Below are 56,668 nucleotides of genomic sequence, written 5' to 3'. Positions count from 1 at the left end.
TCTCATGCGCCGCCACCGCCCCGACCGCGCCATAGTTGATCGCCGCGTCGGCGCCGGGATCGAACGTCGGCGGCTGCAGGAAAGCGGCCGGGAAGGTCAGCTGCAGCAGATTGTAATTGGCGTTGGCGTCGACCTTCTGCGCGCTGAGATAGCTCCATTCCCACCACCGCGTCGGTTCGCTGGCCCGCTGCATCATGTAGCGAAAGTCGAACCGGTTCGCCCGCACCCGGTTGCCGAAGGCGTCGCCGGCCCCGATGTCGAGTGTGGTGTAATCGCGCCATTGATCGGGGTAACCGACCCGCACCGTCAGATTCTTCAGCTTTTCCTGCGCGCGCCGCTTCGTCTGCGGCTGCATCCACGCAAGCTTGTCGATGCGGTCGTGCATCACGCCTTTCAGATTGTCGACCATGCTGGTCATTTCCGCCTTGTAGCCGGGCGGAAAATGGCGCGCGACATAGGCGGCGCCGAGATCGTCGCGCAACGCATCCGAGACGAAGGCGACCGCGCGCCGCCAGCGTGGCGCCTGCCGGGGCGTCCCCGCCAGCGTCGTGCCGTAGAAGGCAAAGACCTCATCGTCGATTGCGGCGGGCAATACCTCCGCCAGACCGCCGAGGCTGCGCAGGATCAACTGGTCCTTGAGCACATCGAGCGGCGCCTTGTCGACGATCGCCGCGATCCCCTTAATCGCGCTCGGCTCGCGGACCTGGACATGCGTCAGGTGCGGGCCGTGCCGCTGCAGGATCGCCGCCAGGTCGAGGGTCGGCGTCGAGAATTCGGCGAGCCCGGCGACCGGATATTTGTGATAGGTTTTGACCATGTCCGCGGCATCGCCGCGCGGCCAGTGGACCTTGGCGATCTCCGTTTCAAGCGCCATGACCGCCTGCGCGCGGGCATCGGCATCGCTTTCGCCAGCCAGCGCCAGCAATCTCGCCAGATGCGCGACATAGGCCGTCCGCATCGTCGCATAGGCCGGTTCGTCCGAAAGATAGCTATCGCGGTCGCCCAGCCCGAGCCCGGCCTGATCGATCATCAGCCGCGCCTGACCGGGTTCGCGGTCGTCCTGCCAGACCCAATAGGCGACGGGTCCGCCGACGCGCATCTCGTCCGCCTCGGCGAGCAGCGCCGAATAGCCTTTGCGGTCGGAGAGGCCCTTGATCCGGTCGAGCCACGGGCGGATCGGCGCGAGGCCCAGCGCCTCGACCCGGTCGGTGTCGAGATAGGCGGCATAGGCGCGGCCGAGCTTGCTAGCGGGGTCGGCCTTGGCCGCTTCCAATATCGCGCGGAGCTGCTCGTTGGTCTGGTCTTCCTGCCGATAGTAGGAACCATAAGCGGGCTTGTCGTCGGGGATTTGCGTGTTGGCGATCCACGTGCCGTTGGCATAGGCGAAGAAGTCGTCGCCCGGCTTCACCGTCCGGTCCATCCCCGCCTCGTCGAACCCGAAGCTGCCGATCTCCGCCGGCGCGGGCGCCGAGGCCCGCGATTGATCTTCCTGCGCATGGACGCCGCCCGTCAGCATGGCCCCGCAAAGCAGTATCGCAACGGACAGAGAACGCATGATCGTAACCCCTTTGCATTCGGTGGAGGAAGGTGCGGATTCAGGCGATGCGGGAGGCGACCGCCGCCAGCATCTTGCGCTGGCTGTCGTTGACGCTGGTGAGCGCGTGTGCGTTGATCAGTTCGAACAGCGTCGCCTTGCGGTGCACGCGAAACACGTCCCTGAATTCCGGAATGACGGCCTCAAAATGATGCGCATATTCCTTCGCCAGCGCCGCGATCTCGTCGTCGCCGCTTTGCGGGCCGAGCGCGTCGAACCTTTTGCCGAGTTGGGCAAAGGCCGGTGATTCGGCCATGCGTTCGTAAATCGCATAGAGCCGGGCGAGGTCTTCCTGGCTCAACAATTGCGCGAAGAGCGTGAGCTGTTCGCGCCACGCCTCGATCGCCGCTTCCGAACGCCCCTCGGTCAGCGCGTTGAACGGCTGGCTCAGCCCGGCACCCGGCAGGTCGGCGTCACTCTTCAGCCGCGCCACCAGCCGCCGCTGTTCCTCGAGCCGGGCGATCTGGTCGGCCAGTTGCCGGTCGAGCGTGTCGAGCACATCGCCGGCGCCCGCGCCGCGGCCTTTGAGGAAGGATGGGATGTCCGACAGCGCGATGCCGGCCGCGGCGAGGCCCTTGATCCGCAGCAGCCGAACGAGGTCGGCGACGCCATATCGGCGATAGCCGTTGCGGTCGCGGGGCGGTTCGCGCAGCAGCCCGATCTGGCGATAATGGCGCAGTGTGCGCGGCGTCACGCCGGCAAGGTCCGCCATATCCTTGCTACGCATCGGCCGTCATCCCCGTGGCAACGGCGGGCTCGTCGGCAACGCCGGCCGCCGGGCTCCGCTCCGCTTCGGTGGCAGCACGTCCGAGGTCGCGAAGCGCGGGGACGAACAGGCCTGTCGCGGCGGCGGCGGCCCATATGCCGGCCGTCGCGATGACGGCGACCGGCAACCCGCTCAGCTCGATCAGCACCGCGGCGCCCATGATCCCGAGCGGGACGGCGGCGGTGATCAGCGCATTCTGGATTGCCGCGATGCGCCCGCGCACATGTTCGGGCACCCGTTCGATCGACAGGACGCCGAACAGCCCGCTGTAGAGCGCGCTCGACAGCCCGAGCACGACGGCGCCGGCGAGGATCACGGGCACCGAGGCCAGCGTGGCGATGACGGCAAAGCCGATCGTCGCCCCCGTCAGCCCTGTCACCAGCCAGCGCCGCCGCGGGCCCCGGCCGCCCAGCGTGCCGTAGATCGCGCCGCCCGCGAGCGTGCCGAGGCCGATGGCGGACAGCACCAGCCCCAGCGACGACGGCTGGTCAATGGCGGAGAAATAGACCGGCAGGATCAGCCCCTGCAGCGCCCCGAGCGCCATGACCGACAGGGTGCCGATCGCCATCATCGCTTTCAGGAACGGGCTGCGGAGCAGCACCAGCCATCCCTCGCGCAGGCCCTGCCAGCCGGCGTCGTCCGGCTGCTCCGTCGCCTCGACCGGCACCCCGCCGACCTCGCGGGGAATGAACAGGGTCGCGAGCGCCGCCAGCAGCGATGTTGCGGCGGTAATCCAGAGGACGGTCGTCCCGGGCAGCAGCGCCATCAGCGTTCCGGCGAGCGCCGGCCCGGCGAGCAGCGCGAGCGACACCAGAACCTGCGCGAAGCCCGCCATGCGCTCGGCCGATGCGCCGCTGTGCCGCAGGACGGCCGGCAACAGCGCCGTCCGCGCCGCCAGCCCCGGCAGGTCGCCGAGCGAGCCGACGATGCCGAGCAGGATGAACCACGACAGCGTCAGCCCCGAAATATGGTCGACGATCGGCAGCGCGGCGACCGAGAAGGCCGAAATGAGGTCGGTCACCACCGAGCAGTCGCGCCGGTTGAAGCGGTCGATGACGACGCCCATGAACAGGCCGGCGAAGATTGCCGGCAGCGCCGTCGCCGCCGCGACCGAGCCGGTTCCGAGCACGCTCCCCGTCTTGTCGAGCACGATCAGCGGCAGCGCCACCGCGGCGATCGAATTGCCGAGAATCGACAGGAAATAGGACGCCAGATAGGCCGGTGCGGATAGTTTCATCCTGCCCTTCTGCACTATGACGTTACGTCAGGGTCAAGGCAAATCGGCCCAGCGGGCGTGTCGAGAAATTCTGATGCTGAGACTGCAAATTCCTGCGTCTTGCCAAGGCGTGTCATCGGGGTGATGCAGGTGCCCGAACCCAATTCTGACGAGGTACCGATGCGCCTGCTGCTTGCCCCGATCCTTCTTGCCGGAACCATGTTTTCGGCCACTACCGCCACATATGCGCAGGAAGCCGCGCCCGCCACGGCGGCGGCGCAGGACGCCAAGCCCGAGATCGGCACCTTCGGGTTCGACGAGACCGGCATGGACAAATCGGTCAAGCCCGGCGACGATTTCTATGGCTACGCCAGCGGTGGCTGGGTGAAGAACACCCCGATGCCCGCCGACAAGGCAATGTACGGATCCTATATCATCCTGCGCGACCTCACCACCGAGCGGCTGCGCGGCATCATCCAGGAAAAGCAGGACGATCCGTCGAGCAAGCTCGGCCGCGCCTATGCGACCTTCATGGATGCGGCGAAGGTCGAGTCGCTGGGGATGGCGCCGATCCAGCCGTGGCTCGCGAAGATCAGGGGCCTGACCGACCGCAAAGGCTATTCGGCGCTGACCGCCGAGGCGATGCAGATGGGTATCTATGGCCCGATCCTGCCGTGGGTATGGACCGACGACAAGCAGCCCGAACGGATGATCCTGCAGATCGATCAGGGCGGCACCGGCCTGCCCGACCGCGACATGTACCTGTCCGACAAGCCCGCCTTTGCCAAGATCCGCGCCGACTATGTCGCGCATCTCGGGCGCGTGCTGGCACTGGCCGGCGAGACCAACGTCGAGGCGCGCGCCGCGGCGGTGATGGCCCTGGAGACCGAGATCGCCAAGGCCCAGTGGACCCGCGAAGACGCCAGCGACATGGGCAAGACCTATCACAAGTTCACGCTCGCCGAGACCGCGCAGTTCGCCAGCCCGGCGCTGAACCTGCAAGCCGTGCTCAAGGCCGCGGCGCCCAACGTCACGGAAGTATTGGTGCGCGAACCGAGCTGGATGACGGCGATGACCCAGATCGTCGACAAGGCCTCGCTCGAAGCGCTGCGCGACCAGATGATCGTGCGCAGCCTCGACAGCTTGGCGCCGGCGCTGCCCGACGCGGTGGAGGCCGAACGCTTCGCCTTCTACGACAAGGCCCTGAAGGGCACGCCCGAGCGCGAGGAGCGCTGGAAGCGCGGGACCACCTTGGTCAACGCCCAACTGCGCGACGAGGTCGCCCAGATCTATGTGCAGCGCTATTTCCCGCCCGAGTACAAGGCGGCGATGACCGATCTAGCCAAAAACCTGCTGGTCGTGATGGGCGACCGCATCGACAAGCTCGACTGGATGGAGCCGGTGACCAAGGCGAAAGCCAAGGAGAAGCTGAAGGGCTTTGTCATCCGCGTCGGCTATCCCGACAAGTTCCGCGACTATGCGGGGCTGGAGGTCCGGGACGGCGACCTGTTCGGCAACGTCATTCGCGCCAACCGGTTCGAGTTCGCCTGGTCGGTCGGCCGCACCGAACGGCCGACCGAGCGGTCGGACTGGTATATGTCGCCGCAGACGGTGAACGCCAACGCGACCTATAACCGGCTGGAAATCACCTTCCCGGCCGCGTTCCTGCAGGCGCCCGCCTTCGATCCGAAGGCCGATCCGGCGGTGAACTATGGCGCGATCGGCGCGATCGCCGGCCATGAGATCAGCCACCATTTCGACGATCAGGGCGCCAAATATAACGAGAAGGGCATCCTCGCCAACTGGTGGACACCGAAGGACCTCGCGGCGTTCGATGCGGCGGGCAAGGCGCTGATCGCGCAATATGACGCCTATGAACCGCTGCCCGGCGAACATGTGAAGGGCGAGTTCACGCTGGGCGAGAATATCGGCGACCTCGCCGGGCTGACCATCGCCTATGACGCCTATCAGCGCTCGCTGAACGGCAAGCCGGCGCCGGTGTTGGGCGGCTATACGGGCGACCAGCGCTTCTTCCTCGGCTGGGCGCAATTCTGGCGCGTGAAGCAGCGCGAGGAGCATCTGCGCCAGCATCTGCTGACCGACGCCCACTCGCCGGCGACGCAGCGCACCTGGGTCGTTCGCAATCTCGACGCCTGGTACAAGGCGTTCGACGTCAAGCCCGGCGACAAGCTCTATCTGGCCCCCGCCGACCGCGTGCGCGTCTGGTAAGGTAACCGGGCCGGCAATGCCCGGCTTCATCGATCGGAAAGATGGCGCGCCCGGCAGGATTCGAACCTGCGACCACCCGCTTAGAAGGCGGGTGCTCTATCCAGCTGAGCTACGGGCGCGTGCACGAGGCTGTCCGCCGCGCGAATAGCGCGGTTTGCGTGGGCTGCAAAGCAGGTTAAGCAGCAGCCCGATGACCGACTCCGACAACCCGCCGGCGCAGCCCGTCGCCGTGAGTGCCGCCAGCGTGCGGCATTTCCGCTATTACGACCTGATCATGGCGGCCTTCGTCGCCATATTGCTCTTGTCGAACATCATCGGCGCGTCGAAGCCGAGCTATATCCCCCTGCCCGACGGCACCCAATGGGCGTTCGGGGCCGGGGTGCTGTTCTTCCCGATCAGCTATATCATCGGCGACGTCCTCACCGAAGTCTATGGCTATGCCCGTGCCCGCCGGGTGATCTGGACCGGCTTCGCGGCGCTCGCCTTCATGGCGTTCATGGCATGGGTGGTCGTCGCTTTGCCCCCCGCCGATGGCTGGCCGGGGCAGGCAAGCTACGAGTTCGTCTTCGGCAACAGCTGGCGGATCGTGATCGCGTCGATGACCGCCTTTTGCGTCGGCGAATTCGCGAACTCCTATGTCCTTGCGCGCATGAAGCTGTGGACCGGCGGGCGGATGCTGTGGGCGCGGACGATCGGATCGACGGTCGTCGGTCAGGGGCTGGACAGCCTGATTTTCTACCCGCTCGCCTTTTACGGCCTTGCCGGATGGCCCCCCGAACAGCTCATGCAGGTCGTCCTGTCGCAATGGCTGATCAAGACATTGTGGGAGGCGGCGCTGACGCCGTTCACCTATATCGTCGTCGGCGCGCTCAAGCGGCGCGAAGGCGTCGATGTCTTCGACGAGGGAACGGACTTTACGCCGTTCCGGGCGAAGGTCTGATCTTGGCGGAGCCTTTTCCTATCTGGTTCTCTGACGCAAAAATCTCGCTGGTCGCGGCGACCGGACTGACCCGCGACGCGCTGCATATTTATGCCGCGCTGGGAATTTTCATCCTCGTCAAGCTGCTGTGGCGCGGCCGCGGCGGCACGGTTGCGGCGCTGCTTCTCGTGGCCGCCGCCGCGCTGGCGAACGAGTGGCTCGATCACCGCGTCGAGATGCTCCAGAAAATCTGGTGCAACGATGAAGAGCATTGGCACGACATATGGAACACTTTGTTCTGGCCGGTCGTGTTGGCGGTCGTCCTGCCGTGGCTGCCATCGTCGCCGCGCGGCAAGAATGCGACGGCCGAAACCGCGCCCGCAGAAATGTCAGGCGAGGACGCCGAGCGCGGCCTCGAACAGGCGTAGCCCGTCGGTGCCGCCGTGCGCGCGGTCGATCGCGCGTTCGGGGTGCGGCATCATGCCAAGCACATTGCCCGCGTCGTTCAGCACGCCCGCGATGGCGCGCGCCGAGCCGTTGACATTATCGGCGTAGCGGAAGGCGACGCGCCCTTCGCCCTCGATCCGGTCGAGCGTTTCGGCGTCGGCGAAATAATTGCCGTCGTGATGCGCGACCGGAATGTCGATCGCTTCGCCCGCCTTATAGCCCGCGGTGAACAGCGACTGGCTGTTTTCGACGGTCAGCGGCACGCTGCGGCAGACGAAGTTCAGCCCCGCGTTGCGCATCAGCGCGCCGGGCAGCAACTGCGCCTCGGTCAGCACCTGGAAACCGTTGCACACGCCGAGCACCGGCACGCCGCGCCCCGCCGCATCGGCGACGCTGCGCAGGATCGGCGACCGCGCCGCCATCGCGCCCGAACGAAGATAGTCGCCATAGGAAAAGCCGCCGGGCAGCGCGATGAACTCGATGCCGTCGGGCAGTTCGGTCTCGCGGTGCCAGACCATCGCCGGGGCGCGGCCGGTGACGGTTTCGAGTGCGACGGCCATGTCGCGGTCGCAATTGGAGCCGGGAAAGACGATGACGGCGGTCTTCATGGGTCAGGCTCCTTCGCGGCCGGTCAGGCGCGTTCGATCCGGTAGTTTTCGATGACGGTGTTCGCGAGCAGCTTCGCGCACATCGCGTCGAGATCAGCGTCGCTGACATCGTCGGCGACCTCGAGTTCGATGAAACGGCCGGCGCGCACGTCGCTGACGCCGCCGAAGCCGAGGCCTTCCAATGCGTGATGGATCGCCTTGCCCTGCGGGTCGAGCACCCCGGGCTTGAGCGTCACATAGACCTGAACTTTCATGGAAGCGCACCTTTATCGTCGGGGGCGGGAATATGGCCGCGCCTATGCCCGCGAATCATTTTCCGGGCAAGGGGCCTTGCCCCCGAAAATGCGGCTTTTCGGATTGCGAACCAGTCGCATCTTTATTGTTGCGAATCCGTCGCACTATCCCTAGATAGGTCTTGTTGAGAGGGATTCGCACATGGTCGTCTGTGTCTGCAACGCAATAAGGGAAAGCCAGCTGCGCGATGTTGCGCGCGATGGCCAATTGCGGTGCGCCAAGGCCGCCTATGCGCAATTGGGTCGCAAACCCAAGTGCGGACAGTGTCTGCCTTTCGCTCGCAATATCATCAGTGACGTCGCCGCGACCGCCTGATTTTCCTTGGATTTCCGCCATTTTTGACCTTGGCCCGACCGGGACCGGGGCATATAATGGCGCCCACCCACTCCAAGATAAAATGACAGGACAGACACCATGAAGGGCGACGAAAAGGTCATCGATTTCCTCAACGAGGCGCTGAAGAACGAGCTCACCGCGATCAACCAATATTGGCTGCACTATCGCATGCTCGACAATTGGGGCGTTGCGAAGCTGGCGCATTTCGAGCGCGAGGAATCGATCGACGAGATGAAGCACGCCGACAAGCTGGCCGACCGCATCCTCTTTCTCGGCGGCCTGCCCAATTTCCAGATGCTCGGCCGCCTGCGCGTCGGTGAGACGGTCGAGGAAATTCTCAAGGCCGATCTCGCGCTCGAAGAAGAAGCGATCCCGCTGCTCAAGGACGCGATCGCGCATTCGGAAAGCGTGCGCGACTATGTCAGCCGCGACCTGTTCGCCGACATCCTCGAAAGCGAGGAACATCATGTCGATGAACTCGAAAAGCAGTTCGAGATGATCGAGCGCATGGGGCTGGAAAATTACATCCAGTTACAGTCGAAGTCGGTCGGCGACGACTAAATAGCCGTTTCTATCCACGCGTCCGGCGCCGATTGACGATATCGGCCCGGACGCGCGACTTTTCCCCGGCACCCGGCCGCTGCCCGACGCGATACCGCGCCGACAAAAACGGCCCGAACGCAGCAAAACTGGCCCAAAGCCACAGAAATTATCGTGCCCTGCCCCAAGCCGTCCCGGCTATCGTCGAAACCGGCGGGCGAACAAGAGGTCCCAGGCAACCGGCAGCGAGCCGGCCGCAAACACCGCGCCCCCTGTACGACAAGAGGAGGATGGCTTGAATCGTCGGGAATATCTTCTGACCGCGGCATCGGTATTGGCGATGGGATCGGCGACAGATGTCCAAGCCGGGCTGGCAGGCACAGGCGACGGTTCGGAGGGAACCCGAAAGCCGCTGTTCGAACCGCAGATCAACTATGCGGTCCGAATCCCGATGCGCGACGGCGTTCAGCTGAGCGCGACGCTGTACCTTCCCCGGGGCGTCACGACGCCGCGCCCGGTCATCTTCTCGCTCACGCCCTATACCGCCGATGGCTATCATCCCGAGGGCATTTCCTTTTCCAGCAACGGCTATCCCTATCTTTCGGTCGACATGCGGGGACGCGGCGAGTCGGGCGGCGAATTTTCTCCCTTCGTTACCGATCCCGACGATGGACGCGACATCGTCGACTGGATCGCCCGGCAGCCGTTTTGCAATGGCAAGGTCGGCATGTGCGGCCTGTCCTATGTCGGTTATACCCAATGGGGAACGGTGCGCGGCGACCCGTCCGGGCTGGCGACGATCGTGCCCTCGGCGCCTTGCTATGTCGGCTTCGATTTCCCGATCCGTTACAATATTTTCTTCAACTTCGCGGCGACCTGGCTGACGCGCGTATGGGGGAATACCGGCCGCGTTACAGCCTATAATGACGGCGAATATTGGTCGCAGGCGTTTCTGCGCTTCCTCGAATCGGGGCAGCCGTTCCGCAAGCTCACCGAATATTTCGGACTCGATTCCAAACCGTTCGACGAATGGATGGAACATCCGCACCAGGACGAATATTGGGATCAGGCGAATCCGACCCCGGACCAATTTGCCAAGCTGACCATTCCGGTCCTGTCGCTGTGCGGCGCCTATGACGGCGACCAGCTCGGCACGCTCGAGTTCCATCGCCAGCACCTGAAAAATGCCGGGACCAAAGCGAACCATTATCTGGTCATCGGCCCCTGGGGGCATCTCGAGGTCCGCAAACCGAAGGCGGAATTTTTCGGCATCAAGGTCGGCCCGGAGAGCGTCATCGACATGCCGAAACTGCACCGCGAGTGGTTCGCCTTTGCGATGGAAGGCGGCAAGAAGCCCGAATTCCTGAAGAAGAAGGTCACGCATTACCTCATGGTGGCCGACGAATGGCGTTATGCCGATACGCTCGAAGACGTCACCTCGCGTTACGAGACCCTGCATCTGCAGTCATCGGGCAACCCGGACAGCGTCTATCGTTCGGGAACGCTGGCGGCCACGCCGGGCGGCCGCGCGGAACCCGATCATTATGTCTACGATCCGCGCGATCTCAGCGTGCCGAAGCTGGAGGCGACGCTGACCGGCTCGCACCTGCTCGATCAGACCATGGTCCTCGCCGATTCGGCCGCCAAGCTCATTTACCACAGCGAGCCGTTCGAACAGGATACCGAGGTCAGCGGCTTCTTCAAATTCTCCGCCTGGATCGCCATCGACCAGCCCGATACCGATTTCCTGGTGTCGATCTATGACATCGGCGCCGACGGATCGAGCATGTTCCTGACCGAGCAGCATATGCGCGCGCGCCATCGGGAGAGCCTGCGCGGCGAAAAGCTGATCGATACCAGGGAACCGCTACGCTATGATTTCGACCGTTTCTTCTTCGTCTCGCGGCTGATCCGCAAGGGCCATCGCCTGCGTCTCGTTTTCCGCCCGAACGAAGGCCTCGGCTGGCAGAAGAATTATAATAGCGGCAAGCCGGTCGCCGACGAAACGATGGCCGACGCCCGCACCGTGACGGTGCGGCTGTTCCACGACGCCGCGCGTCCGAGCACGCTGAGCATCCCCATCGGGCAGTCCAGGGGCTGATCGGGGCGCCTTGGAGCATGACCGTCCTTTGATGAACCGACGGCGCCAATCCCGCTCATCGTCACCCCGGACTTGATCCGGGGTCCATTCGCGCCGACGCCGGGATAATGGATCCCGGATCAAGTCCGGGATGACGCTTCATCCAAAGATGATCCGCTCCGGGAATCCTTGGCGTCGCATTATGTCGATCCGGCCGGCGGCGATCCGCGAGTGGGCGGGGACAATCAGCATATCGAAAAACTGGGGTTTTCGGAGTCGATTTCCCAACATCACATTTTTCGCTTGTATTTGCGAATAATTCTCAATAGCACAATCAGGCAGTCCCCTCCTGCCGGCCGCTGCACCTTCTAGCTGCACCAAAGCGGCCGGCATTTTTTTCCCGAACAACGTGGAATGGAGATGAGGAACTGCGTGGGTCGGGAGATAGACACCTCATGCAAAACAGCACGCTGATCCGCCAATTGACGCAGCAGCCGCTGGTGCGCGACCTCTCGGTCGAAGCGGCACAAGCCGTGCTCGCGCTACGCTATTGCATCCTCTGCCGCCGCAGCGAACGCGACCCGATGCCCGAACTCGAACGGCGCTGGGGCAACATCCTTGCGGCACGGCGCTATCGCCTCGTCGTCGAGGCGATCGGCCATGTCTGGCCCGAACCCTTTGCCGTCGCGCCGCCCTGCTGCCCGCGCGTCAGCTTCGACGAGGCGCTGCTCGCCGCGATGGTCGGCGCATCGTCGCGCGGCGACCGCGTCCATTTCGACTGGTTGACCGCCGAAATGCTGGGCAGCGACGCGCGCGAGATGCTGTTCGTCGCGCTCGAGAACTTCATCCGCGCCCGCGCGCCGGGACGTGTCGGCGGGCTATAGAGCCCACCCTGAGTCTCGCTCAATTGGCGGGCTTGGTCTCGTCGATCTTGTCGACCCATTCGGGGTAGAAGCTCGGCTCGCGCGCCGACCAGCCCGGCGCGGTCGCGGCGGCTTCGCTGATCGATTGGAGCAGGAGTTTACGTTTGTCGGGGTGCAGGTGCGGCAGCGATGCCGCGGCGCAAAAGGCGCCCGGCAACCACGGCCGCGCATGCGCGCCGAGCAACCGCTCGTAGAGGAAGCGATAGGGCGCGAAGGCATGCAGCCGGTCCTGCCCCAGATCGAACGCCGAAACCGCGATCAGCGGCGCCATAAAATGTTCGAGCGCGTCGAGCCCGCTGTCGTCGGGTATATGCGCGCGGACATCGCCGAGACGCTGGTAGACGCGCGCCTGGACGCGGATCGCGGTTTCCTCGACCATATCGCGCGACCAGCGCGCGATCGCATCGTCGCGTTCGAGCCCGATGTCGAGCGAGCGGCGGATATACCGCTGCGTCGCGGCGGGGAAACCCGCAAATTCCTTGATTTCCGATATCGACAGATCGCCCGCTGCCGGTCCCGAACGCGTCGCCATGGTCATGCTCCCGCACGGCGCCCGGGGAGCCATCCCCCCGGAGGCCTGCATCTGCCAGTCTGCCACCAAAATGGTTAGTGGCGGGTTAACCATGATGTCGGGGAGCGTTCAGCCGGTCGAGGGGCGTTGCGCGTCTTTGCGACCCGGCCTAATCAACATGTCCCGAAAAACAGAACATGCAGGACTGCCATGTCGCACGCACCGCAGCCGGTCATCTCCGCAACCGGCCTTTTCACCCCCGCCGAACGCATCTCCAACGAAGAACTTGTCGCGAGTTTTAACCAGTATGTTGCGCTGCACAATAGGGAAAATGCCGACGCTATCGCAGCGGGCGAAATGGCCGAACTGGCTGAATCGAGCGTCGAATTCATCGAGAAGGCAAGCGGGATCGGCTCGCGTTTCGTCGTCGACAAGGCGGGCATCCTCGACCCGGAGCATATGGCGCCGCGCATCGCCGAACGCCCCAACGACGAAATTTCGCTGCTCGCTGAGATCGGGGTTGCCGCCGCCAGAGACGCGCTCGCCCGCGCCGGACGCGACGCAGGCGATGTCGACGCGGTCCTCTGCGCTGCATCGAACATGCAGCGCCCCTATCCCGCAATGGCGGTCGAGATTCAGGACGCGCTCGGCATTGACGGTTTCGGTTTCGACATGAACGTCGCCTGCTCGTCGGCAACCTTCGGCATCCAGACCGCCGCCGACTATATCCGCGCCGGCCATGCGCGGAGCGTGCTGGTCGTGAACCCCGAAATCTGTTCGGGGCACCTCAACTGGCGCGACCGCGACAGCCATTTCATCTTCGGCGACGTCGCGACCGCGATCCTCGTCGAGGACAAGGACATGGCGCCCGCAGGCCATTGGGACATCCTCGGCACGAAGCTCAAGACCGTCTTTTCGAACAACATCCGCAACAATTTCGGCTTTTTGAACCGCGGCCATGGCGGCATCGACCAGTCGGGACCAAAGTCGGACAAGCTGTTCGTCCAGGAAGGCCGCAAGGTGTTCAAGGAAGTCGTGCCGATGGTCGCCGATATGATCGTCGCCGAAATGGGCAAGCTTGGCCTCGAGGGCGCCGACATGCGCCGGCTGTGGCTGCATCAGGCGAACACCAACATGAACCGGCTGATCGCGCATCGCGTGCTGGGACACGAGGCGAGCGAAGACGAAAGCCCGACCGTTCTCGACACCTATGGCAACACGTCGAGCGCGGGATCGATCATCGCCTTCCACCTAAACCACGCGGATATGGCGGCGGGCGATACCGGGCTGATCTGCTCGTTCGGCGCGGGTTATTCGGCGGGGACGGTGTTCGTTCGGAAGACCTGAGCCTTCATTTTGCTTCGTCACCCTGAACTTGTTTCAGGGTCCATGGCCTGACCTCGCCTCAAGCGCGACGCCGAACGAGAGCGTCGGCCATGGATGCTGAAACAAGTTCAGCATGACGAGAAGAGAGATGGAAGTTTTACGGCACGAATGTCGTGAACAAATAGATCGCGAACAGCATCAGGTGGATCACCCCCTGCAGCACGGTCGTCCGGCCGTTCGCGAGCGTCTGCACCGACACGATCAGCGACAGGAAGAGCAGCACCGTCGACTTGGCGTCGAGACCAAGGCTGATCGGCAGGTCGGTGACGATCGACAGGATCGCGACTGCCGGAATGGTGAGCCCGATCGTCGCAAGCGCCGATCCCAACGCAAGGTTGAGGCTGGTCTGGAGCCTGTCGGCCTTCGCCGCGCGCACGGCTGCCAAGCCCTCCGGCGCAAGGATCAGCGCCGCGATCAGCACGCCGAGCACCGCCGGCGGCGCGCCCCAGTCGGCGAGCAGCGCGCCCATGACGGGCGATAAATTCTTCGCGAGCAGGACGACCGCAACGAGGCTGGCGAGCAGCAATGCGCCCGACATCGCGGTGCGCTGCATGGTCGGGGGCGCGGCATGGGTGTCTGGCTCACCGTCGCCATCAATGTCGGCGTTTGCTTCGGGCAGGAAATAATCGCGGTGGCGGACCGTCTGCACGAGGGCAAAGGTGCCATAGAGGATCAGCGACACGGCCGCGACGAAACCGAGTTGGGTCGAGGAATAGAAGGGACCCGGCACGCTCGACGTGAAATTGGGGAGGACCAGCGTGACGACGGTGAGCACGGTCAGCGTCGCCAGCGCCGCGCCGATTCCGGTACGCTGGAAGCGTTGCTCATGGTGGCGGATCGCACCGCTGAGCAGGCACAGCCCCATCAACAGGTTGAGGATCACCATGACCGCCGCGAATACCGTGTCGCGCGCCAGCGTCTGCGCCTTTTCGGGTTCGGCCTGCATGAGGGTGAGGATCAGCCCGACCTCGATCACCGTCACCGCGAGCGCGAGGATCAGCGTCCCGAACGGCTCGCCGACGCGGTGCGCGATCACCTCGGCATGGTGGACCGCGGCGACGACCGCGCCCATCAGGATGATCGCGACCATCCACGGATTAAGCCCCATGCCGAAACTCGCCATCGCAGCAAGAAAGCCGAGGATCGGGAAGAGGTCGTTGGTGCGGTCGGCGAGGCGGAGTTTCGAGGTCATGGGACGTCTATTGCAGCCCCCTCTCCGCCTGACTACCCCCGGCTACGCAATTAATGTGCGCGAACGGGCAATCCAGCCGCGGCAAGCCGCGCGTGCGCCTCGGCGATCGTCGCCTCGCCGAAATGGAAAATGCTCGCGGCAAGCACCGCACTCGCCCCGCCCTCGACGACACCGGCGACCAGATGGTCGAGATTGCCGACGCCACCCGAAGCGATCACCGGCACGCTGACCGCATCGGCGATGGCGCGGACGAGCGCGAGGTCATAGCCGTCCTTGGTGCCGTCGCGGTCCATGCTGGTGACGAGCAGTTCGCCCGCGCCGAGTTCGGCGAGGCGGACGGCATGGTCCAGCGCGTCGATCCCGGTCGGCTTGCGGCCACCGTGGGTGAAGATTTCCCAGCGGCCCTCTGCGACCCGGCGCGCGTCGATGCTGCCGACCGCGCACTGGCTACCGAAGCGGTCGGCGATGTCGGCGACCAATTCAGGCCGCGCCACCGCGGCGCTGTTCACCGCAACCTTGTCGGCGCCCGCGAGCAGCAGCGCCCGCGCATCCTCGGCGCTGCGCACCCCGCCGCCGACGGTCAGCGGCATGAAGCAAACCTCGGCGGTGCGGCCGACCATGTCGAGCAAAGTGCCGCGGCCTTCATGGCTCGCCGAAATATCGAGAAAGCAGAGTTCGTCGGCGCCCGCCGCGTCATAGGCGCGCGCCGCCTCGACCGGATCGCCGGCATCGCGCAGGTCGACGAAGTTGACGCCCTTGACGACGCGCCCGTCGGCGACGTCGAGACAGGGAATGACGCGAACGCGGACGGTCATCTGCTCCCCTCCTCCTGTTCCCCGGCGAAAGCCGGGGTCCATGGCGGTGTCCCGTAACACAGGCTTTGTGAAGCCCTGGGCCCCGGCTTTCGCCGGGGAACAGGAAGGGTGCGAACCATCAACCGCGCCCCGCCGCGATCGCTTCGGCGAGATCGAGCCGCCCGTCGTAGAGCGCGCGGCCCGTGATCACGCCCTCGATGCCGTTCGCGACATGCGGACGCAGCGCATGGATATCGCCGATATCGGCAACGCCGCCGCTCGCGATCACCGGAATGGCGACCGCCTGCGCCAGTGCGACCGTCGCCTCGACGTTGCAGCCCTTGAGCAGGCCGTCGCGGCCGACGTCGGTGAACAACAGCGCGGCGACCCCGGCATCCTCGAAACGCCGCGCGAGATCTTCGACGCGGACGTCCGACACATCGGCCCAGCCCTCGGTCGCGACCATGCCGTCGCGCGCGTCGACGCCGACGACGATGCGGCCCGGAAGGTCGCGCGCGGCGGACTTCACAAATTCGGGGGCCTTCAGCGCTGCAGTGCCGATGATCACCCGCTCGACGCCGAGCGCGAGCCAGCGGTCGACGCCCGCGCGGTCGCGGATACCGCCGCCGACCTGCACCTTGCCCGGAAAGGCGGCGATGATGCTCTCGACCGCCGCGCCGTTGACGCTCGCGCCGGCGAAGGCGCCATCGAGGTCGACGACATGCAGGTGCGAGGCGCCCGCGTCGGCAAACAGCCGCGCCTGCGCCGCCGGATCGTCGCCATAGACGGTCGCGCGCGCCATATCGCCCTCGGCAAGCCGCACCACCTGCCCGCCCTTGAGGTCGATCGCGGGGAAGATGGTCAGGCCAAAATCTACGGGCGCCACTGGAGAAACCTTTCGAGCGTCGCGAGGCCATAGGCCTGGCTCTTTTCGGGATGGAACTGGACGCCGACGATATTGTCTCTTGCGACCGCCGCGGTGAAGGTGCCGCCATGGCTGCTCGTCGCCGCGACATCGGCGGCATCGGCGAAATGGTAGCCGTGGAGATAATAGGCCTCGCCCGCCGCGATCACGGGGTGGCCGAAGGTCGGGACAACATCGTTCCAGCCCATGTGCGGGATGCGCAGGCCGGGCGCGGGGTCGAAGGCGCGCACCGTGCCGCCGATCCAGCCGAGCCCCTTGTGCCGTCCATGCTCCTCGCCCGCGTCGGCGAGCAATTGCATGCCGACGCAAATGCCGAGGAAGGGTGTCGCTCGTTCGATTACGGCCATTGTAAGCGCATCGATCATACCATCCAGCGAAGCCAATCCAGCAGCGCAAGCGCCGAAGGCGCCGACGCCCGGCAGTACGATGCGATCGGCGAAAAGAACCGCATCCGGATCGAACGTCACATCGACGCCATCTGCTCCGGCGGCAATCAGCGCATTATAAACCGACCGCAGATTGCCGGCGCCGTAGTCGATCAAGGCTATGGTCTCAGCCATCAAACTCTCGTCATCCCAGCGAAAGCTGGGATCTCAGGCGTCCTGAAAAACCGCACGCGATCCCAGCTTTCGCTGGGATGACGCCGTTCATAGCACGCCCTTCGTGCTGGGAATCGCATCGCCCTTGCGCGGGTCGATTTCGACCGCCTGGCGCAGCGCGCGCGCGAGCGCCTTGTACATGCTTTCGGCGATGTGATGGTTGTTCTCGCCGTAGAGCGTTTCGATGTGCAGCGTGATTCCGGCGGTCTGCGCGAAGCTCGCGAACCAGTGCGGGAACATCTCGGTGTCCATCTCGCCGAGCCGCGGCTGCGAAAAGCCCGACTTCCAGACGCAATAGGGCCGCCCCGAAATGTCGAGCGCGCAGCGCGTCAGCGTTTCGTCCATCGGCGAATGCGCCTCGCCATAGCGCGCGATACCACGCTTGTCGCCGAGCGCCTTCGCGACCGCCTCGCCGAGCGCGAGCGCCGAATCCTCGACCGTGTGGTGCTGGTCGATATGAAGGTCGCCCTTCACCTGCATCGAGATGTCGATCAGCGAGTGGCGCGACAATTGCTCGACCATATGGTCGAGAAAACCGATGCCGGTGGACACCGAATATTCGCCCGTTCCGTCGAGATTGACGGAAATCGCGATATCGGTTTCCTTGGTCGTGCGCTGGACAGTGGCGGTACGCATGAGACGCCCCATAGCAGCGACTTTTCGCCATGCAAGGTGACTCTCCCCCCTTGACCGGCACGCGCCGCCCGTTCATCCCCCTTCGCCATGAGTGACGACGTCCGCGATAGCCTGATTCCCTATGACGAAATCGTGCAGGATGCGCTGCGCGCCGTCGTCGGCCGCGTGCTGAGCCAGATCGAGGGTCATGACAGCCTGCCCGGCGAGCATCATTTCTATATCACCTTCAAGACGCAGGCGCCCGGCGTCGATATTCCGGCGCATCTGATCGCCAAATTCCCCGACGAGATGACGATCGTCCTCCAGAATCGCTTCTGGGACCTGAAGGTCGCCGACGATCATTTCAGCGTCGGCCTGTCGTTCAACCAGACGCCGTCGATCCTCGTCATTCCCTATGCGTCGATCACCGCATTCGTCGATCCGTCGGTTGATTTCGGGCTGCAGTTCCAGGTCAGCGACGACGATATGGCTGAACCCGAACCGCATGACGAAGCCGACAACGACCGGCCCGAGGTTACGACCGAGGATGGATCGAACGTCGTGACGGTGGATTTCGGCAAGAAGCGCTGAGCGCGTGGGCGGCCCAGCCTGGCCCCCCAGCCGTTTCTGGCAATATTGGGCCCTCGCGGGGATGCTTGTCCTGACCGCGGCCTTTTGGTGGGGGGTGGAGGGTTATGCGCTGTTCGCAAGCCCGTGGCCGCGCGGCCAGATTGCCGACGGGCTGCTGCGCTTCACCCTGCTCGTCCTGACGCCCGCGCTCGTCCTTGCCTGGCTCGCCGCAGGGTGGTTGCGGCGCCGGGTGGGCGAAACCGGATATTGGCAGCTGCTCGGCATCGTCGCGATGATCTGGGCCGGCGGTGTGCTGGTGACGAGGATGCTGGTGACATGAACACACGAACCGAGAGCGACAGCATCGGCGAGATCGGTGTTCCCGCGGATGCCTATTGGGGCGCGCAGACCGAACGCAGCCGGCATAATTTCGCCTTTCCGGCGCACGAACGCATGCCGCTGCCGATCGTGCATGCCCTTGCGCGGATCAAGGGCGCGGCGGCGCGGGTAAATCGCGCACACGGCCTCGACGCCGGCGTCGCCGACGCGATCGCCGACGCGGCGGAGGCGGTGGCCGCGGGCGGATATGACGACCAGTTCCCGCTCGCCATCTGGCAGACGGGCAGCGGCACCCAGTCGAACATGAACGTCAACGAGGTGATCGCGGGCATCGCCAACGAAAAGCTCGCCGGCACGCGCGGCGGCAAATCGCCGGTCCACCCCAACGACCATGTCAACATGGGCCAGTCGTCGAACGACAGCTTTCCGACCGCGCTGCACATCGCGGTGGCGGTCGAGACGACGGCGCGGCTGCTCCCGGCGCTCGCCGAACTGACCGACGCGCTGGCCGCCAAGGCCGAAGCGTGGGCCGATATCGTCAAGATCGGCCGCACCCATTTGCAGGATGCGACACCGCTGACGCTGGGCCAGGAGTTCTCCGGCTATGTCGCGCAGCTCAACGCATGCCGCGCCCGGATCGAAGGCGCGATGGCGCACAATATCTGCAAGCTTGCGCAGGGCGGCACCGCGGTCGGCACCGGGCTCAACGCCCCCGCCGGTTTCGACGTCGCGATCGCGGCGGAACTGTCGCGCAGCACGGGAATCGCCTTCGAACCCGCGCGCAACAAGTTCGAGGCGCTGGCGTCGAACGACGGGCTCGTCTTCTTCTCGGGGGCGCTCAATACGCTGGCGGTCGCGCTGACCAAGATCGCGAACGACGTCCGCCTGCTCGGTTCGGGGCCGCGCGCCGGGCTCGGCGAGCTCGACCTGCCCGCGAACGAACCGGGCAGTTCGATCATGCCGGGCAAGGTCAACCCGACCCAGTGCGAGATGCTGACGATGGTGGCGGCGCAGGTTATCGGCAATCATCAGACGGTCACCGTCGGCGGGATGCAGGGGCATCTCGAACTCAATGTCTTCAAACCGCTGATCGGATCGAACGTGCTGCGCTCGATCGAACTGCTCGCTATCGGCATGGCGGGCTTCACCGAACATTGCGTCGCCGGGATCGAACCCAATCGCGCCCGCATCGACGACCTCATGAACCGCTCGCTGATGCTCGTCACCGCGCTCGCGCCCGAGATCGGGTACGACCAGGCGGCGAAGATCGCCAAACATGCGCATGAAACCGGGAGCACGCTGAGAGAAGCCGCGCTTGACCTTGGTTATGTCGACGCCGAAACCTTCGACCGGGTGGTCGATCCGCGAACGATGCTGGGACCGGAAAAACAGGGAACCGGTGCCGATCCCGCGAATTGATAATATCGAAGGAGAAACGAGATGATGGGACGGATCATCGGCGGGATGCTCGGTAGCGCGATCGGCCGCCAGAAAGGCAATCATGGCATCGCCGGTGCAGTGATCGGCGCGGGCACGCTGTTCGCGGCGCGCCGCCTGTTCCCGCAGCGCTATGCGGTGCTCGCGGCGACGGTTGCGGCGGGCTATCTCACCAAGAAATGGGCCGAGCGTGCCGAAGCGCGCAAGGCGTCCGAGGAAGCGCATGCAATGGACGCTGCGCTCGGCAATGCCGGGGTCGTCGATCCCTATGCGGGGATCACAAATGAGCCGACCGATGGCGAGGCAATCGGGGACGCCCTGCCGCCCGCGATCCCGCTCGACGCGAACCGACGCAGCACGGCGCTCCACTGACGGTCAGCCGCCTGCCTGCCACTCCTTGATCGCCTCGACCGGCGAAACGAGCATCAGCACGTTGAGCGTCAGATTGTCGCGGATCGTCCACAGCGTGAACAGTTCAAAGACGATCGCGAGACCGACCGTCGCCCACCAGCGCATCCGGCTCGCGGCGAGGAAGCCGAGCATCATGAACAGTGCGTCGCTGACCGAATTGAGGATCGAATCGCCCGCATAGCCGTAAGCCATCGTGACCTCGCGATAGCGGTCGATGATGATGCTGGAATTTTCGAGGATTTCCCACGCGCCCTCGATCCCGATCGCCAGCGCCAGCGCGACCCACAGCGGCCGGCGCGGGATCAGCCAGCGCGACAGGCCGTAGAAGATGAAGCCGTGGATGACATGGCTGAAGCTGTACCAGTCCGAAATCTGCTGGCTGTTCTGGTTCGACTGGACGACGCCGTGCCACAGGCTGACGGTGCCGCACGGACAGATCGGCGGGCGTCCCATCGCGAACAATATGGCGGTGAACAGCGCGAGGAGCGCCGCCGCGACCAGCCAGCCCGTTCGTGAAATCCCCGCCATCCGCGCTGTCCTTCCCGCTTGACCGCTGCCGCTAGTCAGGCGAATAGCGCGCATGGCTGACAGCGTCCATCTCAACCGCCGCGGCGTGTTGTTCGTCCTCTCCTCGCCCTCGGGCGCGGGCAAGACCACCATCTCGCGCATGATGCTTGACGCGGACAGCGACATCGCGCTCTCGATCTCCGCCACCACACGCCCGCCGCGCCCGGGCGAGGTCGACGGCGTCCATTATCATTTCATCGACACCGAAACCTTCAAGAAGATGGCGGCCGACGGCGAATTCCTCGAATGGGCGCATGTCTTCGGCCATCGCTACGGCACGCCGCGTGCGCCGGTCGAGGAACTGCTCGCCGCGGGCAAGGACGTGCTGTTCGACATCGACTGGCAGGGCGCGCAGCAACTCTATCAGGAGGCGGGCCCCGACGTCGTCCGCGTCTTCGTCCTGCCGCCGACGATGGAAGAACTCGAACGCCGCCTGCGCAGCCGCAACACCGATAGCGACGCAGTGATCGCGGCGCGGATGGAACGCGCCGCGAACGAAATCAGCCACTGGGACGGCTATGACTATGTGCTGATAAACGACAATGTCGACGGCTGTTTCGACGAAGTCCGCGCCATCCTGCGCGCCGAACGGCTGAAGCGGCGGCGCCAGATCGGCCTGATCGGCTTCGCGCGCGACCTGATCCGCTCGGTGCCCGACGCGGACAAGAAGCTCTAGACCGGCGTCACCAGATTCGCCTCCAGCTCCTGGACCATGTCGGCGCGGAGCGGTTTCGCCTGACCGTCGGTCCGGCAGACGACGACGGTATCGCAGCTCGCGATGGCACGGCCGTTCTGGAACATCGCCTGCACGATGGTCCAGCTCGAGGTGCCGATGCGGCCGATTCCGCTGGTAATCGTCACGGGGTCGGGGAAATTGCCCTCGCCCAGATAGTTGATCTCGACCGCGGCGACCATCGTCCGTTCGTTCGACGGCCGTTCGGTCAGCGGCCGGACCTGCCGGTTGAGCAGGACGCGGCCGCTTTCGAACAAGGCCGCGAAAGCGACATTGTTGAGATGGCCGTTGATGTCCATGTCCTGAAAGCGCGTCTGCAGGTCGATCCGCGCGGGGTAGCTGGCGGCATCAAGCCGCCAGCTTTCCGGTTTCGGCATGTCAACGGGGACCCATGCGGATGCCGCCGTCGAGGCGGACGTCTTCGCCGTTGAAATAGCCGTTTTCGATCATGCACATGGCAAGGTTGGCATATTCGTCGGGGTTGCCCAGACGCTTCGGATTGAGCACCGAGGCGCCGAGAGCGTCGCGGACATTCTGCGGCGCACCTGCGAGCAGCGGGGTGTCGAAAATGCCGGGCAGGATCGTGTTGACGCGGATCTTCTCGCTGCCGAGGTCGCGCGCGATCGGCAGGGTCATGCCGACGACGCCGCCCTTCGACGCCGAATAGGCCGCCTGGCCGATCTGGCCGTCCTCGGCGGCGACGCTTGCGGTGTTGACGATCGCGCCGCGGTCTCCGTCTTCCTGCGGATCGAGCGTCATCATTCCCGCCGCCGACTTGGCGATGCAGCGGAAGGTGCCGACGAGGTTGATCTGGATGATCCAGTTGAACGCATCGAGCGGGAAATGCTTGATGCTGCCGTCTTCCTTCGAGCGGCTCGCGGTCTTGATCGCGTTGCCGGTGCCTGCGCAGTTGACGAGGATGCGCTCCTGACCATGCGCCTCGCGCGCCTTGGCGAAGGCGGCATCGACGCTGGCGTCGTCGGTGACGTTGCATTCGCAGAAAACGCCGCCGAGCTCGGCGGCGATCGCCTTGCCCTTTTCTTCCTGCAGGTCGAAGATCGCGACCTTGACGCCCTTGGCGGCGAGCGCGCGTGCGGTCGCGGCGCCAAGGCCCGAGGCGCCGCCGGTGACGACGGCGGATACGGTGGAATCGAGTTTCATTTGAGGCTCTCCTATAAGCCCCTCCCCTTCAGGGGAGGGGTTGGGGTGGGGGCGTCGAGGTTGCGCGAGGCCGCTGGCCCCCACTCCGCTCGACTAAAGGCCCGGCTGACGCCGGACCAAGTCTCTCTGCCCCTCCCCTGAAGGGGAGGGGTTTGAAGTAATTACAGCCGTTCGATGATCGTGACGTTGGCCTGGCCGCCGCCTTCGCACATCGTCTGCAGGCCATATTTGCCGCCGGTCGCATCGAGCACGCCGAGCAGCGTCGCCATCAGCTTGGTGCCGCTGGCGCCGAGCGGGTGACCGAGCGCGATCGCGCCGCCATGGACGTTCAGCCGCGCATGATCGGCGCCAAGATATTTGAGCCACGCGAGCGGCACGGGCGCGAAGGCCTCGTTGACTTCATAGGCATCGATATCTTCGATTTTCATGCCCGCGCGCTTCAGCGCCTTTTCGGTGGCGAACAGCGGTTCTTCGAGCATGATCACCGGATCGCCCGCCGTCACCGACACATGGTGGATGCGCGCGCGCGGCGTCAGGCCGTGGTCCTTCAGCGCCTGTTCCGAGACGATCAGCGCCGCCGAAGCGCCGTCGCAGATCTGGCTCGACGAAGCAGCGGTGATCGAGCCGCCTTCCTGGAGCAGCTTGACGCCGGCGATACCTTCCAGCGTCGCGTCGAAGCGGATGCCTTCGTCGACCAGATGGGTCTGGCGGCCTTCGGGGGTGTCGACGTCGACACCGACGATCTCGCGCTTGAAATGGCCCGCTTCGGTCGCCGCCTTCGCGCGGCGGTGGCTTTCGAGCGCATAGGCGTCGAGGTCGTCCTTGCTGAAGCCGTGCTTCTTGACGATCATTTCGGCGCCCATGAACTGGCTGAACATGATGCCGGGATATTTTTCCTCGAGCCGCTCCGATTTATAATGGCCGAGGCCTTCCTTGATGAACAGCGTCGCCACCGATCCCATCGGCACGCGCGTCATGCTTTCGATGCCGCTGGCGAGCACGATGTCCTGCGTTCCCGACATCACCGCCTGCGCCGCGAACATCATCGCCTGCTGCGACGAGCCGCACTGGCGATCGATGGTCACGGCGGGGATCGAGTCGGGCAGGTTCGACGCCAATACGGCGTTGCGGCCGAGGTCCATCGTCTGCTGCCCGCCCTGCGACACGCAGCCGGTGATGACGTCGTCGATCTTCGACGTGTCGAAATCGTTGCGGGCGGCGATCGCGTCGAACACCGCCGCGCCGAGATCGACCGGGTGAACGCCGGCAAGCTTGCCGCCACGCTTGCCGCCGGCGGTCCGGACCGCGTCGACGATATACGCATGAGCCATGGGAGAATTCCTTTCTTCCTAAAGCCCCTCCCCTTCAGGGGAGGGGTTGGGGTGGGGTTTCGCGGCGTCGAGCAAGGCCGATGGACCCCACCCCGCTGCGACTAGCCAGCAAGCTGGCAAGTCTCGCTGCCCCTCCCCTGAAGGGGAGGGGTTTGGTTGTCAGAGCTTGCGTCCGATCAGTTCCTTCATGATTTCGTTCGTGCCGCCGAAGATCCGCGTCACGCGCGCCGCGCGCCACGCGCGAGCGATCGGATATTCGTTCATGTAGCCCGCGCCGCCGTGGAGCTGCAGGCACTTGTCCATCACCTCCCACTGCAGGTCGGTGTGCCACAGCTTCGCCGCGGCACCTTCCTCGGGAGTCAGCTCCTTTTTCAGGTGCCGCGCGAGCGCCCAGTCGAGATGCGCCCAGCCGACCTGCAGCTTGGTCTTCAAATCGGCGAGGACGAAGCGCGTGTTCTGGAAATCGAGAACCGGCTTGCCGAATGCCTTGCGGTCGCGCGTGAATTCGACCGTGTCGTCGAACGCGCGCTGCGCCGAGGCCTGTGCCGACACCGCGATCGACAGGCGTTCCTGCGGCAGCTCGCTCATCAGGTAGATGAAGCCCTGCCCCTCTTCACCGAGGCAATTGGTGATCGGCACGCGGACGTCCTCGAAGAACATCTCCGACGTGTCGGCCTCGTCCTGCCCGATCTTGTCGAGGTTGCGGCCGCGCTTGAAGCCATCGCGATCGGCCTCGACGAGCACGATTGACACGCCTTTCCACGCCGGCTGCACCTCGGTGTCGGTCTTGACGCAGACGAGGATCAGGTCGGCGTTCTGGCCGTTGGTGATATAGGTCTTCGACCCGTTGATGACATAGTGATTGCCATCCTTCTTCGCGGTCGTGCGCATGCCCTGCAGGTCGCTGCCGGTCCCCGGTTCGGTCATCGCGATCGCAGTGATCACCTCGCCCGACACCATCTTGGGCAGCCAGTGCTTCTTCTGCTCTTCGCTGCCATATTTGACGATATAGCTGGTGACGATGTCCGACTGGAGCGAGAAGCCCGTCGTCACGCGGCCATAATAGGCGCTTTCCTCGTCGACGATCGCATTATAGCCGAAATCGAGGCCGAGCCCGCCATATTCTTCGGGAACCGTCGGGCACAGCATGCCGAGCTCGCCCGCCTTCGGCCACAGATCCTTCGGAACGATGCCGTCGTCGGCCCACTTCGCCTCATTCGGAGCGACTTCCTTTTCGAGGAACTGGCGCACCGTCGAACGGAAGGCTTCATGGTCCTCGCCATAGGCGGTGCGCGAGAGGTTATCGAGCGACATCTTTTTCCTTTCCCTTGGAGCAGCCGAACGCGAGCGGGGAGTCGGCCGCATCTTCCCGGCCAAAAGACCTTACGTTTACGTGCACGTCAAGTGTAAAGACGCTACGGCAAGAAACTCTTTCGCGGTTACACTAGTTTCCTTCGTCATCCCGGACTTGATCCGGGATCCATTCATCCAGCGCCGGCGGAAATGGACCCCGGATCAAGTCCGGGGTGACGAGGGTGGCCGGACTAATAACGAATAGGATTGCAGTCGCTGGGCAGCGCCGGCGCGCCGCGCTAACACCGCTTCATGGTCGATCTTCTCCTCGACGCCGGCGCACTGCTCGGCGAATCGCCGCGCTGGCACGCCGCCGAAGCCCGCCTCTACTGGGTCGATATCGAGGGCCGCAAAATCCATCGCACCGACCCCGCCTCCGGCGCCGACGAGGTCATGCTGCTGGGTCAGCAGGTCGGCTGCATCGCCCCGCGCGCGGGAGGCGGGCTGGTCGCGGCGCTCGAGGACGGCTGCGCGCTGATCGACGCCTGGGGCGCCGCGCCGCGTCCGTTCGGCCCGGCGGTGCTCGCCGGCAAGCCCGAACAGCGCTTCAACGACGGCTGCGTCGACGCTGCCGGGCGGTTGTGGGTCGGTAGCCTGACGAGCGACAAGGCGAACCCGGCCGCAACGCTCTATCGCCTCGACCCCGACGGATCGCTAATCGAAATCTTCGGCGGCCTTACCACCAGCAACGGCGCGGCGTTCAGCCCCGACGGGCGCATTTTCTATCACGCCGACACGCCGACACACGCGGTCCACGCCTATGATGTCGACCCGGCTACCGGGACATTGGGCGAGGGCCGTATCTTCCACCAGTTCGAATATGGGAACGGACGCCCCGATGGCGCCGCAGTCGATGCCGAGGGCTGTTACTGGTCGGCGCTGTGGGACGGCTGGCGCGTCGTCCGCCTGTCCCCTGCTGGGGAGCTGCTCCAGACGATCGACCTGCCCGTCCAGCGCCCGACGATGATCGCCTTCGGCGGCGCGGACATGCGGACCGCTTTCGTTACCAGCGCCGGCAAGAATCTGACCGACGAGGAACGGCGGGCGCAGCCGCATGCCGGCGGCGTCTTCCACTTCCGGGTCGATGTTCCCGGCCTGATCCAGCCCGATTTCGGCTTTTAGGACCGGCTTGCACCCCACTGTCATATCGGGTTAAGGCACGTCCCATCATGGTTTCACGCGAAACCGCGTTCCCCGGGAGATCCTTATGCCGCGCTCCGCGCCCGCTGTCCGTCGCCGCCTGTCGACGATGCTTGCATCCACCGCGATGATCATGGGTTATACGATTATGGATATCCAGACCGCCTCCGCCGCCCAGCCCGCTCCGGCGCCTGCCGCCGCCACGCCCGCGGGCGACAATCCGATGCTCGCCAAATGGACCGGGCCGTTCGAGGGGGTGCCGCCGTGGGACAAGATGGACCCCGAACTGTTCCCCGACGCCTTCCAGAAGGCGATGGCCGAAACCAGGGCCGACGTGCAGGCGGTGATCGACAATCCTGCCGAACCGACCTTCGAAAACACCCATGTGCCGATGATGCTCGCCGGCGATACTATGGAACGGCTCTTCGCGCTGTGGGGCGTGCAGACGTCGAACAAGTCGAACGACCGCGTCGAGGACATCGACGCCGAATGGAGCCCCAAGCTCACCACCTTCTACACCGAGCTGTTCCTCGATCCGAAGCTCTTCGCCCGCTACAAGGCGGTGTACGACAAGCGCAATTCGAGCGGGCTCGACGCGCAGCAGATCCGCATCGTCGAGCGCAGCTATGACGAGATGGTGCGCGACGGCGCCAACCTGTCGGCCGCCGACAAGGCGAAGCTCGTCCAGATGAATTCGAAGCTGGAAGGCCTGTTCTCCGCCTTCTCGTCGAAGCTGCTCGGCGACGAAAAGCTCTACACCTTCGTCACCGACAAGAATGAACTCGCGGGGCTCGAACCCGGCTTCGTCGCCTCGCTCGCATCGGCTGCGGAATCGCAGGGCAAGCCCGGCCAGTGGGCGATCAAGAACACCCGGTCGTCGGCGCAGCCGGTGCTGCAGGGCGCGACCAACCGCGCGCTTCGCGAGCGCGTCTACAAGGCGTTTATCAGCCGCGGCGACAATGGCGACGCGAACGACACCAATGCGACGATCGTCGAGATATTGAAGCTGCGCCAGCAGCGCGCCGAACTGCTCGGCTTTCCGACCCACGCGCATTACCGCATGGCCGACACGATGGCGAAAACGCCCGAGGCGGCGATGGGCCTGATGATGAAGGTCTGGCCCGCCGCGGTTGCGCGCGTGAAGGAAGAGGTCGCCGATATGCAAGCGATCGCCGATGCCGAAGCCAAAGCCGGCAATGGCCCGAAAATCACGATCGAACCGTGGGATTATCGCTTCTACTCGGAGAAGGTCCGCAAGGCGAAATACGACCTCGAGGAAAGCGAGGTGAAGCCCTATCTCCAGCTCGACAAGCTACGCGACGCGATGTTCTGGTCGGCGGGCCAGCTCTACGACCTCGGCTTCCGCGAAAATACCGGCACGATTCCCGTCTTCGACCCCAAGGTCCGCACCTTCGAGGTCTATAACCTCAAGACGAACGAGAATGTCGGCGTCTTCTACCTCGACAATTTCGCGCGTGACGGAAAGCGCTCGGGCGCGTGGATGACGACCTATCGCAGCCAGCAGACGCTCGGCGGCGAACGCAACGTCCTCGCGTCGAACAACAATAATTTCACCGAAGCCGCGAAGGGCGAGCCGACGCTGATCAGCCTCGACGACGCGCAGACGCTGTTCCACGAATTCGGCCACGGCATCCATTATCTGCTGCAGCACGTCACTTATCCGGCACTCGCCGGGGTGCCGCGCGACTTCGTCGAATATCCGAGCCAGGTGAACGAGAACTGGCTGATGACCCCCGAGGTGCTGTCGAAATATGCGACGCACTACAAGACGGGCGAGCCGATGCCGCAGGCGCTGGTCGACAAGATCCTCGCTTCCGACAAGTTCAACCAGGGTTTCAATACCGTCGAATATCTCGCGAGCGCGATCGTCGACATGAAGCTGCACGACCGCAAGACGCCGCCGGCCGATGTCGATGCGTTCGAACGCGAAACGCTCGCCGAAATGGGCATGCCGAAGGAAATCGTCATGCGGCACCGCCTGCCGCAGTTCGGCCACCTGTTCAGCAGCGACGCGTATTCGGCGGGCTATTACAGCTATCTCTGGTCCGAAACGATGGACGCCGACACCTGGGCGGCCTTCACCGAAGCGGGCGGCCCGTGGGACCGCACGGTCGCCGACAAGTTCCGCACCATCCTGTTGATGACCGGCAACGAAACCGATCGCGCCGAAGCCTATCGCGCGTTCCGCGGCCGCGACCCCGATGTGTCGGCGCTGCTGAGGAAGCGGGGCTTCCCGGTGGAGTAGGATGGGTCGGGAGCGGCCAGAGGCCGATCCATCTGCCATCGTCACCCCGGACTTGATCCGGGGTCCATGACTTCGGCGCTGCCGTGGATCCCGGATCAAGTCCGGGATGACGAAGCTGGGCTAGGGCGTGGAAGCTGGGCTAGGGCGTGATTGCCCTAGCCGATATGCTTGAAGATCCAGCCGATGCTCGCGCCGCCCGCGGGCGCGGTGCCGGTGACGACGAGTTGTTCGCCCGGGTGCGGGCGGCCTTCGCCGTCGACCCACAGGCTTTCCTCGATCTCGAGCGCGCCTTCGGAGGTGCGAAACTGCCACAGCGGCCCGCCGGCGATGCGTAATAGCGCGCCGAGGCTGTCGGCGGTCAGGCTGGCCGATAGATTGGGGCCGAGGTGGAAGCGCAGCGCAAAACCCTTGTCGCCCTTGCGCCGCGTGCGCGGGGCGGGGAGCAACATGTCCTCGCCGCGCAGTTCGCGGCCGTTGGGCGACAGGATCAGCAGGCGGCGGTGGATCAGCCCGTGGCGGCGGGAATAGCCGTCGTGGCTCATTTCGAGCCGGCTGCCCTGCGGGGTTTCGCGGCGATCGAGTTCGACCTCGGTCACCCCCTTGCCGAGCGAGCCATTGGCGAGGATCGCGGTCGAATTGCTGTCGGCGAGGATCAATGTCGAATGCGCAGCCGTAGTGCGGAGGCCGCGCGCCAGATCGGCGGGGATCGTCGCGCCGGTGAGCGCCGCGCCGCCGCAATTGACGACGATGCGTTCGTCGCCGTCGCTGAGTTCGAAAGCGAGCGTCGAGGCGCAGCCCGCCTCGGTCACGCGAGCGATCGGCGGTGGCGCCGCATCGGCGAGCAGCACGACCTTGTTGGCGACGAGCCGCTGATAGCCCCAGTCGCGCGCCTGCTTGAGCGGGCGGGTACGGACGCCGCTCGCCCGGACGATCGCCTGGATGTCGCTCGCCGACGTCGCCCCGCTGCCCTGCCAGCTCCCCATCCCGCCGTCGCTGTGGGTCAGGCCGAGCAGCGCGGGGACGGCGCGCGCCAGCACTTCCTGCACGAAAGGCGGCACTTCCATGCGGCGCATCTCGTAGATTTTGGCGAGCATCGACAGCGCCATGATCGCATCGAGCTGCGCCTGCGGTGAGCGCGAGATATTGCCGCCGTCGGCGTAGAAGCTCGTCTCGAGCACCTTGCGGAGCCCCGCCTCGCCGAACACCTGCCGCGGCTCGCCGCCGGGCATCAACAGCGATGCGGCGACGATGCCGACCCACGCGACCATCTGACCGATGCCGGGGCGCGTCTTGTCGGCAACGCGGTCGAGGTGGCGCGCTGCACGCGCCAGATGATTGAGCACTGCCGAACGATAGATGAGGTCGCTCGACGACAGGATCAGCGGCGCGTGCGCAGCCCAGAACAGGATGCGCCAACCGGTATTGTCGGCCTGCCACGCGGGCTCGCTGACCGCTTCGCCATGCACGCCCAGCCATTGCCGTACCATCGTCTCGGCAATCGGCACGCCGTCGGACCGTGTGCCGGTGGCGGCGAGATCGCGCAGCCACGCAAAGCTGTGCAGATAATCGGCAAAGGTCGGCACGACGTCGAGGGTCGCGAAATCGAGTTCGTGGAGCGGCAGCTTGAGCCCGCGATGGAGGAAGTGGCCGGCGCGGATCGCCGTGCCCGCGCGCGTGTCGCCGGACACCGGGTCCTCGGGAACGCCGAGCAGCTTGAGCGGGAAGCGCCCCTTGAGTCGGAAAGCATGCAGCGGGGTGCGCCAAGTCAGCCGCGTAATCTGGTTGGCGATCCGGTCGCCGAGCGACAGCCCCTTGTCGGCGGGCAGGCGGATCAGGCGTTTGCCGGGCTCGATGGTGTCGTCGAGCGCGTCGGCGTCGGCGGCGTCCGGTTCATGATCTTTGGGAGCGATCACCGGTTTCACCATCGTCAGGCGCCGCGGAGCCGCCGGATATTGTCGGCATAGGCATCGGGGCCGCCCTTGAAGGTCGCGGTCCCCGCGACGAGCACGTCGGCGCCCGCCGCGATCGCCTGCGGCGCGGTGCCCGCGTCGATGCCGCCGTCGACCTCGAGACGGATGTCGCGCCCCGACTTGTCGATCATCTTGCGTACCGCCTCGATCTTGCGAAGCTGGCTGGAAATGAAGCTCTGGCCGCCGAAACCGGGATTGACGCTCATGATGAGGACAAGATCGATGTCGTCGATCAGATAGTCGAGCATCTTCGCCGGGGTGCCCGGATTGAGCGAAACGCCCGCCTGCTTGCCGAGCGACTTGATGTGCTGGACGGTGCGGTGGATATGCGGCCCCGCTTCGGGATGGACGGTGATGATGTCGGCGCCCGCCGCCGCAAAGGCGTCGAGGAAATGATCGACCGGGCTGATCATCAGATGGACGTCGAAGGGCAGCGTCGAATGCGGGCGCAGCGCCTTCACCACCATCGGGCCGATCGTCAGATTGGGGACATAATGGCCGTCCATGACGTCGATATGCACCCAGTCGGCGCCAGCGGTCTCGATGGCGCGCACCTCTTCGCCCAGCCGCGCAAAATCGGCGCTGAGGATCGACGGGGCGATGCGGACGGGAGCGGCTGGGGACGTTGATGGGTCGGCGGTCATGGACCGGCCTTAACCATCAACTTACCAGGGGGCAAGCGGCTGAAAGCCCTGACAAGGCCGCATGCCACGAATATTCGCCGGGGCGACAAAAAAGCCTAACGCCAGTGCCAGCCGCCCGCGGTTTTGGCGCGATAAAGCGGCATCGGGGCGAGGCCGGCGATGATGACCGCGAACGGCAACAGGAGGGGCCGGCCCTGCAAGAGGACGGCCACGCCGGTGATCAACGCGATGTGCAGGGCCAGCATCGCCCACCCCTGCCAGGCGACCGGCATGCCGGTGCCATAGCCGCGACGCTTGGGGCGGAACCACGGGCGGTCGTTCAGGAGCAGGTGGAGCATCTCAATTCTCCTTCGGCGGGCGGCCGCGCTTCGCGGGCTCCGGCGCCTTGACGCTCACGCCGCGCCGCGCGAGCGCTTCGCGGAGCAATACCTCGATTTCAGCATTGGCGCTGCGCAATTCGGCCGCCGCGATCCGCTCGATCGCCGCGTAGAGCGCGGGATCGAGGCGGAGTGCGAATGCTTTTTTGGACTGCGCGGGCATTGAACAAACCTCAATTCCCGTTCGCATCGAGCGACGTCGAGATGCCGGGAGGTCGTATGCCCACGATGGGTGTCTCGACTTCGCTCGACACGAACGGGTTTCTCAAATCAGTAGAGCGAGCCGGCGTTGACCACCGGATGGGTGTCGCGTTCGCTGCACAGCACAACCATCAGGTTCGATACCATCGCGGCGCGGCGCTCGTCGTCGAGGTGAACGACGCCCTTGGCACTCAATTGGCCGAGCGCCATCTCGACCATCCCGACCGCGCCCTCGACGAGTTTCTTGCGCGCCGAGATCACCGCCTCGGCCTGCTGGCGGCGCAGCATCGCGCCGGCGATTTCCTGCGCATAGGCGAGATGCGTCAGCCCGCATTCGTCGACGGTGATCCCCGCAACGCTCAGCCGTTCGATCAGCGCCTTGCGGAGCTCGACCCCCACCTCGTCGTGGTTGCCGCGCAGGGTAATCTCCTGATGCTCGATATCGTCATAGGGATAGCGCGAACCGATCGAGCGCACTGCCGCCTCAATCTGCGCCATGACGAATTCCTTGTAATCGTCGACATCGAACAAAGCCTGCGCGGTGTCGGTGACCCGCCATACCACCTGCGCCGCCATCTCGATCGGATTGCCGCGCAGGTCGTTGACCTTGATCTTGTCCGAAATGACGTTGTTGGCGCGGACCGCGATTTTCTTGCGCGACAGCCAGGGCAGGATCCAGCGCAGCCCTTCCTGCCGGTCGGTGCCCTTATAGGCGCCGAACAACTGGATCGCCGCGGCCTCATTGGGGTTGATGAGATAGAAGCCGCAGAGGATCAGCGTACCGACAAATGCGCTGACGCCCAGCACGACCCACTTCCATGCGACCTCGACCCCGTTGATGTTGGTGATGAGTGCCCAGGCGGCGACGCCGAGCAGCGCCAGCCAGATCAGCAGCATCAGATAGCCGCTTTGCGTATTCGCGCGCGTCTCGCGACTGCGGTTTAGCGCGGGTGTTCCCGTATCGACCATATTTCCCTCCGAATCATTCGATATAATTATGATATCATATTTATATCGAATTGGCGTGGGGTCAATTGGATTCGGGGCGCGGCGGACATTGGCTTGTTCGTCATCCCGGCGGAGGCCGGGATCTCGCCGGCGCGTCATTCTGATCGGGTGAGATCCCGGCCTTCGCCGGGATGACGGAGATGAGGGGGCCATTATGCCCGGTATCTGCCGCCCCTCGATCCGCGCGAAATTTTCCCGACACCAACTTCCCGCCGATTTCGCCGACTTGGCCGACACCGCTTACCTTCTGTTGCAGTCGTGTGACAGTCGCGTAACACAGCGGTCACAGAGCGCTGTCACTGGCCCCCTCGACTCGCCGGGAGCCGTTAGGCCCCGGCGATTAATCGCACTTCTCGGGGGACATCATGCACCAGCTTTGTACCATTCGTTCGCGCATCCTGCTCGGCACCTGCCTTTCGCTCGCCGCCGCCTTTCCCGCCACCGCCTTTGCTGGCGACCTCACCGGGTCGGTCACCGATGCCAGCGACACGCGCGCGCTGCAGGGGGCGCAGCTGCGCATCGTCGAACTCGGCCGCGTCGCCGAAGCCGACCGCGACGGCAGCTTCCGCTTCGCCGATGTGCCCGCCGGCACCTACACGCTCGAAGCCCGCTATGTCGGCGCCGAACCGCGCACCCAGACGATCGCCGTCCCCGAAAGCGGCAATCTGAGCGTGAAGGTCGTCCTCGGCACCGACGACAGCATCCTCGTCCTCGGCCAGTCGGCGACGCAGGCGAGCGCGCTGTCGCGCCAGAAAGCCGCCGACGGCGTCGAAAGCGTGCTGACCCGCGACGCAGTCGGCCAGTTCCCCGACCAGAATGTCGCCGAATCGCTGCGCCGCCTGCCCGGCATAAACATCCTCAACGATCAGGGCGAGGGCCGCTTCGTCTCGGTCCGCGGCCTCGACCCCGAACTCAACGCGACCTCGGTCAACGGCGTCCGCCTGCCCGCTCCCGAGAGCGATGTCCGCTCGGTCGCGCTCGACGTGATCTCGAGCGACAGCATCGAATCGATCGAGGTCAAGAAGTCGCTGACCCCCGACATGGACGCCGATACGATCGGCGCGTCGATCGAAATCCACACGACCAGCGCCTTCGAGCGCCGCAAGAACCTGCTGACCGCAAAGGTCGAGGGCAGCTATAACGATTATTCGGAAAAGCTGACGCCGAAGGGCAGCATCGATTTCGCGCAGCGCCTGTCGGACAATGTCGGCATTTCGGGCGGCATCTCCTATTACCAGCGCAAATTCGAGACCGACAATGTCGAGGCCGACGGCTGGGACGTGAATGACGACGGCCAGATCACGACCGAAGAGGTCAATTATCGCGACTATGACGTCGAGCGGAAGCGCCTGTCGGCAAACCTGAACTTCGATTTCCGCGTCGGTTCGTCGACCAAGCTCTATGCCCGCGGCATCTACAGCCAGTTCGACGACCAGGAATATCGCCGCGAGACGAGCCTGAAGCTCGAGGATGCCGGCGAGATCACGGGTACCGGCGCCGACCTCGTCTACAGCGACGCCGACGGCGAAATCGGGATCCAGCGCTCGCTCAAGGATCGCTTCGAGCGCCAGCGCATCCGCAGCCTGACGCTGGGCGGCGAGACCGACAGCAACGGCTGGCACGCCAAATATTCGGTGAGCTATGCCAAATCGACCGAGCGCGAGAACGGCTCGATCGACCCCGCCAACTTCGAGCGGACCTTCGAAGACGAAGGCCTCGAACTCGGTCTCGACTTCGCCGATCCGCGCCGGCCGCGCTACACGCTCGGCGGCAGCGCCGGGGCGATCGCCGATTTCGCCGATCCGTCGCAATATGAACTCGACAGCGTGCAGATCACCGGTCTTTCGGCTTCGCGGGACGAAGAATGGGGCGCCCGGTTCGACCTCGGCCGCGAATTCGTGACGGACGGCGGCAGCTTTACCGTCCAGGCGGGCGCCAAGGGCCGCTGGCGCGACAAGAGCTACAATCTCGAAACCCAATATTGGGAAATGGACGACCTGACGATGGCCGACCTCGTCGGCGGCCAGACCTATCGCATCACCGATATCTCGCCGGTGCTCGGCAAGAAGGTCGTGCGCCAGTTCTTCAACGCCAACCGCGACGCCTTCGAACTCAACGAACTCGACTCGCTGTTCGACTCGACCGTCGAGGATTATTCGGTGAGCGAGGACGTCATGGCGGGCTATCTGCTCGGCCGCTGGGACAGCGCGACGCTCCGCGTCATCGGCGGCGTGCGCTACGAGCATACGAAGAACGACATCCGCGCCAACACCGTCACGCTGATCGAAGAGGGCGGCGAACTGCCCGACGGGTCGGAAGCCGAGGACGATACGGTCATCAGCGTGCCGAACCAGTTCAAGCGCAATTACGACCATTGGCTGCCGAGCCTGACCGTCCGTTGGGAGCCGCAGCAGAATCTCGTGCTGCGTGCGGCGGGCTACAAGAGCCTTGTCCGCCCCAAGCTGTCGAAGCTCGCACCGCGCTTCACGATCGAACAGAATGACGACAACGAGCGCGAAGGCGAGTTCGGCAACCCCGACCTCAAGCCCTATGAAGCCTGGAACTTCGACGCCGGGGTCGAATATTATCTCCCGAACAACGGCGCGCTTTCGGCGGGCGTCTTCTACAAGGATGTGAAGAACTTCATCGTCGACACCAACCTCGAGGATGCCGGCACCTATGAAGGCATCGCCTATGACGAGGCGACGATCCCGATCAACGGCGACAGCGCCAAGATCTGGGGCCTCGAACTCAGCTATACGCAGGCGCTGCGCTTCCTGCCCGCGCCGTTCGACGGGCTGCTGGTCAACGCGAATTACACCTACACCGACGCGACCGGCCATGTGCCGATCGACGGCGACATCACCGACCTGCGCAAGATTCGCCTGCCATCGGCCTCGAAACACACGTTCAACGCGGCGCTGGGTTACGAAAAGGGCCCGGTCTCGCTCCGGCTTGCCGGCACCTATCGTTCCAAATATCTTGACGAGCTGGGCGACGACGCACCCGAGGATCGCATCATCGACAATCATTTCCAGCTCGACCTGTCGGCGAAATATGATGTCACCAAGCAGGTGCAGCTGTTTTACGAATGGGTGAATATCAACAATGCCAAATATTATGCCTACAACAATGTCGGCGCCCGGCAGAACCTGCTCCAGTTCGAGCAATATAAATGGACGATGAAGTTCGGGGCGCGGGTCAAATTCTGATGCCGCACCGTATCGCCCTGCCGCTGCTCGCGGCAGGGATGGCGCTCTGGGGCGGGCCCGCGCTTTCCGCCGAACCGGCGGCCGCGCGCTTCCCGATCGTGACGCAGACGGAGGATGGCGCCCCCATCCCCCGCTCTGCCGGCCTTCCCTACGCGCCGAGGAATCTTCCCGACCGCATCGTCCTGACGCCGGGCTCCGACCCTGCGCGCGAGATGGCGGTCGCCTTTCGCACCGACACCGCACAGGCCGAGTCCCAGGCCCAGATCGCGGTCTCGGTCGACGGGCCGACGCTCGAGGAAAAGGCCAGGCTGGTCAGCGGCAAGGCGATGCCTGTCGACAGCAGCTATGGCCGCGCCCTCTATCACCATATCCGTTTCACCGATCTCACCCCCGACACCGTCTATACCTATCGCGTCAAGGGCGCCGCCGGGTGGAGCGAATGGTATCAGTTCCGCACCGCGGCCGACGACGCCAAGGGCTTCCGCTTCCTCTATCTCGGCGACATCCAGAACGGCATCCTCACCTATGCCAGCCGCGTCATCCGCCAAGCGTTCCACGCCAATGGCGATATCCGCCTCGTCGTTCACGCCGGCGACCTTGTCGCGCAGCGCGACGACCTCGACCACGACGACGAATGGGGCGAGTGGAATCAGGCCGGCGGCTATAATTATGCGATCGTTCCGCAGGTGCCGGCGACGGGCAATCACGAATATGTCGACGACGTGCAGCCCGACGGCAGCGAGGTCTACCGGCTCGGCCCCTATTGGCCCGCACAGTTCGCGCTGCCCGCGAACGGCGCCGATCCGGTAAAGGCCACGACCTACTACACCGATTATCAGGGCGTCCGCTTCATCGTCCTCGACGGCACCGCCGCGATCAACCTCGGGTCGATGGAGGCACAGACGCGCTGGCTCGACAAGACGCTGGCGTCGAGCAAGGCGAACTGGAACGTCGTGCTGTTCCACCAGCCCGTCTTCACCTGCGCGCGGCCGAACGACACGGCAGAGATCAAGGCGGCGTGGAAGCCGGTGTTCGACAAGCGCAAGGTCGATCTGGTGCTGCAGGGCCACGACCATTGCTACAGCCGCCTGACGTCGGAAGCCGGCCGCGAGGCAAGCGCCAAGGCGCGCGCCGACGGCACGGTCCAGGGCCCGGTCTATCTGGTGTCGGTGACCGGGTCCAAAATGTACGCGCTCAACGACCGTATGCCGTGGCAGCCGGACAAGGTCGCCGAGGCAACCGAACTCTACCAGATCGTCGACGTCGACCCGAAGAAGCTCCGTTTCCGTACCTTCACGGCGTCGGGCAAGCTTTACGACGGCTTCGACCTCGAACGGACCGGGGATGGCAACCGGCTCATCGAGATCGACGAACCGACGCTTGCCGCGCGGCGCTGTTCGAGCGATGTCGGTCCCGATGGCGGCGCCTGCGTCGCACGGGCAAAATAGGGAAAGATCATGCGCCGGATTCCGAGGCCGTTCCTCCTGTCGACCTTCGCGCTCGCCCTGACGGGTTGTGCGGCCGACGGAGCAAAGCCGGTGATCGCCGGCCTGCCGCCGGTGCCGGTGGCCGCGAGCGGCGAAACCGATCCTGTCGGAACGGGGAAGGCCGACGCCGCCGACGACCCGGCAATCTGGGTCGATCCGGCCAATCCGGCGCGCGCGCTGATCATCGCGACCGACAAGAAGGCGGGCATCCACATCTATGACCTCGCCGGCAAGGACATCGCCTTCGTCGAGGGCGGACTGGTCAACAATGTCGATGTCGTGGGTAACATCGTCGCCGCGAGCGACCGCAACGACGGCGTCAACGCGCATATCGCGCTGTTTCGGCTCGATCCCGACAAGCCCTCACTGACCGCGCTCGGCCGCGCCGCCGCGGGGACGGGCGAGGCCTATGGCTTCTGCTTCAGGAAAACGGCACCGGGCGAGCCGCTCACCGCGGCGCTGATCCTGAAGGACGGCACAGTCCGCGTCGGCCCGCTGACACTTTCCGACGACGCCGCGCCGCGTTTCGAGGTCGATTGGGAAGCGAAGGTGCCGACGCAGGCCGAAGGCTGCGTCTTCGATGGCGACACGCTGTATGTGGGCGAGGAAGACGCCGGGATCTGGAAGCTGCGGCGCGACTATGCCGGGCTCGTCGCGCGCGTCGACAACGAACGGCTCGTCGCCGACGTCGAGGGGCTGGCGACGATCGACCATAAGGGGCAGCACTATCTGATCGCATCGAGCCAGGGCGACAACGCCTATGCGGTCTTCCGCCTGCCCGCGATGGATTATGTCGGGCGTTTCGCGATCGCTGCCGGGACATATGGCGCGACCAGCGAGACCGACGGGATCGAAGCCGTCGCGGGCCATTTCGGCGCGGAGTATCCGGACGGCCTGTTCCTCGCGCAGGACGGCGATAACGCGCCCGCCGCGCAGAACTTCAAACTGGTTCGCTGGGACCGCATCGCGGCGGCGCTGGGGCTTTAAAAACCGTCCCGCGGGGTTGCGATACGGGCAGCGCACGCCTAGGGGAGCCGCGTCTTTCCCGTCAGCCGAGGCGCCTCCCAAATGACCGACCTGATTCCCGTCCGCCGCGCATTGCTGTCCGTCAGCGACAAGGCGGGGCTCGCCGAGCTTGCCGCGGCGCTCGTCCGTCACGGCGTCGAGCTGGTGTCGACCGGCGGCACCGCGAAGGCGCTGCGCGAGGCGGGGCACAATGTCCTCGACGTGTCGGACCTCACCGGCTTCCCCGAAATGATGGACGGCCGCGTCAAGACGCTGCACCCGACGGTCCACGGCGGCATTCTCGCCGTCCGCGACGACGCGTCGCATGTCGCGTCGATGGAAGAGCATGGCATCGGCAGCATCGATCTGGTGGTCGTCAACCTCTACCCGTTCCTCCAGACCGTGATGAGCGGTGCCGACCGCGATACGATCATCGAGAATATCGACATCGGCGGTCCCGCGATGGTGCGCTCGTCGGCGAAGAACCACGCCTTCGTCGGCATCGTGACCGAGCCCGAGGATTATGCCGCCGTCATCGCCGAGATGGACGCCAATGGCGGCGCGACCACGCTGGCGCTGCGCAAACGGCTCGCCGCGACCGCCTTTGCGCACACCGCGACCTATGACGGGATGATCGCGAGCTGGTTCGCCTTTGCCGATCAGGGCAAGCTGTTCCCTGACACGCTGCCGCTGACCGCCAAGCTGTCGACCGAACTGCGTTATGGCGAGAATCCGCATCAGAAGGCGGCGCTCTACCTTCCCGCCGGTCCTGCCGCGCGCGGCATCGCACAGGCCGAACAGGTGCAAGGCAAGGAGCTCAGCTACAATAATATCAACGACGCCGACGCCGCGCTCGAACTCGTCGCCGAGTTCCGCGAGGCCGATCCGACCTGCGTCATCGTCAAACACGCCAACCCGTGCGGCGTCGCGAGCGCCGCGACAATCGCCGAGGCCTATGACGCAGCGCTGAAATGCGACGATGTCTCGGCGTTCGGCGGCATCATCGCGGTCAACCGGCCGCTCGACGGCGCGACCGCCGAACTGATCAGCGGCATCTTCACCGAAGTCGTTTGCGCGCCCGACGCCGACGCCGATGCGCGCGCGGTGTTCGCGAAGAAGAAGAACCTCCGCCTGCTGCTCACCGGCGAACTGCCCGATCCGGCACGCGGCGGACTGATGATGAAAACGATCGCCGGCGGCTGGCTCGCGCAGAGCCGCGACAATGGCCGCATCACGCGCGCCGACCTGCAAGTCGTCACCGACCGCGCGCCGACCGAGGAAGAGCTGACCGACGCGCTGTTCGCCTGGACGATCGCCAAGCACGTCAAATCGAACGCGATCGTCTATGCCAAGGGCGGTGCGACCGCGGGCATCGGCGCCGGCCAGATGAACCGCCGCGACAGCGCGCGCATCGCCGCCGTCAAGGCGCGCGAAGCGGCCGAATCGCATGGCTGGGCCGAGCCGCGCACCGTCGGCAGCGCGGTCGCGAGCGACGCCTTCTTCCCCTTTGCCGATGGCCTGCTCGCCGCGGTCGAGGCGGGCGCGACCTGTGTGATCCAGCCGGGCGGCTCGATCCGCGACGACGAGGTGATTGCGGCCGCGAACGCGGCGGGGCTGGCAATGGTGTTCACGGGGATGCGGCATTTCCGACACTGACAAATGGTGATCCCCGGCGAAAGCCGGGGCCCATATGCCTCACGTTCCCATAGGCCCCGGCTTTCGCCGGGGATCACGAAACCGTTGCGATGTCTCGACTTCGCTCCACACCGACGGCATAGAAGCGCCGGGTCATCCTGACCTGGAACAAGGACCAGCATGACCGAAATCGTCCGCAAGCCGTCGATCATCCAGCGGCTCTATAACTGGACTATGGAGAAGTCGGCGCACCCGCAGGCCGAGTTCTGGCTGGCGCTGGTGTCCTTCGTCGAGGCGAGCTTCTTTCCGATCCCGCCGCATCCGCTGCTCGGGCTGATGTGCCTCGCCAACCCGAAAAAGGCGGTGCGTTATGCGATCATCTGCACGCTCGCGTCGGTCGCGGGCGGCATCTTCGGCTATGGAATCGGCTTCTTCCTCTATGAGAGCGTCGGGCTGTGGCTGCTCGGGGTACTCGGGCTGACCGATGCCTTTCCGCCGGCCGCCTGCTATCTGCGGCAGTATGGCGCCGAGATCATCCTGATCAAGGGCGCGACGCCGATCCCGTTCAAGCTGCTGACGATCACCGCCGGCTTCATCCACATGAATTTCTGGACCTTCCTGTGGGCGAGCCTCGCCAGCCGGGCCTTTTCCTTCATGCTCGTCGGTATATTGTTCCGGCTGTTCGGGGCGCCAATCAAGGCGTTCATCGACAAATATCTGATCTGGGTCACCGGCGCGTTTGTCGTCGCCGTCGTCGCGGGCTTCCTTGCCATCAGTGCGCTGTCGGGCGACAAGGGCGAGAAAAAGGCCGACAAATGCAGCGGCGCGACGCTGGAGAGCATCGGGCTGGACCGGAAGTAGCAGGTAAAACGCTGCCCATTCCTCGTCATCCCGGACTTGATCCGGGATCCATTGGCGCGACGCCGGGATCATGGACCCCGGATCAAGTCCGGGGTGACGAAGAAAGAGAAGTGGCCTTCTCTGCAGGTTCTACCTCTGCAGGTTCTACTCGTTCGCCGCCGTGTGCAGCCAGTCGGCGTGCCGCGGCGCCTTCTTGGTCCGGCTCCATTCCTCGAGCATCAGCGGCGCGACGCGCTTCAGCTCGGCATATTGCTCGTCGGTGCCGATGTCGCAGGCGAGTTCGACGCGGTGGCCGTTGGGGTCGAAGAAATAGATCGACTTGAAGATGCCGTGATGCGTCGGCCCGAGCACGTCGATGCCGTTCGCCTCCAGATGCGCTTTCGCCTGGACCAGCTCGTCATAGCTGCCGACCTTGAACGCCAGATGCTGGACCCACTGCGGCGTATTTTCGTCGCGGCCCATGTCGGGCTGGTTGGGCAGCTCGAAAAAGGCAAGGATGTTGCCGTTCCCCGCGTCGAGGAAGACGTGCATATAGGGATCATATTCGCCGGTCGACGGCACATGATCCTCGGCAAAGGCGGTTGTGTAGGTCATGCCGAGCATGCGCTCGTACCACTCGACCGTCGCCTTCGCGTCCTTGCAGCGATAGGCGGCGTGGTGGACGCCGCCCAGTTTGATCGGGCTCGTCATTCGGCCGGTTCCGCTTCGACATTGAGTGCGCCGCGGCGAATCTGATCCATTTCGAGCGATTTGAACAGTGCGGTGAAATTGCCCTCGCCGAAGCCCTCGTCCTTCTTGCGCTGGATGAACTCGAAGAAGACGGGACCGATCACCGTCTGCCCGAAGATCTGGAGCAGCAGGCGCGGGTCGCCCTCGGTCGTCGATCCGTCGAGCAGGATGCCGCGCGACTGGAGCTCCTCGACCGGCTCGCCATGGCCGGGCAGACGATCGGCGAGCATCTCGTAATAGGTCGCCGGCGGCGACGGCGCGAACGGGTTGCCGAGCGCCTTGAGCTGGTCCCACGACGCGTAGAGATCGTCGCAACTGAACGCGATATGCTGGATACCCTCGCCATTATAGGCGCGCAGATATTCCTCGATCTGGCCGCCGCCGCCCGCGCCCTCTTCGTTCAGCGGAATGCGGATCTTGCCGTCGGGGGCGGTCATCGCCTTCGAGGTCAGGCCGGTATATTCGCCCTTGATGTCGAAATAGCGGATTTCGCGAAAGCCGGCGATCCGCTCATAGAACGCCGCCCAATGCGCCATGCGGCCGCCATAGACATTGTGCGTCAGGTGATCGATGACCTTGAGCCCGGCGCCCACCGGGTTCCGATCGACACCCTCTGCATAGACGAAATCGATGTCGTAGATGCTGAGGTCGTCGCCATACCGGTCGATCAGATAGATGATCGAACCGCCGATGCCGCGGATCGCGGGAAGCTGCAATTCCATCGGGCCCGCCTTGACCTCGACTGGCTCGGCGCCGCGCGCAAGCGCTTCCGCATAGGCCTTAGCGGCATCGCGCACGCGCCAGCCCATGCCGCACGCCGAGGGACCGTGTTCGGCGGCGAAATAGGCGGCGGGCGAGCGGGGCTCGTAATTGGCGATCAGGTTGATCCCGCCCTGGCGCCACAGCTCGACATCCTTCGAGCGGTGGCGCGCAATGCGGGTGAAGCCCATCCGTTCGAATACGGGTTCGAGCATGCCCTTCTCGGGCGCCGAAAATTCGACGAATTCAAAGCCGTCGAGGCCCAGCGGATTTTCGAAGAGGTCGGCCATGATCGCATTCCCATATAGTTTCAATTGAAACTAGTATGATGGATTGCGGCGCGGGAGTCAATGCGCGACCAAGCAGCATGAACGTCGCCCCCGCGAAGGCGGGGGACGCTGGCGGTTTGCACAGTCATGGAGAGAAAGGCCGACGGCGGCTGCGTCCAGAGGCACGTGACTCTGGTCGCCCTTCGCGGGGGCGACGGGGAAAGATTAGGCGGCCGCTTCCTCGATCGCCTCGAGCGCTTCCATCCACGCCGCCTCGACGCGCTCCAGTTCCGCCGCGACCTTGCCGCGGCGCTGGACGAGGTCGCCCATCGTCAGCTTTGCGAGCGCCGGATCGGCGCTGGCGGGATCGAACATCGCGCGGTCGATCGCCGACATCTGCTTGGTCAGCTTTTCGGCCTGCGCTTCGAGATCCTTCGCCGACTTGCGGAGCACCGCCTGCGCCTCGCGCGCCTTGGCGGCTTCCTGCCGCGCCAGCTTGGCGTCTTTCGACTTTGCCGGGCCGCCCTTCGCATCGTCGTTCGCGGCCGAGCCTTTGCCCATTCCCTGGCCGAGGATGAAGGCGACATAATCGTCCATGCTGCCGTCGAAATCGCGCGCGGTGCCGTTATCGACGAGCACCAGCCGGTCGGCGGTGAGTTCGAGCATGTGGCGATCGTGGCTGACGATCAGCACCGCGCCGTCGAAGCCATTGAGCGCCTGCACCAGCGCCTCGCGCGCGTCGACGTCGAGGTGGTTGGTCGGTTCGTCGAGGATCAGGAGGTGCGGCGCCTCGCGCGTGATCAGCGCAAGCGCCAGCCGCGCGCGTTCGCCGCCCGACAGCTTGCCGACCTCGGTCGTCGCCTTGTTGCCGGTGAAGCCGAAGCGCCCCAATTGCGCCCGCACCGCACCCGGTGTCTTGCCCGCCATTACCCGCGTCATATGGCCAAGCGGCGTGTCGCTGCCATCGAGCTCCTCGACCTGATATTGGGTGAAATAGCCGACGCGCATCTTGCCCGACGCCGCCATCGCGCCGTCCATCGGCGCGAGCTGCGCCGCGAGCAGCCGCGCGAGCGTCGTCTTGCCATTGCCGTTGCGGCCAAGCAGCGCGATGCGGTCGTCGGGATCGATGCGCAGGTTGAGCCGGGTCAGGATCGGCGCGCCCGGCGCATAGCCCACGCTCGCGAGGTCGAGGGTGATCAGCGGCGGCTTCAGCTCGTCGGGGCTCGGGAAATCGAAGGCAAGGCTCGGGTCTTCGGCGATCGCGGCGATCGGCTGCATCTTCGCCAATTGCTTGGCGCGCGACTGGGCCTGCTTCGCGGTCGAGGCGCGCGCGCTGTTGCGCGCGACATAATCCTGCAGCTTGGCGCGCTGCGCATCCTGCGCCGCCTTCGCCGCGGCGAGCTGCGCAAGGCGCTCGGCACGCTGGCGCTCGAAATCATTATAGCCGCCGGCATAGAGCGTCACCTTCCCGCCCTCGAGGTGCAGAATATGGTCGACGACATTGTTGAGCAGGTCGCGCTCGTGGCTGATCACGACGAGCTGGCCGGGATAGGCCTTGAGGAAGCTTTCGAGCCACATCGTCGCTTCGAGGTCGAGGTGGTTCGACGGTTCGTCGAGCAACAGCAGATCGGGGTTGGAGAAGAGCAGCGCCGCCAGCGCGACGCGCATCTTCCAGCCGCCCGAGAAGCTGTCGAGCGGCTGGCCCTGCATCGCCTCGTCGAAACCGAGCCCGATCAGGATGCGCGCCGCGCGCGCGGGCGCCGTATAGGCATCGATCGCGATCAGCCGCTCATGGATATCGCCGAGCCGGTCGGGGTCGGTCACCGTCTCCGATGCCGCAAGCAGTTCCGCCCGCTCGGTGTCGGCGGCGAGCACGGTGTCGAACGGCGTCGCGGTGCCGCTGGGCGCTTCCTGCGCGATATAACCGACGCGCGTCTTGCGCGGCATTTCGATGCCGCCATCGTCGGCTTCGAGCTGGCCGATCATAACCTTCATCAAGGTCGATTTGCCCGCGCCGTTGCGGCCGATGAGCCCGACGCGGCTCTTCGGCGGCAGACTCGCGGTCGCGCGGTCGAGGATGGTGCGCCCGCCAAGGCGCACGGTGAGGCCGTTGATCGTCAGCATGGCGCGGGCCCCTAGCACGACATGGCGCGAAGCCCAAGTGCCGCCGCCCCCTTCGCGTCAATCGGTGTCGGTCTCGATCGGCCGCGCCGCAAGCCCCGGCGCAGGATCGCCATAAAGCGCGCGCCGGAACGCGTCGCCATCGAGCGCCTTTTCCCACTTGGCAACGACGATCGCCGCCAGCGCATTGCCGACGAAATTGGTAAGCGCGCGGCATTCGCTCATGAAACGGTCGATGCCGAGGATCAGCGCGAGGCCCGCGACCGGGACCGACGGCACCACCGACAAGGTCGCGGCAAGCGTGATGAAGCCTGCCCCGGTGACCCCGGCCGCGCCCTTCGAGCTCACCATCGCAACAAGCAGCAGCGCGATCTGGTCGCCCAGCGACAGGTCGACATTGGTCGCCTGTGCAACGAACAGCGCGGCAAGCGTCATATAGATGTTGGTGCCGTCGAGGTTGAAGCTGTAGCCGGTCGGCACGACCATGCCGACGACGGGCTTGGCGCAGCCCGCGCGTTCGAGCTTTTCCATCAGGCTCGGCAGCGCCGCTTCGGAAGAAGAGGTGCCGAGCACGAGCAGCAATTCGGCCTTGAGATATGCGATCAGGCGAAAGATCGAAAAGCCCGCGAGCCGCGCCATCGCACCGAGGACGACGATCACGAAGAACAGCGAGGTCAGGTAAAAGGTCGCGATCAGCGCCCCCAGGTTGGCGAGCGATTCGACGCCATATTTGCCGATCGTGAAAGCCATCGCGCCGAACGCCCCGATCGGCGCGAAGCGCATCAGCATCGCGACGAGGCGGAAGAAAACGACCGACAGCTTTTCGAGCATCCCGAGCACCTGCGCGCCCGCTTCCCCGGTGTGCGACAGCGCGATGCCGAACAGGATCGCGACGAACAGCGCCTGCAGGATCGATCCCGAAGTCAGCGCGGAGACGAAGGTCGTCGGGATGATCGACAGGAGGAAACCGGTCAGCGTCGCCTCATGTGCCTTCTCCTGATATTCGGCGACCGCACCGGCATCGAGCGTCGCCGGGTCGATATTCATTCCCGCCCCGGGCTGCACCAGATTGGCGACGATCAACCCGACGATCAGCGCAAGCGTCGAAAAGAAGAGGAAATAGGCGAAGGTCTTCACCGTCAGCCGGCCGAGGGTCTTGGCTTCGCCGACCGAGGCGATGCCCGTCGCGACGGTCAGGAAGATCACCGGCGCGATGATCATCTTGACGAGATTGATGAACCCGTCGCCGAGCGGTTTGAAGGCGACGCCCACATCGGGGAAATAATGGCCGAGCAGCACGCCGGCGAAAATCGCGGTCAGCACCTGCACATAAAGATGCGACCACCACGGCCCGCGCGGCACGGCATCGCGCGGAGTGCCCAAATTCGTTACAGCCGCCATCGATATCCCCCGTTCGGCACGGCAAAGCCACCGCGCCGGATCAGCCTTTTAGCCAAGAAGCGGGCGTCCGGAAATCTCCATCGAAGCATCGGCCCGGCCACAAATTGGACATTGTGATCGCACCAGCTACTATACGGCATGGGATCGACCGCATGACCGATACCTCGCCGCCCGCGGCCGCGACGGATGCCGGCAAGCCCGGCCCGCTGGGCCGCTGGTTCGGCATCGCGCTGTGGAAGCGGATCATGGCGGCGCTCGTCCTCGGCGCCATCGTCGGCCTGCTGTGGGGCGAAGGCGCAACGTCGATCGCGTGGATCGGCGAGTTGTTCGTGCGGCTGATCCGCATGCTCGTCGTCCCGCTCGTCTTCCTGACCATTGCATCGGGGGTCGCGGCGCTCGCCGACCCGAAACGGCTCGGCAGCATCGGGATCAAGACGCTGGCGATGTATGTGTTCACGACCTCGCTCGCGGTCACCACCGGGCTGGTCGTCGCGACGCTGATCGCACCGGGCGCCGGAGCAAGCTTTGCCGGCGCGGTGCCGAAGGCGCTGACCGAGCCGCAGGATCCGGCGCGGATGTTCATCGAGATCGTGCCCGACAATCCGATCGGCGCGATGGCGAATGGTGCGACGCTGTCGATCATCTTTTTCGCTATCGTCGTCGGCGCCGGTGTCATCGCGGCGGGCAAGGAGGCCGAACCGGTGCGCCGCCTGCTCGCCAGCGGCACTGCGGTGATGCTGCGCATCGTCGGTTTCGTGATGGAGACCGCGCCGTTCGGCGTTTTTGCGCTGATCGCGGTGATGATGGGGACGACCGGCCCGTCGAGCTTCCTCGCCATCTTCAAGCTCGCGCTCTGCGTGCTGACCGGCGCCACGATCGTCACGCTGGTGATCCATGGCGGCATCGTCATCCGCTTGCTCGCCCGGTTGCCGCCGCTCCCCTTCTTCCGCGGCATCGCCGACGCGATCATGGTCGGTTTTTCGACCTCGTCGAGTTCGGCGGCGCTGCCCGTCGCGATCCGCGTCGCCGAGCGCAACCTCGGCGTGTCGCCGCCGGTCGCCTCGACCGTGCTGCCGCTCGGCGCCACCATCGGCATGGACGGCGCCGCCATGTATGTCGCGATGCTGACGCTGTTTTCGGCGCAGGCCTTCGGCCTCGACCTCAGCCTCGCCGATTATCTGGTGATCGCGGGTACGACGACGATCGTCGCGATGGGGGTCGCGCCGGTGCCGTCGGGGTCGCTGTTCGTCCTCGCGGCGGTGCTCCACGCGATCGGCATCACGCCCGAACAGACCGCGCTCGTCGTCGGCTTCATCCTGCCCTTCGACCGCATCCTCGACATGATCCGCACCGTGCCCAACGTCACCTGCGACCTGTCGATCGCAACGGCAGTCGCACGCTGGGAAACGGAAATCGACGTCGACGAATATCTTTCCGCAAAGGATGTGTAGAACCCCCGTCGATGACCGACCTCGCCCCCTTCCATATCGCCTTCCCGGTCCACGACCTCGCCGCCGCGCGCCATTTCTACGGCACCGTCCTCGGCTGCCCCGAGGGGCGCAGCAGTGCCGAATGGATCGATTTCAACCTCTATGGCCACCAGATCGTCGCGCATCATGTTGCGGCGCCGGCATCGGTCGCCGGGCATAATCCTGTCGACGGCCATGACGTTCCCGTCCCGCATTTCGGCGTCGTCCTGCCGCCCGCCGAATGGCAGGCGCTGGCGGAGCGGCTGCGCGCGCACGGCGTCGCGTTCGTCATCGAACCGCACACGCGCTTCGCCGGCGAGGCGGGCGAGCAGTCGACGATGTTCTTCCACGATCCATCGGGCAATGCGCTGGAGTTCAAGGCCTTCGCCGACCTCGGACAATTGTTTGCGAAATAGGGCTCAGTGGCCGCCGCCGCCCATCGAAATCTGTTTCGGCCGTGGCGCGAACCACACCGATATCGCAGCGATCACGAACACCACGCCCGAGGCGAGAAACAGGTGGAGCACGCCGAGCGTCGAGGCCTGCACCTCGACCAGCCGCTCGATCGCGGCGCGCGCCTGTTCGAGCGTGAAGCCGGCATTCTGCAACGAGGTCATCGTCGCTTCGGGGTTGTTGAGCGCGGAGACGAGCTCGGAGCGCGAGGTGCGGCTGGCGTCGTCCCATGCTGTCGTCGCGATCGCCGTGCCGATCGCGCCGCAAAGCGTGCGCAGGAAGCTCATCAGGCCGGCCGCCGACGTCTGGTGCTGTGCCGGGACCGAGCTCAATGCGAGCGCGGTCAGCCCGACGAAGAAGAAAGGCATGCCGATCCCCTGCAAGATATGCGGCAAGGCGAGCGTCCAGTAACCGACGTCGGCGTTCCAGCTGGCGCGCAGGATCGACATCAACGCCATCCAGAGGATGCCCGCCGAGATGGTAAGGCGCACATCGACCTTCGTGATCAGGCCGGCGGCGACGGGGGATAGCAGTACGGCGAAGACGCCGAGCCAGGCGACGATGAACCCCGTCTGCGTCGCGGTATAGCCCGCAACCTGCTGAAGCCATAAAGGCGTCAGCACGACCTGCGCAAAAAAGGCCCCGAAGCCCAGCGATATCGCCATCGTCGCGAAGCTGAAGCCGCGAAAGCGGAAGATGCGCAGGTTCACGACCGGATTGGCGTCGGTCAGCTCCCAGATGACAAAGGCCGCGAAGCTGATCGCCGCGACGATTGCGAGCCCGACGATCCACGTCGACCCGAACCAGTCATGCTCGCGCCCCGTGTCGAGCATGATCTGAAAGGCGCCGACCGAGACGACGAGCAGGATCAGCCCGATCACATCGATGCGCGCCTTTTCGCGCTTCGTCTCGAACGGCGTCAGCAGGCTGAAGACGCCGAAGGCGCAGATGGCGACGACGGGCAGGTTGATGAAGAAGATCCACGGCCAGGTCCAGTTGTCGCTGATCGTGCCGCCCAGGATCGGACCGAGGATCGGCGCCGTGGTGGTCGTCATCGCCCAGATCGCAAGGCCGAGCCCCGCCTTTTCCTTCGGAAAGATACGCAGCAGCAATATCTGCGACAACGGCATCAGCGGACCGCCGGCGAGCCCCTGGAGAACACGGAAGAGCACGAGTGCATCGAGCGTGCGCGACACGCCGCAGAGGAAAGAGAAGATGCCAAAACCGATGATCGAGATCATGAACCAGCGGACGGTGCCGAAGCGCATCGCGAGCCAGCCGGTGAGCGGCACGCTGATCGCGTCGGCGACCGCGTAGCTGGTGATCACCCACGTCCCCTGCGTCGGCGACACGGCCAGCCCGCCGGCGATGTGCGGGACCGAAACATTGGCGATCGTTGTGTCGAGCACGACGACGAAATTGGCGAGCGCCAGCGCGAACGCCGCAGCGATCAGCCGCATGCCGCTCAGCGGTTGCGGCTCGGCTGGGACGCTCGCGACGGTTGCAGGGGCGGCGGCGCTGGCCATGACCGGCTCAGTTTCCGCGCGTGTCGATCGTCGCTTCCATCGACAGGCCGACGCGAAGCGGATGTGCCTTCAGTTCCTTGGCATCGAGCGCGATGCGCACCGGCAGCCGCTGCACCACCTTCACCCAATTGCCCGTCGCATTCTGCGCGGGAATCAGCGAGAAGGCCGCACCGGTGCCGCCGGCGATGCCGGTCACCTTGCCGCGATAGACGACATCGCCGCCATAATAGTCGGAGACGAGTTCGACCGGCTGGCCGATGCGGATGCGCCTGAACTGGCTTTCCTTGAAATTGGCGTCGACATAGGCGGTGGCGATCGGAACGATGACCATGATCGGCGCGCCCGCCGCGATCCGCTGCCCCACCTGCACCTGGCGGTTCGTGACGATGCCGTCGACGGGCGCGCGGATCACCGTGCGCGCGAGGTCGAGCCGCGCCTTTTCGAGCCGCGCCTCCGCCGCCGCGACGTCGGGGGCGGTCTCGATCGTCGTCCCGCGCACCACCGCCTCGGCCGCGCCGAGGTCACCGCTGGCCGAGCCGCGCGTCGCCTCGGCCGACGCAATGCCCGCGGCGGCAAGGTCGCGCGCCGCCTGCGCCTGCGTCAGTGCGGCGCGTGCAGCGGTCAATTCCTCACCCGACACGGCGCCGGTCCCGGCGATGCTGCTCCGCCGTGCATATTCGGCCTGCGCCCGCGCAACCGACGCATCGGCATCGCGGAGCCGCGCCCGCGCCTGCGCAATTTCGGCGCCGCGGGCGCTGACCCGTGCCCGCGCGGCATCGGCGGTCGCGCTCGCCTGCCCGTAACGCTGGCGCGCCTGACGCAGCGCCGCTTCGGCATCGGCGACCGCGATCCGCTGGTCGGCATCGTCGAGGATGACGAGGATATCGCCCTTCTTCACCGACTGGGTACCGCTGACGCGCACGTCCCTGACCGGCCCCGAAACGAGCGCGGTCACCGTCGCCGAATCGGCACCTACATAGGCGTTGTCGGTCGACACGCGGCCCGCCTGCGTCAGGAAATACCAGATTCCCCATAGGGCGGCGATCGTGATCACCACGATGGCGAGGATGCGCAGCAGCTTCTTGCGCTTCGCCAAGCGTTCGCCGTTCGCTTCGGCGCTGTCGGGAGCGTCTTGGGGAGTCGGGGATGCGGCCGCAGCCGTGTCTTCGGCCATCGTCATTCTCCTGTGGGGGTTTGGGCGCGATATCCGCCGCCAAGCGCGCGGATCAGGGCGATGTCGAGCGTCCGCTGCCGCGCCTCGAGGTCGGCGACCGAACGGCTGAGCGCCACCATGCTGTCTTCGGCGGTCAGTTGCGCAAGCTGGTTCGACAGACCGGCGCGATAGCGCAGCCCGGCAAGGTTCGCCGCCTCCGACGCCGCACGGAGCGCCTCGCGGCGGTCGGCAAGCTGGCGCGCCGTCGCCGCGCGGCTGGCGACGATATCGGCGACGTCGCGCAGCGCCGCAACGAGCGTGCCGTCATAGCTCGCCACCGCGATGTCATAATCGGCGCGCGCACCGCGATAACGGCCCTGCAAACGTCCGCTGTCGAAGATCGGCAGGCTGATCGCGGCGCCGCCATTGCCATATTTCGACCCGCCATCGAAGAGATTCGACAGCCCGAGCGACTGGAAACCGACCAGCGCCGAAAGGCTGATATTGGGATAGAAGTCGGCGCGCGCGACGTCGATGCGCTTTGCCGCCGCTTCGGTGCGCAGTCGCGCCGCGACGATATCGGGGCGGCGGCCGATGAGGTCGATGCCCGCCGCGGGGGGCAAAGCGCCGGCGGGTACGGCAAGCTGTGGGCGCGCGATGGCCTGCCCGCGATCGGGACCGGCGCCGACCAGCGCGGCGAGCCGGTTGCGGGTCAGCGCGATCGCTTCCTCGAGCGCGACGATATCGCCGCGCGCGGCGGCCGCGCGGCTTTCGGCCTGCCGCTGGCTCGCCATATTGTCGAGCCCGGCGCGGGTCCGGTCGGCCGACAGTCCGGCGCTCGCGCCGCGGATACGCAGCGCTTCCTGCGCCACGTCAAGCGCTTCATAATAGCCGGCAAGATCGGCGTAAGCCGACGCAATGCCGGTCGTCAGCAGCAACCGCGCCTGCGCCGCATCGACACGCGCCGCTTCGGCCTCGGAGGTCGCCGCCGCCAACGCCGCGCGATTGCGGCCCCACAGATCGAGGTCGAAGGAAAAGGTCGCGGCGACATGGCCGGTGTCCTGGATTCCTTCGGGCACGAATTGCGGCGGGATGCCCATGGTCTTGCTTTGCTGAACCCCGCCCGCACTCGCTTCGGCGCCGACGCGCGGGCCGAGCGCGGCCCCCGCCTGCTGCGCCAAGGCATCGGCAGCGCGGACGCGCGCGGCGGCAACCGCGATGTCGGGCGAAGCTTTCAGTCCCTCGTCGATCAGGCGGCCGAGACCAGGGTCGCCGAAACCCTGCCACCAGCCTTCGACCGGCCAGGCGCCACTCGCTTCCGCGAAACTCGCCGACGAGGCAAGCGATTCGGCCGCCGCCGGAGCGGGTCTGGGGCCAAGGTCGGGAGCGCTCGCGCAGGCGGAAAGCAGCCCGAAAACCGCGACGCCCAAAAATGTGGTGGGGGAGAGAAGGCGATAAGGCATGGCGTCCAACGATACTAGCTGGTATCATGCGCCAATGGACCTCGGAGGATGCGTTGTCAATCGAAATGATACCAGATGGTACGGCTGTTCTGGACGATGCCGCAACGCTGCGGCGCAAGGCATTTGTCGACGCGGCGCGCGAGCTCTTCTTCGCCAATGGCTATGCCGGCACGACGATGTCGTCGATCGCGAGCAAGGTAGGCGGGTCGAAGACGACACTCTGGACCTATTTTCCCTCGAAGGAGGATCTGTTCGCCGCGGTCGTCGATGACATTGTCGCGCAATATGGCGACGCGCTCGCGATCGATTTGCCGCTCGACGAGCCGGTGCGCGACGTCCTCCGCGCCTTCGGCAATGTGCTGATGACCAAGCTGACGGCGACGCCGCTGCTGTCGCTCTATCGCCTCGTCATCGGCGAAGCGGAGCGTTTTCCTCACCTTTCCGAGACGTTTTATTCCCGCGGGCCGCGCCGCGGCAAGGCGCGCGCCGCGATCTGGGTCGCGGAAAAAATGGCGCGCGGCGAGATCCGGATGGGCGATCCGATGCGCGCGGTGAACCAGTTCGCCGGACTGTGCCAGTCGGGCCTCTATCAATTCGCGGTGCTCGGCCTGCGCGAAGGCCGTGACCTCGGGCGGCTGCACGAGGACATCGATGCGGCAGTCGATACCTTTTATCGCGCCTGGTGTCCGATCGGAAACGAAACGCCTTAGCCGAAACGGCGCCGCATCGTTCGCTCAGTCCGGAACATTGCTGGCCTTCGTTGCTTCGGGAACCGGGCCGTCGACCTTCGCGGTCCGCAGCGCCACGATCCCGACGCCGACGATCGCGATAAAACCGCCGAGCATCATCAGCGGCGTGACCGGGGTGCCGAACCACGCCGCAGCCGCCGCGACCGAAACGACCGGCGTCGGGATTGTGAAGGGCACGATCACCGACACGTCGTGCCGCTGCAGCAGCCAGGCCATCGCGCCATGCCCGAGGATCGTCGAAACGATCGCGGCATAGGCGACCCAGCCGAACGCCGAGAGCGGCAGGTCGGGGATTGCCGCAAAACCCGCCGGATCGCCGATCAGCGTTGCCGGAACCATCGCGAGGCTGCCCATCGCGCCGACCCAGGCGGTGATCGTCAGCACCGGCACGCCTTTCAACCCGCGCTGGATCAACGCGCCGAACGCCCAGATCAGGCTGGCGAGCGCCGTGACCAATATGCCGTAGATTTCCTTGCCCGCCTCGGGATCGAAGACGAGCAACGCGACGCCCGACAGGGCGAGTATGATGCCCATGATCCGCCGCCAGTGAATCCGCTCTTTCAGGATCAGCACCGCGAGGATCAACGAAAAGGGGACGCCGAGCTGGCCGGCGATCGCGAGCGCGCCGACATTGTCGGCCACCGCGAGCGACCAGCTCACCGCAAGATAGAAGCAGGCCCCCGACAATAGCCCGAAGCCGGTCAGGGCGAGCATCCGCCCGGGGACGATGCGCAGAAACGGCAGGCAGACGATCAGTACGATCAACTGGCGCAGCATCGCCGAGGGCAGCGCCCCCGCTTCTCCGACGATGATCTTCATCGCGATGATGTTGAAACCCCATGCGAAAATCATCGCAACGGCGACGGCTGTATCCAGCGGCCCAAGGGGGGATCGCAAGCGTTTCATGCCGCGCGCATAGCGTGCGAAACAAGGGACGTCATGGTCTAGATGCTGGAAACTGGGCGAGCGCGCCCGCACCGGCCACAAAAAAACCCGCCGTCCCTTGCGGGCGGCGGGTTCTTGTTGGTTGCGGGAGCGGGAGTTGGACGATTTAGTACAATTCTGCGCTTCGCTGCCTAGTCTCTCGCACGACCGAAATGGGGTGGGAAGCTGACGTTTGAGCAAACTCAGGCCCTCCCCTTCAGGGGAGGGCAGCGAGACTTGGCAGCTTGCTGCCTAGTCGCAGTGGGTGGGGTCGATCGGCCTTGCGCGAGGCCGATGGCCCCCACCCCAACCCCTCCCCTGAAGGGGAGGGGCTTGATGTCCGCAACCGACCGATTGCGGACGTTCCGTGATTGTGTAGGATCACGAGATGGCCGAGTATCCATCATATCAATCCGTTCCCTCGGCAATGCCCGAACGCGGACTGTTCGCACTTTGGATTTTATCGTCTTTAATCTCGATCGGAATTTTCGGCGTGTTGGCAATCCGGCATCCGGATGCGATAGCGAATGTTATTGAGGGGGCAGCAGCCGTGCTAATTTTCTGCTCACTTTTCGGTGTCGCAGGGTTTTTCTCGCGTTGGAAACGCCTCAGGCTGCATGCAAGGCGGCAGAGTCTTCTCCGTTCGCTATCGCAACTTCCCTAACGTCCGCTCCCCACCCCATATCGGACGTTCCCGACAGCGACTGAGACAGTCAAAGTCTCAAGGCAACAAAAAGCCCGCTAACTCGTTGAGAAAGCGGGCTAAATTGTGGTTGCGGGAGTAGGATTTGAACCTACGACCTTCAGGTTATGAGCCTGACGAGCTACCGGGCTGCTCCATCCCGCGTCAACCAGTTCGCGGCGCCGTTCTCCGGGGCCGCCAAAACAGCAAGAGGCCGGCATCGCTGCCGGCCTCTAACTTTGTGAATGGGTTTCCGTTTCGACCTTACGTCGGCTGCAATGCCTGGCGACGTCCTACTCTTCCAACGCTTAAGCGGTAGTACCATCGGCGCTGTCAGGTTTCACGGCCGAGTTCGAGATGGGATCGGGTGGGTCACTGACGCCATGGTCACCAAGCAATGAAGCCGGCGTAGGGTCAAACAGGGTTTCAATCGATATCCGTGCAATACTGTCTGATCAATCATCCGCTACAAGCGAACAAACCGGTCAGGCTTGTCGTTGATGGCGGGACTCTTAAGTGCGAATAGAGCAATTAGTATCGGTTAGCTCCACGCGTTACCGCGCTTCTACATCCGATCTATCAACGTGGTGGTCTTCCACGGCTCTAAGAAATCTTATCTTGAGGGAGGCTTCCCGCTTAGATGCTTTCAGCGGTTATCCCGTCCATACATAGCTACCCTGCTGCGCGGCTGGCGCCACGACAGGTACACCAGAGGTATGTTCAACCCGGTCCTCTCGTACTAGGGTCAACTCCTCTCAAATTTCGACGCCCACGGCAGATAGGGACCAAACTGTCTCACGACGTTCTGAACCCAGCTCACGTACCACTTTAATTGGCGAACAGCCAAACCCTTGGGACCTGCTCCAGCCCCAGGATGTGATGAGCCGACATCGAGGTGCCAAACGATTCCGTCGATATGAGCTCTTGGGAATCATCAGCCTGTTATCCCCGGCGTACCTTTTATCCGTTGAGCGATGGCCCTTCCACTCGGGACCACCGGATCACTATGACCGACTTTCGTCTCTGCTCGACTCGTCAGTCTCGCAGTCAGGCAGGCTTATGCCATTGCACTCTAACAGACGGTTTCCAACCGTCCTGAGCCTACCATCGCGCGCCTCCGTTACTCTTTAGGAGGCGACCGCCCCAGTCAAACTACCCGCCACAGAGGGTCCCTGATCCAGTTTCATGGATCGAGGTTAGACATCAGAAAACAACAGGGTGGTATTTCACCTATGGCTCCACACCGGCTGGCGCCAGTGCTTCAAAGCCTCCCACCTATGCTACACAG

52 protein-coding genes, 2 tRNA genes and 2 rRNA genes (2 of these 56 only partly in view) are annotated in these 56,668 nt (G+C 65.1%); 23 read left to right on the top strand and 33 right to left on the bottom strand.

The window, feature by feature from the left end; all coding sequences use genetic code 11:
* The 3 genes in view from AN936_RS00605 to AN936_RS00595 are tightly spaced (at most 40 nt apart) and all read right to left on the bottom strand, a layout consistent with a single transcriptional unit that may run on beyond the window.
* Positions 1-1,555: the 5' portion of a M13 family metallopeptidase gene (locus tag AN936_RS00605; protein WP_054586444.1), read on the bottom strand. The gene continues 485 nt to the left of window position 1, outside the view; the window shows 1,555 of its 2,040 coding nt (coding positions 1-1,555); it begins with the start codon at positions 1,553-1,555; the stop codon falls past the left edge of the window.
* 40 nt (positions 1,556-1,595) lie between these two features.
* A complete protein-coding gene (locus tag AN936_RS00600) occupies positions 1,596-2,321 on the bottom strand; it encodes a MerR family transcriptional regulator (RefSeq protein WP_054586443.1) in 726 nt (241 codons plus the stop codon).
* Positions 2,314-3,597, bottom strand: a complete 1,284-nt coding sequence (locus AN936_RS00595) for an MFS transporter (protein WP_084758085.1) — start codon at positions 3,595-3,597, stop codon at positions 2,314-2,316. Before AN936_RS00595 ends, AN936_RS00600 begins: the two co-directional genes overlap by 8 nt.
* Positions 3,598-3,726: 129 nt before the next feature.
* Here AN936_RS00595 and AN936_RS00590 point away from each other — a divergent pair, with 129 nt between their 5' ends.
* The gene (locus tag AN936_RS00590; protein WP_335337293.1) at positions 3,727-5,805 is read left to right on the top strand and encodes a M13 family metallopeptidase; all 2,079 of its coding nucleotides are present in this window, start codon (positions 3,727-3,729) and stop codon (positions 5,803-5,805) included.
* Positions 5,806-5,847: 42 nt separating this feature from the next.
* Here AN936_RS00590 and AN936_RS00585 read toward each other — a convergent pair.
* Positions 5,848-5,924: transfer RNA gene (locus AN936_RS00585), tRNA-Arg, on the bottom strand.
* Between the two features lie 71 nt (positions 5,925-5,995).
* Between AN936_RS00585 and AN936_RS00580 the strand changes: the two genes are divergently transcribed.
* Together AN936_RS00580 and AN936_RS00575 are read left to right on the top strand one after the other, a co-directional pair.
* Positions 5,996-6,745 carry a queuosine precursor transporter gene (locus AN936_RS00580; protein ID WP_054586442.1) on the top strand — a complete coding sequence of 250 codons (750 nt, stop codon included), beginning with the start codon at positions 5,996-5,998 and terminating at the stop codon, positions 6,743-6,745.
* 2 nt (positions 6,746-6,747) lie between these two features.
* A complete protein-coding gene (locus tag AN936_RS00575) occupies positions 6,748-7,152 on the top strand; it encodes a hypothetical protein (RefSeq protein ID WP_201782952.1) in 405 nt (134 codons plus the stop codon).
* Here the strand turns inward: AN936_RS00575 and purQ are convergent.
* Positions 7,114-7,779, bottom strand: a complete 666-nt coding sequence (gene purQ / locus AN936_RS00570) for a phosphoribosylformylglycinamidine synthase subunit PurQ (RefSeq protein WP_054586441.1) — start codon at positions 7,777-7,779, stop codon at positions 7,114-7,116. The genes AN936_RS00575 and purQ overlap by 39 nt on opposite strands.
* 23 nt (positions 7,780-7,802) lie before the next feature.
* On the bottom strand, positions 7,803-8,033 hold the full coding sequence (purS, locus tag AN936_RS00565) for a phosphoribosylformylglycinamidine synthase subunit PurS (RefSeq protein ID WP_054586440.1): 231 nt from the start codon (positions 8,031-8,033) through the stop codon (positions 7,803-7,805).
* Between the two features lie 181 nt (positions 8,034-8,214).
* On the opposite strand from purS, the gene AN936_RS23905 reads away from it, so the two are divergent.
* From AN936_RS23905 to AN936_RS00550, 4 genes are all read left to right on the top strand, one after another.
* Positions 8,215-8,388, top strand: coding sequence for a (2Fe-2S)-binding protein (locus tag AN936_RS23905; RefSeq protein ID WP_037513974.1), 174 nt, complete (start codon positions 8,215-8,217; stop codon positions 8,386-8,388).
* A gap of 99 nt (positions 8,389-8,487) precedes the next feature.
* On the top strand, positions 8,488-8,970 hold the full coding sequence (gene bfr, locus AN936_RS00560; RefSeq protein ID WP_054586439.1) for a bacterioferritin: 483 nt from the start codon (positions 8,488-8,490) through the stop codon (positions 8,968-8,970).
* A 274-nt stretch (positions 8,971-9,244) separates the two neighbouring features.
* Complete coding sequence (locus tag AN936_RS00555; protein WP_054586438.1) at positions 9,245-11,050, top strand: CocE/NonD family hydrolase; 1,806 nt, start codon at positions 9,245-9,247, stop codon at positions 11,048-11,050.
* Positions 11,051-11,484: 434 nt separating this feature from the next.
* Positions 11,485-11,913, top strand: coding sequence for a hypothetical protein (locus AN936_RS00550; protein ID WP_054586437.1), 429 nt, complete (start codon positions 11,485-11,487; stop codon positions 11,911-11,913).
* A gap of 19 nt (positions 11,914-11,932) precedes the next feature.
* Here the strand turns inward: AN936_RS00550 and AN936_RS00545 are convergent, their stop codons facing one another.
* The gene (locus AN936_RS00545; protein ID WP_054590004.1) at positions 11,933-12,484 is read right to left on the bottom strand and encodes a hypothetical protein; all 552 of its coding nucleotides are present in this window, start codon (positions 12,482-12,484) and stop codon (positions 11,933-11,935) included.
* 189 nt (positions 12,485-12,673) lie between these two features.
* Here AN936_RS00545 and AN936_RS00540 point away from each other — a divergent pair, with 189 nt between their 5' ends.
* Positions 12,674-13,810, top strand: a complete 1,137-nt coding sequence (locus AN936_RS00540; protein ID WP_054586436.1) for a beta-ketoacyl-ACP synthase III — start codon at positions 12,674-12,676, stop codon at positions 13,808-13,810.
* 136 nt (positions 13,811-13,946) lie between these two features.
* Here AN936_RS00540 and AN936_RS00535 read toward each other — a convergent pair whose 3' ends face one another.
* The 5 genes from AN936_RS00535 to hisB all read right to left on the bottom strand — a co-directional run bounded on the left by AN936_RS00535 (position 13,947) and on the right by hisB (position 17,995).
* Positions 13,947-15,041 (bottom strand): calcium:proton antiporter, encoded by a 1,095-nt coding sequence (locus AN936_RS00535; protein ID WP_054586435.1) that lies wholly within the window; start codon positions 15,039-15,041, stop codon positions 13,947-13,949.
* A gap of 50 nt (positions 15,042-15,091) precedes the next feature.
* Complete coding sequence (gene hisF / locus AN936_RS00530) at positions 15,092-15,856, bottom strand: imidazole glycerol phosphate synthase subunit HisF (RefSeq protein WP_054586434.1); 765 nt, start codon at positions 15,854-15,856, stop codon at positions 15,092-15,094.
* A 118-nt stretch (positions 15,857-15,974) separates the two neighbouring features.
* Positions 15,975-16,721, bottom strand: a complete 747-nt coding sequence (gene hisA, locus AN936_RS00525; protein WP_420496825.1) for a 1-(5-phosphoribosyl)-5-[(5-phosphoribosylamino)methylideneamino]imidazole-4-carboxamide isomerase — start codon at positions 16,719-16,721, stop codon at positions 15,975-15,977.
* Positions 16,709-17,320, bottom strand: a complete 612-nt coding sequence (gene hisH / locus AN936_RS00520) for an imidazole glycerol phosphate synthase subunit HisH (RefSeq protein WP_054586433.1) — start codon at positions 17,318-17,320, stop codon at positions 16,709-16,711. The genes hisA and hisH overlap by 13 nt, the downstream gene beginning before the upstream one ends.
* A gap of 87 nt (positions 17,321-17,407) precedes the next feature.
* The gene (gene hisB, locus AN936_RS00515) at positions 17,408-17,995 is read right to left on the bottom strand and encodes an imidazoleglycerol-phosphate dehydratase HisB (RefSeq protein WP_054590002.1); all 588 of its coding nucleotides are present in this window, start codon (positions 17,993-17,995) and stop codon (positions 17,408-17,410) included.
* An 87-nt stretch (positions 17,996-18,082) separates the two neighbouring features.
* Between hisB and AN936_RS00510 the strand changes: the two genes are divergently transcribed.
* The 4 genes from AN936_RS00510 to AN936_RS00495 are packed head-to-tail and all read left to right on the top strand — an operon-like array spanning position 18,083 to position 20,692.
* The gene (locus AN936_RS00510; protein ID WP_054586432.1) at positions 18,083-18,565 is read left to right on the top strand and encodes an SspB family protein; all 483 of its coding nucleotides are present in this window, start codon (positions 18,083-18,085) and stop codon (positions 18,563-18,565) included.
* 4 nt (positions 18,566-18,569) lie between these two features.
* Positions 18,570-18,884, top strand: a complete 315-nt coding sequence (locus AN936_RS00505; RefSeq protein ID WP_054586431.1) for a hypothetical protein — start codon at positions 18,570-18,572, stop codon at positions 18,882-18,884.
* Entirely contained in the window at positions 18,881-20,302 is a 1,422-nt protein-coding gene (gene fumC, locus AN936_RS00500) for a class II fumarate hydratase (protein WP_054586430.1), read from the top strand. The genes AN936_RS00505 and fumC overlap by 4 nt, the downstream gene beginning before the upstream one ends.
* Positions 20,303-20,323: 21 nt before the next feature.
* Positions 20,324-20,692, top strand: a complete 369-nt coding sequence (locus AN936_RS00495; protein WP_054586429.1) for a hypothetical protein — start codon at positions 20,324-20,326, stop codon at positions 20,690-20,692.
* A gap of 3 nt (positions 20,693-20,695) precedes the next feature.
* Here the strand turns inward: AN936_RS00495 and AN936_RS00490 are convergent, their stop codons facing one another.
* Entirely contained in the window at positions 20,696-21,259 is a 564-nt protein-coding gene (locus AN936_RS00490) for a DUF2585 domain-containing protein (protein ID WP_054586428.1), read from the bottom strand.
* Between the two features lie 52 nt (positions 21,260-21,311).
* On the opposite strand from AN936_RS00490, the gene gmk reads away from it, so the two are divergent.
* Positions 21,312-21,974: a guanylate kinase gene (gmk, locus tag AN936_RS00485; protein ID WP_054586427.1), complete on the top strand. Its 663-nt coding sequence runs from the start codon at positions 21,312-21,314 to the stop codon at positions 21,972-21,974.
* Here the strand turns inward: gmk and AN936_RS00480 are convergent.
* The 4 genes from AN936_RS00480 to AN936_RS00465 form a co-directional block, all read right to left on the bottom strand.
* Positions 21,971-22,408, bottom strand: coding sequence for an acyl-CoA thioesterase (locus AN936_RS00480; RefSeq protein ID WP_054586426.1), 438 nt, complete (start codon positions 22,406-22,408; stop codon positions 21,971-21,973). The two genes, gmk and AN936_RS00480, sit on opposite strands and share 4 nt — an antisense overlap.
* A gap of 1 nt (position 22,409) precedes the next feature.
* Positions 22,410-23,192 carry an SDR family NAD(P)-dependent oxidoreductase gene (locus AN936_RS00475; RefSeq protein ID WP_054586425.1) on the bottom strand — a complete coding sequence of 261 codons (783 nt, stop codon included), beginning with the start codon at positions 23,190-23,192 and terminating at the stop codon, positions 22,410-22,412.
* Positions 23,193-23,353: 161 nt separating this feature from the next.
* Positions 23,354-24,523 carry an acetyl-CoA C-acetyltransferase gene (locus AN936_RS00470; protein ID WP_054586424.1) on the bottom strand — a complete coding sequence of 390 codons (1,170 nt, stop codon included), beginning with the start codon at positions 24,521-24,523 and terminating at the stop codon, positions 23,354-23,356.
* Positions 24,524-24,682: 159 nt separating this feature from the next.
* Positions 24,683-25,837 carry an acyl-CoA dehydrogenase family protein gene (locus tag AN936_RS00465; RefSeq protein ID WP_054586423.1) on the bottom strand — a complete coding sequence of 385 codons (1,155 nt, stop codon included), beginning with the start codon at positions 25,835-25,837 and terminating at the stop codon, positions 24,683-24,685.
* A 291-nt stretch (positions 25,838-26,128) separates the two neighbouring features.
* Between AN936_RS00465 and AN936_RS00460 the strand changes: the two genes are divergently transcribed.
* Positions 26,129-26,998, top strand: a complete 870-nt coding sequence (locus tag AN936_RS00460; RefSeq protein ID WP_054586422.1) for an SMP-30/gluconolactonase/LRE family protein — start codon at positions 26,129-26,131, stop codon at positions 26,996-26,998.
* A gap of 85 nt (positions 26,999-27,083) precedes the next feature.
* Positions 27,084-29,282, top strand: a complete 2,199-nt coding sequence (locus tag AN936_RS00455; protein ID WP_054586421.1) for a M3 family metallopeptidase — start codon at positions 27,084-27,086, stop codon at positions 29,280-29,282.
* 155 nt (positions 29,283-29,437) lie between these two features.
* Here AN936_RS00455 and AN936_RS00450 read toward each other — a convergent pair whose 3' ends face one another.
* The 5 genes from AN936_RS00450 to AN936_RS00430 form a co-directional block, all read right to left on the bottom strand.
* Positions 29,438-31,207: a heparinase II/III family protein gene (locus AN936_RS00450; protein WP_234715695.1), complete on the bottom strand. Its 1,770-nt coding sequence runs from the start codon at positions 31,205-31,207 to the stop codon at positions 29,438-29,440.
* Positions 31,208-31,209: 2 nt separating this feature from the next.
* Positions 31,210-31,896, bottom strand: coding sequence for a ribulose-phosphate 3-epimerase (gene rpe / locus AN936_RS00445; protein WP_054586420.1), 687 nt, complete (start codon positions 31,894-31,896; stop codon positions 31,210-31,212).
* 95 nt (positions 31,897-31,991) lie between these two features.
* A complete protein-coding gene (locus AN936_RS00440) occupies positions 31,992-32,234 on the bottom strand; it encodes a hypothetical protein (RefSeq protein ID WP_054586419.1) in 243 nt (80 codons plus the stop codon).
* Between the two features lies 1 nt (position 32,235).
* Positions 32,236-32,436, bottom strand: a complete 201-nt coding sequence (locus AN936_RS00435) for a hypothetical protein (RefSeq protein ID WP_054586418.1) — start codon at positions 32,434-32,436, stop codon at positions 32,236-32,238.
* A 107-nt stretch (positions 32,437-32,543) separates the two neighbouring features.
* Positions 32,544-33,443 (bottom strand): SPFH domain-containing protein, encoded by a 900-nt coding sequence (locus AN936_RS00430; RefSeq protein ID WP_054586417.1) that lies wholly within the window; start codon positions 33,441-33,443, stop codon positions 32,544-32,546.
* A gap of 404 nt (positions 33,444-33,847) precedes the next feature.
* Here AN936_RS00430 and AN936_RS00425 point away from each other — a divergent pair, with 404 nt between their 5' ends.
* The 5 genes from AN936_RS00425 (at position 33,848) to AN936_RS00405 (ending at position 41,682) form a co-directional block, all read left to right on the top strand.
* The gene (locus AN936_RS00425; protein ID WP_054586416.1) at positions 33,848-36,694 is read left to right on the top strand and encodes a TonB-dependent receptor; all 2,847 of its coding nucleotides are present in this window, start codon (positions 33,848-33,850) and stop codon (positions 36,692-36,694) included.
* The gene (locus AN936_RS00420) at positions 36,694-38,142 is read left to right on the top strand and encodes a purple acid phosphatase family protein (protein ID WP_234715694.1); all 1,449 of its coding nucleotides are present in this window, start codon (positions 36,694-36,696) and stop codon (positions 38,140-38,142) included. The genes AN936_RS00425 and AN936_RS00420 overlap by 1 nt, the downstream gene beginning before the upstream one ends.
* Positions 38,143-38,151: 9 nt before the next feature.
* Positions 38,152-39,168 (top strand): phytase, encoded by a 1,017-nt coding sequence (locus tag AN936_RS00415; protein WP_054586415.1) that lies wholly within the window; start codon positions 38,152-38,154, stop codon positions 39,166-39,168.
* Positions 39,169-39,249: 81 nt separating this feature from the next.
* Positions 39,250-40,842: a bifunctional phosphoribosylaminoimidazolecarboxamide formyltransferase/IMP cyclohydrolase gene (gene purH, locus AN936_RS00410; protein ID WP_054586414.1), complete on the top strand. Its 1,593-nt coding sequence runs from the start codon at positions 39,250-39,252 to the stop codon at positions 40,840-40,842.
* A gap of 186 nt (positions 40,843-41,028) precedes the next feature.
* Positions 41,029-41,682 (top strand): YqaA family protein, encoded by a 654-nt coding sequence (locus tag AN936_RS00405; RefSeq protein WP_054589999.1) that lies wholly within the window; start codon positions 41,029-41,031, stop codon positions 41,680-41,682.
* A 144-nt stretch (positions 41,683-41,826) separates the two neighbouring features.
* Here the strand turns inward: AN936_RS00405 and AN936_RS00400 are convergent, their stop codons facing one another.
* From AN936_RS00400 to AN936_RS00385, 4 genes are all read right to left on the bottom strand, one after another.
* On the bottom strand, positions 41,827-42,372 hold the full coding sequence (locus AN936_RS00400) for a VOC family protein (protein ID WP_054586413.1): 546 nt from the start codon (positions 42,370-42,372) through the stop codon (positions 41,827-41,829).
* Positions 42,369-43,460, bottom strand: coding sequence for a 4-hydroxyphenylpyruvate dioxygenase (gene hppD, locus AN936_RS00395; protein ID WP_054586412.1), 1,092 nt, complete (start codon positions 43,458-43,460; stop codon positions 42,369-42,371). Before hppD ends, AN936_RS00400 begins: the two co-directional genes overlap by 4 nt.
* Positions 43,461-43,664: 204 nt before the next feature.
* Positions 43,665-45,563: an ABC-F family ATP-binding cassette domain-containing protein gene (locus AN936_RS00390; RefSeq protein WP_054586411.1), complete on the bottom strand. Its 1,899-nt coding sequence runs from the start codon at positions 45,561-45,563 to the stop codon at positions 43,665-43,667.
* A 57-nt stretch (positions 45,564-45,620) separates the two neighbouring features.
* Positions 45,621-46,961 (bottom strand): dicarboxylate/amino acid:cation symporter, encoded by a 1,341-nt coding sequence (locus tag AN936_RS00385; protein WP_054586410.1) that lies wholly within the window; start codon positions 46,959-46,961, stop codon positions 45,621-45,623.
* Positions 46,962-47,113: 152 nt separating this feature from the next.
* On the opposite strand from AN936_RS00385, the gene AN936_RS00380 reads away from it, so the two are divergent.
* Together AN936_RS00380 and AN936_RS00375 are read left to right on the top strand one after the other, a co-directional pair.
* Entirely contained in the window at positions 47,114-48,412 is a 1,299-nt protein-coding gene (locus AN936_RS00380) for a dicarboxylate/amino acid:cation symporter (protein ID WP_201782951.1), read from the top strand.
* A gap of 11 nt (positions 48,413-48,423) precedes the next feature.
* Entirely contained in the window at positions 48,424-48,846 is a 423-nt protein-coding gene (locus tag AN936_RS00375) for a VOC family protein (protein WP_054586409.1), read from the top strand.
* A gap of 3 nt (positions 48,847-48,849) precedes the next feature.
* Here AN936_RS00375 and AN936_RS00370 read toward each other — a convergent pair whose 3' ends face one another.
* From AN936_RS00370 to AN936_RS00360, 3 genes are read right to left on the bottom strand one after another with little or no spacing between them, the layout of a single operon-like run.
* Positions 48,850-50,409: a DHA2 family efflux MFS transporter permease subunit gene (locus tag AN936_RS00370; protein WP_054586408.1), complete on the bottom strand. Its 1,560-nt coding sequence runs from the start codon at positions 50,407-50,409 to the stop codon at positions 48,850-48,852.
* Between the two features lie 7 nt (positions 50,410-50,416).
* The gene (locus tag AN936_RS00365; protein WP_084758083.1) at positions 50,417-51,589 is read right to left on the bottom strand and encodes an HlyD family efflux transporter periplasmic adaptor subunit; all 1,173 of its coding nucleotides are present in this window, start codon (positions 51,587-51,589) and stop codon (positions 50,417-50,419) included.
* The gene (locus AN936_RS00360; RefSeq protein WP_054586406.1) at positions 51,586-53,025 is read right to left on the bottom strand and encodes an efflux transporter outer membrane subunit; all 1,440 of its coding nucleotides are present in this window, start codon (positions 53,023-53,025) and stop codon (positions 51,586-51,588) included. The genes AN936_RS00365 and AN936_RS00360 overlap by 4 nt, the downstream gene beginning before the upstream one ends.
* A 53-nt stretch (positions 53,026-53,078) precedes the next feature.
* Here AN936_RS00360 and AN936_RS00355 point away from each other — a divergent pair, with 53 nt between their 5' ends.
* Positions 53,079-53,735 (top strand): TetR/AcrR family transcriptional regulator, encoded by a 657-nt coding sequence (locus tag AN936_RS00355; RefSeq protein ID WP_234715693.1) that lies wholly within the window; start codon positions 53,079-53,081, stop codon positions 53,733-53,735.
* A gap of 24 nt (positions 53,736-53,759) precedes the next feature.
* Here the strand turns inward: AN936_RS00355 and AN936_RS00350 are convergent, their stop codons facing one another.
* The 4 genes from AN936_RS00350 to AN936_RS00335 all read right to left on the bottom strand — a co-directional run.
* Positions 53,760-54,626 carry a DMT family transporter gene (locus AN936_RS00350; protein ID WP_234715692.1) on the bottom strand — a complete coding sequence of 289 codons (867 nt, stop codon included), beginning with the start codon at positions 54,624-54,626 and terminating at the stop codon, positions 53,760-53,762.
* Between the two features lie 842 nt (positions 54,627-55,468).
* A tRNA-Met gene (locus AN936_RS00345) sits at positions 55,469-55,545 on the bottom strand.
* A gap of 115 nt (positions 55,546-55,660) precedes the next feature.
* Positions 55,661-55,775, bottom strand: a 5S ribosomal RNA gene (rrf, locus tag AN936_RS00340).
* A gap of 117 nt (positions 55,776-55,892) precedes the next feature.
* Positions 55,893-56,668 (bottom strand): 23S ribosomal RNA (locus tag AN936_RS00335); it runs 2,015 nt beyond the window's last position.

Origin of the sequence: Sphingopyxis macrogoltabida, assembly GCF_001307295.1 — a bacterium.
Classification (GTDB): domain Bacteria; phylum Pseudomonadota; class Alphaproteobacteria; order Sphingomonadales; family Sphingomonadaceae; genus Sphingopyxis; species Sphingopyxis macrogoltabida_B.
This window is presented reverse-complemented; position numbering and strand designations above follow the sequence as displayed.

Excerpts from the sequence above, each read along its gene's own strand:
- AN936_RS00600 (WP_054586443.1), bottom strand. The coding sequence starts at position 2,321 with ATGCGTAGCAAGGATATGGCGGACCTTGCCGGCGTGACGCCGCGCACA.
- AN936_RS00595 (WP_084758085.1), bottom strand. The coding sequence starts at position 3,597 with ATGAAACTATCCGCACCGGCCTATCTGGCGTCCTATTTCCTGTCGATT.
- AN936_RS00580 (WP_054586442.1), top strand. The coding sequence starts at position 5,996 with ATGACCGACTCCGACAACCCGCCGGCGCAGCCCGTCGCCGTGAGTGCC.
- purQ (WP_054586441.1), bottom strand. The coding sequence starts at position 7,779 with ATGAAGACCGCCGTCATCGTCTTTCCCGGCTCCAATTGCGACCGCGAC.
- purS (WP_054586440.1), bottom strand. The coding sequence starts at position 8,033 with ATGAAAGTTCAGGTCTATGTGACGCTCAAGCCCGGGGTGCTCGACCCG.
- AN936_RS23905 (WP_037513974.1), top strand. The coding sequence starts at position 8,215 with ATGGTCGTCTGTGTCTGCAACGCAATAAGGGAAAGCCAGCTGCGCGAT.
- bfr (WP_054586439.1), top strand. The coding sequence starts at position 8,488 with ATGAAGGGCGACGAAAAGGTCATCGATTTCCTCAACGAGGCGCTGAAG.
- AN936_RS00550 (WP_054586437.1), top strand. The coding sequence starts at position 11,485 with ATGCAAAACAGCACGCTGATCCGCCAATTGACGCAGCAGCCGCTGGTG.
- AN936_RS00545 (WP_054590004.1), bottom strand. The coding sequence starts at position 12,484 with ATGGCGACGCGTTCGGGACCGGCAGCGGGCGATCTGTCGATATCGGAA.
- AN936_RS00540 (WP_054586436.1), top strand. The coding sequence starts at position 12,674 with ATGTCGCACGCACCGCAGCCGGTCATCTCCGCAACCGGCCTTTTCACC.
- AN936_RS00535 (WP_054586435.1), bottom strand. The coding sequence starts at position 15,041 with ATGACCTCGAAACTCCGCCTCGCCGACCGCACCAACGACCTCTTCCCG.
- hisF (WP_054586434.1), bottom strand. The coding sequence starts at position 15,856 with ATGACCGTCCGCGTTCGCGTCATTCCCTGTCTCGACGTCGCCGACGGG.
- hisH (WP_054586433.1), bottom strand. The coding sequence starts at position 17,320 with ATGGCTGAGACCATAGCCTTGATCGACTACGGCGCCGGCAATCTGCGG.
- hisB (WP_054590002.1), bottom strand. The coding sequence starts at position 17,995 with ATGCGTACCGCCACTGTCCAGCGCACGACCAAGGAAACCGATATCGCG.
- AN936_RS00510 (WP_054586432.1), top strand. The coding sequence starts at position 18,083 with ATGAGTGACGACGTCCGCGATAGCCTGATTCCCTATGACGAAATCGTG.
- fumC (WP_054586430.1), top strand. The coding sequence starts at position 18,881 with ATGAACACACGAACCGAGAGCGACAGCATCGGCGAGATCGGTGTTCCC.
- AN936_RS00495 (WP_054586429.1), top strand. The coding sequence starts at position 20,324 with ATGATGGGACGGATCATCGGCGGGATGCTCGGTAGCGCGATCGGCCGC.
- AN936_RS00490 (WP_054586428.1), bottom strand. The coding sequence starts at position 21,259 with ATGGCGGGGATTTCACGAACGGGCTGGCTGGTCGCGGCGGCGCTCCTC.
- gmk (WP_054586427.1), top strand. The coding sequence starts at position 21,312 with ATGGCTGACAGCGTCCATCTCAACCGCCGCGGCGTGTTGTTCGTCCTC.
- AN936_RS00480 (WP_054586426.1), bottom strand. The coding sequence starts at position 22,408 with ATGCCGAAACCGGAAAGCTGGCGGCTTGATGCCGCCAGCTACCCCGCG.
- AN936_RS00475 (WP_054586425.1), bottom strand. The coding sequence starts at position 23,192 with ATGAAACTCGATTCCACCGTATCCGCCGTCGTCACCGGCGGCGCCTCG.
- AN936_RS00470 (WP_054586424.1), bottom strand. The coding sequence starts at position 24,523 with ATGGCTCATGCGTATATCGTCGACGCGGTCCGGACCGCCGGCGGCAAG.
- AN936_RS00465 (WP_054586423.1), bottom strand. The coding sequence starts at position 25,837 with ATGTCGCTCGATAACCTCTCGCGCACCGCCTATGGCGAGGACCATGAA.
- AN936_RS00460 (WP_054586422.1), top strand. The coding sequence starts at position 26,129 with ATGGTCGATCTTCTCCTCGACGCCGGCGCACTGCTCGGCGAATCGCCG.
- AN936_RS00455 (WP_054586421.1), top strand. The coding sequence starts at position 27,084 with ATGCCGCGCTCCGCGCCCGCTGTCCGTCGCCGCCTGTCGACGATGCTT.
- AN936_RS00450 (WP_234715695.1), bottom strand. The coding sequence starts at position 31,207 with ATGGTGAAACCGGTGATCGCTCCCAAAGATCATGAACCGGACGCCGCC.
- rpe (WP_054586420.1), bottom strand. The coding sequence starts at position 31,896 with ATGACCGCCGACCCATCAACGTCCCCAGCCGCTCCCGTCCGCATCGCC.
- AN936_RS00440 (WP_054586419.1), bottom strand. The coding sequence starts at position 32,234 with ATGCTCCACCTGCTCCTGAACGACCGCCCGTGGTTCCGCCCCAAGCGT.
- AN936_RS00435 (WP_054586418.1), bottom strand. The coding sequence starts at position 32,436 with ATGCCCGCGCAGTCCAAAAAAGCATTCGCACTCCGCCTCGATCCCGCG.
- AN936_RS00430 (WP_054586417.1), bottom strand. The coding sequence starts at position 33,443 with ATGGTCGATACGGGAACACCCGCGCTAAACCGCAGTCGCGAGACGCGC.
- AN936_RS00425 (WP_054586416.1), top strand. The coding sequence starts at position 33,848 with ATGCACCAGCTTTGTACCATTCGTTCGCGCATCCTGCTCGGCACCTGC.
- AN936_RS00420 (WP_234715694.1), top strand. The coding sequence starts at position 36,694 with ATGCCGCACCGTATCGCCCTGCCGCTGCTCGCGGCAGGGATGGCGCTC.
- AN936_RS00415 (WP_054586415.1), top strand. The coding sequence starts at position 38,152 with ATGCGCCGGATTCCGAGGCCGTTCCTCCTGTCGACCTTCGCGCTCGCC.
- purH (WP_054586414.1), top strand. The coding sequence starts at position 39,250 with ATGACCGACCTGATTCCCGTCCGCCGCGCATTGCTGTCCGTCAGCGAC.
- AN936_RS00400 (WP_054586413.1), bottom strand. The coding sequence starts at position 42,372 with ATGACGAGCCCGATCAAACTGGGCGGCGTCCACCACGCCGCCTATCGC.
- hppD (WP_054586412.1), bottom strand. The coding sequence starts at position 43,460 with ATGGCCGACCTCTTCGAAAATCCGCTGGGCCTCGACGGCTTTGAATTC.
- AN936_RS00390 (WP_054586411.1), bottom strand. The coding sequence starts at position 45,563 with ATGCTGACGATCAACGGCCTCACCGTGCGCCTTGGCGGGCGCACCATC.
- AN936_RS00385 (WP_054586410.1), bottom strand. The coding sequence starts at position 46,961 with ATGGCGGCTGTAACGAATTTGGGCACTCCGCGCGATGCCGTGCCGCGC.
- AN936_RS00380 (WP_201782951.1), top strand. The coding sequence starts at position 47,114 with ATGACCGATACCTCGCCGCCCGCGGCCGCGACGGATGCCGGCAAGCCC.
- AN936_RS00375 (WP_054586409.1), top strand. The coding sequence starts at position 48,424 with ATGACCGACCTCGCCCCCTTCCATATCGCCTTCCCGGTCCACGACCTC.
- AN936_RS00370 (WP_054586408.1), bottom strand. The coding sequence starts at position 50,409 with ATGGCCAGCGCCGCCGCCCCTGCAACCGTCGCGAGCGTCCCAGCCGAG.
- AN936_RS00365 (WP_084758083.1), bottom strand. The coding sequence starts at position 51,589 with ATGACGATGGCCGAAGACACGGCTGCGGCCGCATCCCCGACTCCCCAA.
- AN936_RS00360 (WP_054586406.1), bottom strand. The coding sequence starts at position 53,025 with ATGCCTTATCGCCTTCTCTCCCCCACCACATTTTTGGGCGTCGCGGTT.
- AN936_RS00350 (WP_234715692.1), bottom strand. The coding sequence starts at position 54,626 with ATGATTTTCGCATGGGGTTTCAACATCATCGCGATGAAGATCATCGTC.